Here is a 57,671-nt window from a genome sequence, read left to right as displayed (position 1 = left end):
CGCCGCGCTTCTCCAGGATGGCGCCGAGGTGCAGAGCGGCGCGCCGGTGCCCGCGCGCGGCGGCCTGCCGGTACCACTGCTCGGCCTCCTCCGCTGCGGTGAGCTGCTGGGACCCGGTCGGCTCCGCCTTCGGGCCGGGTCTGGCGGGCGTGCCGGCCCGCCGGGCGCCCGCAGCGGTGCCGCGGTCGCGGCGCGCGGGGGAGCGGAAGCCGCCGGTGGATCGTGCGCCGTCCGCTCCGGGCCCTGCGCGCTCCCCTCCGGGCCCCTCCCCCTGTGCCCGGAGGTCGAGCATCCTGGCCAGGCGGTACGCGGCTTCCCGGTGCCCGCGCTCCGCGGCGGCACGCATCCAGTTCTCCACGCCGTCCTCGCCGCGGTGTTCCAGCAGGTCGGCGAGTGCGTAGGCGCCGAGGACATGGCCCTGCTCCGCGGACTGGCGCAGCCAGTACTCGGCGGCGGGTTCGTCGCCGCGCTCGCGGTGGTGGCGGCCCAGGGCGTGGGCCGCCGCGGCGGATCCGGCGACCGCGGCGACCCGCCACCAGCCCGCGGCCTCGTCCGCGTAACCGCGCTGGTGCAGCAGGACGCCGAGGTTGTTGGCGGCGGCGCGGTCCCCGGCCGCGGTGGCGGCGCGCAGCAGGGACTCGGCTCCGTCGAGGTCGCCGCGGCGCAGCAGCGTGGCGCCGAGGACGCTCATCGCCTCGACGTCGCCGGCCTCGGCGGCGAGCCGCCTGCGAGCCTCTTCCGCGGCCACCCCGGGATCGTCCCGGTCGGCCTGCTGCACAAAACGGCCTGTCTCCAACAGAGTTGCCTTATCCCCCATACCGTCCATCGTCGCACCATCCGCAACCTCGGTACACCTGGTATACCGCAGCCAGTGAGGTCACTTCGGCGTTTTGTCGACATGCCCACAGAGAGATAAGTCAAACGCGTGATTCTCAAGTACCCAGGAGTACCGCCTCGTCGCACTAGTCCGATCGGGCCAGTCTCCGTAGGCCGCGTCCACGGTCGCGGCGGGCGGCCCCGCTCCCGCGAGGCGCCGTGCGCCACCTCCGCGATGTGCTTGTGCGCCGCACTTGCCGTGCGCTTGCGCAATCGCCCCCGCGCGGTCGCCCGTGCACGGCTCGGGCGCCGTGCGTGCGGTGCCGGACGCCGTGCGTGCGCTGCCCGGGCACCGCTCGGGCGCTGTGTACGGTGCCGGGCGCGGCGCGGTCGTGGTGCGCGAAGAGGGCGCGGACATACGGAAGGCCCGGATCCCAAGTGGGATCCGGGCCTTCCGTTCCGTAGCGGGGACAGGATTTGAACCTGCGACCTCTGGGTTATGAGCCCAGCGAGCTACCGAGCTGCTCCACCCCGCGTCGTGTTCCAGAACCGTATCACGACGCGGGGGGTGCACTCGATCAGCCCCCGCCGGCGCATCAGCCTCCGCCGGCGCCCCCCTTGCCGGCGCTCGTGTCGCCCTTGCCGGCGCCTGAGCCGTCCTTCCCGGCGTCCGCGCCTGCGTCTGCCCCCTTCTTGTCGCCGGCCGCGGCCTGGGCGTCCTCAGCGCGCCGCAGGGCGTCCTGGAGCCTGTCCTGCGCCTTGCCGTACGCCTCCCAGTCACCCTCCTTCAGCGCGGTCTGGCCGTCGTCGAACGCCTTCTGGGCATCGCCGAGCGCGTCCTTCACCGTGGGGTTCTGAGGCGGCGTCTCCCCGCCGGGCTTCTGCGGCGGGCCCGGCCGGGCGGACTGGGCGCCGTCCACGCCGAATGCCTGGTTGAGGGCGTCGCTCAGGTTGTCCGCGAAGCCGGTCTTGTCACCGTACGAGACGGCGACCTTGCGCAGCAGCGGATACTCCGAGTTCCGGCCCTGTGCGTAGATCGGCTCCACGTACAGGAAGCCCTTGTCCAGCGGAACCGTGAGCAGATTGCCGTACAGGACCGTCGAGTCGGCACCCTTCATGTCCCGGATGAAGTCCGCGACCGGGGTGATCGAGTTGAGCTTGTTCTGCACCTGCTCAGGGCCGTCGACCTTGTCCTCGGTCACTCTGAGCAACCTGATCCTGCCGTAGTCCTTGCTGGTGGCGTCGGCGTCGACGGCCATGAAGGCTCTCAGGTTGGGGCGTCCACTGGGAGTGAAGGTGGACGTCAGCGAGAACTGCCGGCCGCTCTGGTCCGGCATCTGCAGCGAGAGGTAGTACGGCGGGACGGCGCTGTTGTCCTTCTTGGTGGGGTCGTTGGGGACCTGCCAGGCGTCACTCGCGTTGTAGAACTGCTGGGGCGCCGTGACGTGGTACAGGGACAGCAACTGGCGCTGCACCTTGAACATGTCCTGCGGGTAGCGCAGGTGCTCCTTGAGGTCCTGCGGGATGTCCTTCTCCGGCAGGACCGTGCCCGGGAACGCCTTCTTCCAGGTCTTCAGGACCGGGTCCTTGTCGTCCCAGGTGTAGAGCTTGACGGTGCCGTCGTAGGCGTCGACGGTGGCCTTCACCGAGTTGCGGATGTAATTGACCTGGTTCTGCTGGGCCACCACCGCGCGCTGGTTGTCCCCCTCGTTGAGCGAGTCGGCCGTGGTGTCGCCGAGGGTCGTGCGCGAGGCGTAGGGGTAGCCGTTGGAGGTCGTGTACGCGTCGACGACCCACTGGATGCGGCCGTTGACGACGGACGGGTAGGCGTCGCCGTCGATCGTCAGCCACGGGGCGACGGCTTCGACGCGCTCCTTGGGCGTGCGGTTGTAGAGGATCTTCGAGCCCTTGCCGATGGCGCCCGAGTAGAGGATCTGCGGTTCGTTGAAGGACACCGCGTACGCGGCTCGGTTGAGCGGGCTGGAGAGGTCCACACCGCCCTTGCCGCGGTAGCTGGTGGTCTTCTGGCTGCCGCCGTCCTGCTCGTAGTCGAGCTCCTTCTGGGGACCGCCGACGATCGAGTACTGGTGCGTCTTCTCGCCGTAGTAGACCCGCTGCTCGTAGGTGCCCAGATCACCGCCGGCCGGCAGGCCGGACTCGGTGAACTGCGGCGCACCCTTGGAGTCCGGGTCCGTCGCCGTGCCCTTGGCCGCGACGACGCCGTAGCCGTGGGTGTAGGTGAAGTGGTCGTTGATCCAGTTGCGCTTGTCGACGCCCGCCAGATTGAGCTCGCGCAGGCCGATCACCGTGTCCTGGCCCTTGTAGCGGTCGACGTCCAGGGTCCTCGGGAACTGGTAGTACGTCCGCTCCTGCTCCAGTTGCTGGAAGGTGGGCGAGACGACATTAGGGTCGTTCAGCCGGTAGCTGGCGGCCGTGTCGGCGTCCGTGCGCTGCTTCTCGGCGTCCTTGACCGCGCCCTTGCCCGAGTAGTCCACGGGCGTGACCCCGTCGATGCCGTAGGCCTTGCGGGTCGCGTCGATGTTCTTCTGGATGTACGGCGCTTCCTTGGCCTGCTCGTTCGGCTGGACCTGGAACTTCTGGACGATCGCCGGGTACAGGCCGCCGATGAGGATCGCGGAGAGCACCATCAGGCCGAAGCCGATCACCGGAAGCTGCCAGGTCCGCCGCCACAGCGTGGCGAAGAACAGCAGCGCGCAGATGACGGCGATGCAGAAGAGGATGGTCTTGGCGGGCAGGTAGGCGTTCGCGTCGACGTACCGCAGGCCCGTCCAGTTGCTGGTCGCCTTGAAGTCGCTGGACTTCACCGCGAGGCCGTACCGGTCGAGCCAGTAGGCGACCGCCTTGAGGGCGACGAACACGCCGAGCAGCACGGAGAGGTGGCCGGTGGCGGCCGCGGTGGCCCGTGCGCCGGGGCTGGTGATCCGCAGGCCGCCGTACAGGTAGTGCGTCAGCGCGGCGGCGAGCACGGAGAGCACCGCGGCGGCGAATCCGAAGCCCAGCAGGAAGCGGTACCAGGGCAGCTCGAAGGCGTAGAAGGACACGTCCATGTGGAACTGCGGGTCCTTCTGGCCGAAGGGCACGCCGTTGACCCACATCAGCCAGGTGCGCCACTGGCTGGCCGCGGAGGCGCCCGCGATCAGGCCGACGAGGGCGGTGATCGCGAGCAGGATCCACTTCTTGTAGGGAGCGATCCCCATGCGGTAGCGGTCGAGGTTCTGCTGCTCCATCGACATGGCGCTGAGCGGCGGGCGCAGCCGGTGTGCCAGCCAGACGTTCACCCCGACCGCCACCGCCATGAGCAGACCGAAGACGAAGAAAAGACCGATCTTGGTCCACAGCGTGGTGGTGAAGACGGAGGAGAAGCTGACGGACCGGTACCAGAGCAGGTCCGTCCAGAACCCCGAGAACATGACGAACGCCATGGCCAGCACGGCCAGCACGCCCAGCGTCATGAGCAGGGTGCGGACGCGCCGGGACGGTCGGCCCACTCTGATCCGTGACCCCGAAGGGCCTGAGCCGCGGTCCGGCATCTGGAAAGCCAAGGTGCGCACCTCGAAGTTCGCGAATAGCTGTCGGTAGCTGTGGACGGGTGGTTCGGGTCGTTTACAACTCTTATGCTGTATGGGTTGTTTGCGGTATGCGGTTTGTACCTCTCCGGCACGTCTGCACGGTTTCTCCGTGGGCTGCCCGGGGCCTGAGCGCCGCCCCGCGATCGTAGGGCCCACTGATGCAACTTACTGAGGCTTTACGCAGTTCCCGTTCCGGCCCCCGAACCAGGCAGGATGTTGACCATGTCCAACGATTCCCCCGCGACCCCGCCCATGGCCGCGAGCCCCCTGACCCGTGCCGTGCTCGAGATCGACGAGTACGCCTCCGGGCTCGGCTGGGACCAGCCCGCCCGCCTCTTCGCCCTCGTCGACACCGCGCGGCTGCGCACCGAGGAGCCCGGTCTCGCGCGGCGCCTCGGTCTCCCCGAGGACGGCGCGGCCGGTTCGCTGACGCCGATCGAGCAGGAGGAGGTCCCCGCGGGCGACCCGCTCGACGAGTTCCTCGGCACCATCGCCTGGCCCGAGAGCGTGAGCGGCTGCGCCCTGACCGTGGAGCGCCTGATGCTGCCGCCGTCCGCGGAGGACTCGGTGCCCGACGACCTGGACGACACCCGGCTCGCACAGTGGGTGGCCGCGCACCCGGACCGCCAGGAGGTCCGGATGACAGTGGCCGTGCTGCGGGACGGCGCCCGCGAGTCGGCCCTGCGGCTGCGCGGGAAGGACTCGCCCTCACAGGTACTGACCGGCGCGGGCCTCGTGCCGGGCCTCGCCGAGGCCCTGGTGGCCACGTTCGAGGAGTGAGGGGCAGGGACAGCAGCGACAGCGGGGAAGCAGCGTGCCGCGGAGGCGGAGGAGTCCGGCGGGAGCGCGCGGCGGCGGCACGGGCGGGGCGGCCCGTGCCCGCGGTGTGTCGGCCCCGTCCGCCGTCCGCCCGCGGCACCGTCCACCGCGGCCCGTCCGCCGTCCGTCCACGGTCCCGTCCGCGCGCTGACGGGCCCGGCCGGGCCGGGGCCGGGTCCGGGTACGGCCGGCGACCGCCCGGTGCGGGTCAGTTCCCGGCGCAGGTCGGCAGGTCCGCCGTCTTGCCGCCGCGGATGTCGCCGAGGGCCTTGAGCGCGTCGTGGATGGTGTTCACCTTGACGAGGGTGAGGCCCGCCGGGACGTTCTTCTCGGCGGCCGCGCAGTTGCCCTGGGGGGTCAGGAAGTACTTGGCGCCCTTGTCCCGGGCGCCGATCGTCTTCATCTCGATGCCGCCGATCCGGCCGACCTTGCCGGAGTCGTCGATGGTTCCGGTGCCCGCCACGAACGCCCCGCCGGTGAGGTTGCCGGGCGTCAGCTTGTCCACCAGCCCGAGGGAGAACATCAACCCGGCGCTCGGGCCGCCCACGTCGGCGAGCTTGATGTCGACGGAGAACGGATACGTGTGGTCCGTACCGGCCTGGATGCCGACGACCGCGCGTGCGTCGTCCTCCGCCTTGCGCGTGGTGATCCTCACGTTCCGGGTACTGGTCGCCGTCTTCCCGGCCTTCTCCGCGGCCGCCTGGTCCTTGGCGGGCACCACGGTGAAGACCACGTCCTGCCCCGGCTTGTGCCTGGTGACCAGCTTCGCCACGTCGTCGGGCTGCTTCACGGCCGTGCCGTCCACGCTCCTGATGACGTCGCCCGCGTGCAACCTGCCCTCGGCGGCGCCGTCCTTGATCACGGAGGCGACGACGACCCGGGACTTCACCGGGATGTGCAGCTCACGCAGGGCGGCGACCTTGGCGCTCTCCTGGGACTGGCTGAACTCCTCGGCGTTCTCCTGGTTGGACTGCTCCTCCGTCTGCCCCTCCGGGTAGATGGCCTGGTGCGGGACGACGAGCCGGTCGCCCGCCAGCCAGCCGTAGACCGCCTCCACCAGGTTCATGTTGTACTCGGCGCTGGTGACGCGGACGGTCGTCATGTTCAGGTGGCCGCTCGCCGGATAGCTCTTGTGCCCGGAGATCTGCAGCACGGGCTCGCCGTCGTGATCGTCGAGCGTGTTCACCGTCGGGCCCGGGGACATCTCCGAGTACGGCACACGGATGAACACACCCGCACACAGCAGTGCGATCAGGATCAGTGTGGAGGCGAGCATCGTCGCGGTGCGGCGTGGCATGGGACGACAGTACGGGACAAGCCTGTGGGAGCACGGCCGGGGCCGCCCGTATGAGGACGTACCGGCACGGGGCGGGCTTTCTGCGGGCCGCCGCGCACGGCCACCGACCCCGGGGAGCGGGGTGACCGCCACCCGGAGGGGCGTGGAGTGGTCCGTGCAGCCGGAACCGCGTGCCCCGGAACGGGGCGTCCCGCCCCCGGCCGTCGCTACGTGCGCGTAGCGGCCGCCGGGCCCGCGAAGGGCGCCCCTACACGCGCGTGGAGGCCGCTGCCGGGCCGCCGCCGGTGGCGGCGGAACCGCCGTCGGGGTCGGCGACCTCGGGGCTGGGCTCCTCCAGCGCCGACTTCTCCATGGCCGCGCGGAAGCGGGCGTAGCCGGCCAGCTCGGGACCGTCGCCGACCTTGCGCTGGCGTGCGGCCCACCTGCCCCACAGTCCCGCGCCGACCGCGGCCACAAGCGGAATGAGCAACCAGGCGAGCGCAGCCATGCCGACCTCCCAACCCCAAGAGCCACCGCAACTGACTGATCAGCAGACTAATCATCTGCTCCGTCAACGCTCTCCGCGGGGGTCCGGTTACGCAACCGGAATGCTCCGCGCCGCTCTGCGGTCAGCAGGCGCCGACCCACTCCTCCGTGCCGTCGGAGAAGTGCTGGTGCTTCCAGATGGGCACCTCGTGCTTGAGGTCGTCGATCAGTTTCCGGCACGCCGCGAAGGCCTCGGCGCGGTGCGGGCACGAAACGGCGACGATCACGGCGAGATCGCCCACGTCCAGATCGCCCACCCGGTGGACGGCCGCCAGCGCGCGCACGGGGTACTCGGCCACGACCTTCTCCGCCACCCGGCGCATCTCCTCCTCCGCGGTGGGGTGGCAGGAGTACCCGAGGCGGTCGACCGCGGCACCCCCGTCGTGGTTGCGGACCGTGCCGACGAACAGGGCGGTGCCTCCCGCGGTGGCATCCCCCACCGCCTCGAAGACCTCGTCGACGGACAACGCGACATCACGCACGGCGATCAGCCGGACGACCTCGGACGCCATTTCCATGCCCCCATCCTAGAAACCCCGGAGCGGACGTCCCGAGGACGGTCCCGCCGTCCGTTCCGGTTGCGCCCCGGTGGCCACCGGCGTCCACCCTGCCACGTCGCGCCGCTCACGGCAGCCCCGGCCCCGGTAGCCCGTGGCCCGCGCGCACCGGCACCCGCGGCCGACGCGGCCGGCTACCGCCGCCGTGCCCTGCGCGCCCTGCGGACCAGTGCCGCCGTGCCCAGCAGCGCCACCGTCGCACCCGCGGCCCCGGCGGCCGTCGCGTCCTTCCGGCCGAGCCTTCGCCCCGCGACCGTGTGCCGTCCCGCCACCTCCTCCAGCAGTTCGGCGAGCACCTCCTCGTTGGCCCACTGCGGCCGCCACCCCGCGTCGTGCAGACGGCTGCCGCTGACCACCCAGGGGTACATGGTGTAGGCGAGGTCGCCGGCGGGCGAGGGAGTGAGCCCGATGCGGTGCAGCCGGGCCGCGGCGCCCAGGGCCACGGCGGAGGGCAGCTCCATGCGGCGGATCCCGCTGAGCTCCTCGACCTCCTCCTGTTCCAGCCAGCCTTCGCAGCCGACCGCCAGCTCGCCCTCCACCTTCTCCAGGACGGCGTACTCCAGGGCGCTGCACAGGTCATCGACGTGGCAGAACTGCCAGGCGGGCCGCGATCCGGCGACCACCAGCAGCCGGGGCGACTCGAAGTAGCGGGTGAGGGCCGTGTCGGTGCCGCCCACCAGGACGGCCGGCCTGACCACGGTCACGTTGAGGCCCGGGTGCGCACGCGGCGCACGGCGGCCGAGGCGCTCGATCTCCAGGAGGTCACCCACGCCGGTGGCCTCCGCCGTCGCCCGCAGCTCGGCGTCCTCGGACAGCGGCAGCTCGTTGTCGGGAAGCGCTCCGTAGACCATCGCGGACGTGCACAGCACGACGCGGCGCACCCCGGCCGCGGCCGCTGCGGTCAGCACCGTCTGGGTGCCGCGGACGTTGTAGGCGCTGCGGGCCGCCGGGTCGGTCTCCAGGTCGAGGTCGACGGCGAGGTGCACCACGACGTCCGCTCCGCGCAGTTTCTCGGCGATCGCCGGGTCGCGGACGTCCAGGGTGTGCCACTGTGCCGCCGTGCACTCCCCGCGCCGCTCGTCCACGGCCACCACCTGTCCCACCTCGTCGCTCGCGGCGAGGCGCTCGGTCAGCAGTGCGCCGACGCCCGAGGCGGCGCCGGTGACGGCGACGACGGGCCCGCGCGGCACAGCTCCCGGCCCGGGGTTTCGCGCTGCGCGAACCTGTGGATCTGGGGAACTCACCAGGTGTCTCCAGCGGTTGTCTTCAGTACGTACGCCACGGAAAGCGCACGTAGCAGGTGGCATCCATCCTGCCGCAGGCGCCGACCCGGCGGCGCACCGAGGCTCGCCGGGCCTTTGGTGTCTACGCTGGACAGTGACGCAGGGCAGTCGCCGCCGGACCGTACCGGCGGCCCAACGAGCCGAGGAATCCCGTGAGTGACACCCCATTCGGATTCGGCCTTCCGCCGGAGGAGCCGGAAGACGGCGACGAGGGCAAGAAGAAGGACCAGCAGGGCGGTGGTGGTCAGGGACCTGCCAATCCGTTCGGTTTCGGGCCGGGATCGGGCGGCCCGGGCGGGGACAACCCCCTGGCCGCGATGTTCGGCTCGATGAACCCCTCGGACCTGGGCGCCGCCTTCCAGCAGCTCGGCCAGATGCTGTCGTACGAGGGCGGCCCGGTGAACTGGGACATGGCCAAGCAGATCGCCCGCCAGACCGTCTCCCAGGGCTCTCCCGACGGCACCAAGGACAGCAGCGTCGGCCCCGCCGAGCGCTCCGCCGTGGAGGAGGCCGTCCGGCTCGCCGACCTCTGGCTGGACGGCGCCACCTCGCTGCCCTCCGGCGCCGGCTCGGCGGTGGCCTGGAGCCGCGCCGAGTGGGTCGAGGCGACCCTTCCGGTGTGGAAGGAGCTGGTCGACCCGGTGGCCGAGCGGGTCGGGGCGGCCATGGGCGATGTGCTGCCCGAGGAGATGCAGGCCATGGCGGGCCCGCTCATCGGGATGATGCGGTCCATGGGGGGCGCCATGTTCGGCACCCAGATCGGCCAGGCCGTGGGCGTGCTCGCGGGCGAGGTGGTCGGCTCCTCCGACATCGGACTGCCGCTCGGCCCGGCGGGCAAGGCCGCCCTGCTCCCGGTGAACGTGTCGGCGTTCGGCAAGGACCTCGGGGTGCCGAAGGAGGAGGTGCGGCTGTATCTGGCGCTGCGCGAGGCGGCCCACCAGCGGCTCTTCGCCCACGTCCCCTGGCTGCGCTCGCACCTGTTCGGCGCGGTCGAGGGCTACGCGCGCGGCATCAAGGTCGACACCCAGAAGCTGGAGGACGTGGTCGGCCAGCTCGATCCGCAGAACCCCGAGCAGTTGCAGGAAGCGTTGCAGCAGGGCATGTTCCAGCCGGAGGACACCCCCGAGCAGAAGAACGCACTGGCCCGGCTGGAGACCGCTCTGGCGCTCGTCGAGGGCTGGGTCGACGCGGTGGTCCACGAGGCCGCCAGCCCGCGTCTGTCCTCGGCTGCGGCGCTCCGTGAGACGCTGCGCCGCCGCCGGGCGACCGGTGGGCCCGCGGAGCAGACGTTCGCCACCCTGATCGGGCTGGAGCTGCGGCCGAGGCGGCTGCGCGACGCCGCCCGGCTGTGGGCCTCGCTCACCGACGCGCGCGGCGTCGACGGCCGGGACGCCCTCTGGGCCCACCCGGACATGCTGCCCACAGCCTCCGACCTGGACGATCCGGACGGCTTCGTACACCGCGAGCAACTGGACTTCTCCGAACTGGACAAGATCCTCGGAGAGGCGGCGGGCGGCGGTCCGGCCGCGGCGGAGCAGAGGGCCTCCGAGGGCACCGGCGCCACCGACGCCACCGGGACCGAGGGCGCCGCCGACGCCGAGGAAGCGGACGCCGAGGAAGCGGACGCCGAGGAAGCGAAGGACGCCAAGGACGCAGACGACTCGGGCACCGCCTCCGGTACGGACTCCGGTAAGGACTCCGGCACCGAGGGCGAGGGCGACGACAAGCGGTGAGCCTGTACGAAGACGCGCTCCTCGTACTGAAGGCCCACGGATCGCAGGGCGAGCTGCGCCAGGCCTACCTGGACCACCTCGCGGCGCACACGGACGGCCTGTGGAAGGCCTGCACCGCCGGGCACATCACGGCGAGCGCCCTGGTGGTCGACCCCGAGCGCGGCCGGGCCCTGCTGACCCTGCACGGCAAGCTCCGCATGTGGCTTCAGATGGGCGGCCACTGCGAGCCGCAGGACACGACGCTGGCGGCCGCGGCACTGCGCGAGGCCACGGAGGAGTCCGGCATCCCCGGCCTGGCGCTGGTCCCCGGCGGCCCGGTCCGGCTCGACCGCCACCACACGCCCTGTGCCTGGCACCTGGACGTCCAGTACGCGGCACTGGCACCGCCCGGCGCCGTCGAGACGATCAGCAGCGAATCCCTCGACCTGCGCTGGTTCAGCTACGAGGAGGTGCCGCAGGTCGCCGACGAGTCGGTGGCCCGCCTGCTCGCCGCCACCCGCGAGCGCGTGGGGATGTAGGAATGGCGAAGATGTAAGGGGTGGTCACCCTGGGTGGCCGCCCCTTACCGTCCGCACGGTGGGGGTGCGATGGGGGATGCGTCGTCAGTTCCAGACGTTGCCCTGGTTCTGGCCGTGGGCGCCGTGCCGGCCCATGCCGTACTGGGCGCGCAGTCCCTGGCCGATCTCCGCGCCCTGCGGCGGCAGCAGCTCGCTGGGCTGCACGAGCGCATAGCCCTGACCCATGAAGCTGAGCTCCCAGCCCTCGCCGGTGGTGCCGCGCCGCCGCCAGACGCCCGAGGAGTGGGTCTGCGCCTGCATCTGCACCCGCAGGCCGTTGGACCACGCGACGACGGCGTCCGCGTCGGCGTTGACGTAGCGGTCCGGGGTGACCTGGAGCATCAGGGGCTGTCCCGACGTCATCAGGGCCACCTTGCCGCGACCGGTGATGACGAGCTGGTACTTGCCGGAGCCGGAGATGCCGTACTGGCTGTCCACGGCCACGACCTGGTGGTGCAGGGAGGAGTCCATCGCCAGGACGTATCCGCTGTCCACGCTCAGGCCGTCCTGGTCGACGTCGACCAGGTGGACGTGCTGGGCGAGGTTGGCGAAGTAGACCGTGCCCTGGCCGTGGCAGCGCATCAGGTCGAGCCCTTCACCGGTCCAGGCGCGGGCGCGCTGCTGTCCCATGGTCTGGATCTCGCCGTCGAACTCCACCAGGCCCTGGTAGGCGACCATGGACCCCTTGCGTGCGAGCACGCCGTCGTGGCCCTCCAGGACCACCCGCAGGAGCTGGGGGTTCTGGAGGCTGTAGCGCTCCTGGGTCTGCTGCTCGGCGAAGCCGAAAAGCGGGCTCTGCATGTCTCTCGTCTCCCCCTCAGCCCCGGATCCGGAGGCGGTCGGTGCTGTCCTCACTGGGCTGTACGACGACGATGCCCTGCCCCGAGAAGCCCATCTGGTACGCCTCGCCGCTGCCCCGCCCGACGAGCGAGCCCGCCTTGAAGCTGCGCTTGCCCTTCACCTTCAGGTTCGGCGACCAGGCGATCAGCGCGTCGGGGTCCACACAGGTCTCGTCCTCGCCGCGGCCGCAGTCGACGACGATGGGGGTGCCACGGGACGTCAGCGCCACGGAGCCTCGTCCGGAGATCCGGATGTTCCACAGGCCCTGCCCGGTGAACTTCGCCAGGCCCCTGACCCGCTCGACCCCCCACTGGAGGTGGGCGTCGAAGGCGAGCAGACTGCTGCCGTTGACGGAGAGCGCGTCCCCGTCGAGGTTGATGATCACGACATCCGCTCCGTAGTCGGCCAGGTAGAGCAGGCCGTCGCCGGAGCACTTCATCAGGGGCGCGCCCTCCCCGGTCACCCAGTCCCGGGCGATCTGGCGGACGGCGGGCGGGTTGGGCTCGTACTGGACGAAGCCCTCGTAGGCGACCATCGATCCCACGCGCGCGAGGAGGTCATGACCGCTTCGCAGGGCGACCTTGACCATGTGCGGGCCGTGGTTCTCCATGCGGGCGGCCACCGGCGCCGGGACGAAGCCCGCGAGCTGCTGATTCATGACGGACCTCAGACCTCGTACGGCTGGACGACGATGAAGTTGCCGGGCGCGCCCCGGAACTGGAGGTTCACGCTCTCCCCGCTGGCGCCCGGATAGGCGTTCGCCCGCATCCGCACCTGGCTGGCCACGACCACCTGGGACGCCGCCGACCAGGCGACGACCGCGTGGCAGTCGGCGAACGTCGTCGGCGTCACGGGGAGCACGACGGGCGCGCCGTGCGTCTTCACGACGACGGTGCCCGTGCCCTGGAACTGCAGGGTGAACAGCGCGCCGCCCGGGATGCCGTGCCCCTCGATGCGGCGCACCTCGTAGTGCAGCGCCTCGTCGAAGGCCAGGACGTTCTCCGCGGACACGCAGAGGGCGTCGCCCTGGAGCTCGACGGGGTGCAGATGGGTGCCGTTCTCCGCCAGGAACACCTGGCCGTGGCCGGAGCAGCGCATCAGTTGCATCTCCTGGCCCGTGGCGTTGCCCACGATCCGGCCCTCGAAGCCGGCCCCCTTGTAGCTGAAGTCGACCTTGCCCTGGTAGAGCACCATGCTGCCCTGGCGGGCCAGCACCGGCTGCTCCCCGACGGCGAGGTCCACTCGGACCAGCTTCTCGTTCTGCTGGGTCCAGCGCTGCCCGGCGGCTGCCTCCTGGTAGGGCTGGAGCGCGGCCATGAGGCCCTGGCCGGCCGGTCCCCGGCCGAGCGGTCCCTGACCGGGTGGGGACTGCGGCTGTCCCGGCGGACCCGGCTGCCCGTACCCGGGCGGGGGCGCGGGGTGGCCCACGAAGGTTTCACCCATGGGCTGCGGCAGCCCGGGCGGCTGCCCGTGGCCGGGCGGCTGCCCGTGGCCGGGCGGCGGCGCGCCGTGGGGCAGGCCGGAACCCGGCGGCGGTGCCTGCGCGGGTGCGGGCGGTCCGCCGTAGACCTGCGGGACGATCGGGGCGGGCCCCTGGACCCCGTAACCGGGCGGCGGAGGCGCGGTGGGGGCCGGTGCGGGCGGCTGTCCGTATCCCGCTGGAGCGGTCGGAGTGGGGGCCTGGGGCCCGTAGCCGGGCGGCAGGGGCGCGGTGGGCGGCTGCGGGAGGCCGTAGCCGGGCGGCGGGGGCGGCGCTTGGCCGGGCAGCCGGCCGAACTGCGGTGGCTGACCGGGGCCGGGCGGGCCCGGCTGCACCGGCTGGGCGGGGTGGTCCGGGGGGGCGGCTGACCGGGCTGCCCGTAGGGAGCCGGTCCTGCAAGGGTGCCGCCGGGTTCCAGCGGTGGCCCGGCGACCTGGGACCCGTATCCGGTCGGCTGGCCGGGCGCCGCGGGGAAAACCGCCGCGGTCCCGTCCTGGACGGGCGCGTAACCCCGCGCCGCGGGAAAAGCGGCCGCCGTCCCGTCCTGCACAGGCGTATAACCCCGCGCCGCGGGAGCGGGCACGGGCGGAGCCTGCTGGGGCACGGGGGCGTTGGGGGCCGGCCCTGCCGGGACGCCGAACGCGGGCGGGGCCGCCTGCGCGGGCGGGGCGAACGCGGGGGCCGGAGCACTCTGCGCCGGTGGCGCGAAGCCGGGAACGGCCCCCTCCCGCCCCGGTTCCTGCCCGGCCCCCTGCTCCTCGGCGATCTCGCCGCCGAAGTTCCTGAGCAGGGCGTCGAGGCCGCCGTCGAAACCCTGGCCGACGGCGGCGAACCGCCAGACGTCCTTCAGGTAGAAGTCGCCGAGCATCACCGCGCGTTCGGTGGAGAACTCCGGGCCGCTGAACGAGTACCTGGCGACCTCCTCGCCGCCCGCGACGATCCGCAGGTAGCCGGTGCCGATCTGCGACATCCGACCGGCACCGTCGACGGTGGCGGTGAACGTCAGCCTGCGGATCCGCTGCGGGACACGCTCCAGCGTGACCCGGAAGGACTCCGTGTCGCCCGCCTGCGCCCCGAGCAGTTGGATGGCCTCCTCCGGGGACTTCGGCTGGTTGAAGAAGACGAAGTATCGGTCGTCGGAGAGCCGTTCGTCCTCGTCGAGTCCGAAGCAGCTGATGTCGAAGGTCAGCCCCGGGGCGGAGATGTGCACTCCTACGTACAGATCCGTCCCCGCGGTGAGGTCACTGATCCTGGCCTTGTGGCCGCGTTGGAATTCCCGAGCCATGCGTGACGACCGTCCCCCGTCCCGAAGTGATGTGCGTCGCGCCAGGCTAACGGCAATCGGTGACAGCGTACGAAGACGGCACGGAGCCGGTACACGATCACCGGGAAGGGTGCGTTTCCGCGATGTGCGGCGCACCCGGAAGCGGAATTCCTCAGCGTGTGGCGGGCAGATGGGGAAGTCGGTCCGCCGCCACCACGCCTTCCAGATAGCCACGCGCGCGTTCCGTACGCGGGTATGCCTCCAGCAGCCGCCAGAAGCGGGGGCCGTGGCCCGGCACCAGGAGATGGGCCAGCTCGTGGACGAGGACGTAGTCGATGACGTACTCGGGCATGCCCTGCAAGCGGTGCGAAAGGCGGATACTGCCCTCGGCCGGGGTGCACGAGCCCCAGCGGGTGTTCTGGTTGGTGACCCAGCGGACCGAGCTGGGTCTCGCCCGGCCGTCGAAGTACTGCTCGGACAGCAGCGCGGCCCGCTCGGTGAGATCCGCGTCGCCCAGCGCCCGCTTGCTCTCCTGCGCGGCGAGCTTGTCGAGCATGACGGTCACCCAGCGCTGCTCCTCCGCCTTGGACATCCTGGCGGGGATCAGTACGACGGTGCGGTCGCCCTCGCGGTACGCGGAGACCGTCCTGCGTCGGCGGCTGCTCCTGCGGACCTCGATGGCGCTCGCCCCCGAGCCGCCGGACGGCTGGCTCGTCGTACTGCGCTGAGGGGTTCCGGCGCGGTGCAGTGGGTCGGCGGGCACGCCACGACGTTACCTGCTGTACGCGAGGGAAGTCCCGTCCCCCGGGCTCTTACGAACCCATCCGGCTCCGACCACACCATTCCTCGTATTCGTATGACGAATTCCCGAGCCTGTGGATAACTCTCTGCGGCCGGGGCCCGCGGCGGCGAAGCTGGAACCCGGCCGGCGGAGCGACGGGGGACTCCACCGGCCGGCCGGGGCGCCGTCGGCGCCCCGGCCACCGCACCTGCCATGTCACGGGGGGAACCATGCATCCGGTCCTGAAGCCCGCGCTGCGGCGCGGCTGGCGCAGCCTCCACACCGTCCAGTTCGGCGTGGCACCCGCCCACGCCGTCGTCCTCGGCCCGGTCGACGGGGCCACGGACCGCTTCCTCGCCCTGCTCGACGGCACCCGCGGGCTGCCGCTGCTGCGCGCCGAAGGCCGCCGCACAGGTCTTCCGGAGGGGCGTGTGGACGCCCTGATCGCCCAGTTGACGAGGGCCGGGCTGCTGGACGACAGCACGGGGGGCGGCCCTGCCGCCGAGGCCCTGCGCGCCAGGAGCGCCGTACTCGACCGGCTCCGCCCCGACCTGGCCACCCTCTCCGTCACCGATCCCGCGCCCGGCGGTGCGCTCAGGGCACTGGCCGCACGGCAGGCCATGCGGGTGCAGGTGCGGGGCGCGGGCCGGGTGGGGGTCACGCTGGCGGCGCTCCTGTCGGCGGCGGGCGTGGGCCATGTCGACGTGCGCGACGGCGGCCGCGTCGAGCCCTGGGACGTGGCCCCCGGCGGTCTGCCCCCGGAGTCCATCGGCGAACGCAGGGCCGATGCCGCCCGAAGGGCGGTCCGCCGTGCGGCCCCCGACCGGCATGCGCGCCCTCCTGCCGGCGGCGGGCGGGCCGGCTCCGCGGGCGCGGGCGCCCCTGATGTCTCCCTGGTGATCCTGGCCCCGAGGGACGGCCTCGATGCCCACGCTCCGGACCCCGCCGCCTCGGCGGACCTCGTCGCCGCAGGGGTGCCGCACCTTTATGCGGGCGTGATGGAGGCGACCGGCATGGTCGGGCCCCTCGTCCTGCCGGGGATGACCGGCTGCGCCGGCTGCCTGGCACAGAGGCGTACCGACCGGGACCCCACCTGGCCGCGGCTGGTGGCCCAGTGGCGCTCGGGCCGCCAGCGGCGCGTGATCGCGGGTGACACGGCACTGGCCTCCAGCACCGCGTCGCTGGCCGCCGCCCACGCTCTCGCCTTCCTCGACGGCGGCCTCCCGGCCAGCGCCGGAGCCCGCTGCGAGGTGTCGGCCCCGGGCCTCGACTGGCGGTGCACGCCACTGCCCTCCCACCCCCGCTGTCCGTGCGGCGCCCACGGGAAAGCCGCTGACCAGCAGGATCCGGTTCCTGCGGCAGAAGCAGGCCCCGCTGCGGACCGCCGCGGCCCGGCCCGAGAAGGTAGGACGGCACGCACCACTGTGCACGGCCGACGGCACGAGACAATGTCCCGGTAACCGCCCTACGTGGCACAGACTGTCTGGGTTTTGGAGGGGCGTATGTCTGATCTTCCCCGGAAGGCGGTCACCCGTACCGCGAAGCTGGCCGCGCTGCCGCTCGGCTTCGCCGGACGCGCGACCTGGGGACTCGGGAAAAGGATCAGCGGCATGTCCGCGGAGCTGGTGGGCAGGGAGCTGCAGCAGCGCACGGCCGAGCAGTTGTTCAGGGTGCTGGGCGAGCTGAAGGGCGGGGCCATGAAGTTCGGGCAGGCACTGTCCGTCTTCGAGTCCGCACTCCCCGAGGAGGTCGCCGGGCCCTACCGCGCCGCGCTCACCAAGCTGCAGGAGGCAGCTCCGCCGATGCCGACCAGTACGGTGCACTCGGTGCTGGCCGAGCGGATGGGCGAGGACTGGCGGGAGCTGTTCCTGGAGTTCACGGAGAAGCCGGCTGCCGCGGCCTCCATAGGGCAGGTGCACCGGGCGGTGTGGCACGACGGCCGCGAGGTCGCGGTGAAGGTCCAGTACCCGGGCGCGGGTGCCGCACTGCTCTCCGACCTCGGCCAGCTCAGCCGCTTCGCGCGGCTGCTCGGACCGCTGATCCCGGGCATGGACATCAAGCCGCTGATCGCGGAGCTGCGCGACCGGGTCTCCGAGGAGCTGGACTACGACCTGGAGGCCGAGGCCCAGCGCGTGCACGCCGAGGAGTTCGCCGACGACCCGGACGTACTGGTACCCGGCGTGGTCCACCAGTGCCAGCAGGTGCTGGTCAGCGAGTGGATAGAGGGCACACCGCTCTCGGAGGTCATCTCCGGCGGCAGCCGGGAGCAGCGCGACCGCGCGGGGCAACTGCTGGCCCGCTTCCTTTTCTCGGGCCCGGCCCGTACCGGCCTGCTGCACGCCGATCCGCACCCCGGCAACTTCCGGCTGCTGTCCGACGGAGAAGGCGGCTGGCGCCTTGGCGTGCTGGACTTCGGCACGGTGGACCGCCTGCCCGGCGGGCTCCCGCCGACCATCGGCGCCTGCCTGCGTATGACGCTCGACGGCGAGGCCGACGAGGTCTACGCGCTCCTCCGCGAGGAGAACTTCGTCAAGGAGGACATCGAACTCGACCCGGCCGCGGTGCTGGACTACCTCCTGCCCATCATCGAACCCGCCCAGGTGGACGCCTTCGAGTTCACCCGCGGCTGGATGCGCAGCCAGGCGGCCCGTATCGCCGACCCGCGCTCCCCCGCCCACCAGTTGGGCAGGCAGCTCAACCTCCCGCCGTCGTACCTCCTGATCCACCGGGTGACGCTGAGCACCATCGGCGTCCTGTGCCAGCTCGGCGCCACCGTCCGCCTCCGCGACGAGCTCGAAGCATGGGTCCCGGGCTTCCTGGACGAGGAGGTGTTCGAGGACGAGGACCTCTTCGAGGACGGGGAGGCGTCCGAGGACGAGGAGGTGCCCGAGAACGCGCCCTTGGACGAGAAGCTCGAAGGGCGGCTTGCCAAGGCGGCGGACGAGGGGGAGCCCGCGGCGGAGGCCTGAGAAGAGCGGCACGGCGGGTGCAGGGCAGATGCAGGGCGGCCCGCACCGCGGCGGCGCCGGTGCCGGTGCCGGTGCCGGCGGCGGGCGGGGTGCCGGACGGCCGGTTGCCGTGCGCGGAAGGCTCCGTGCCCGGCGCCGGACATCAAGGCGCCCCGCACGGCTCGCCCCGGTGAGGGCCGGCCCTGCGGGGCGTCCTGGGTTCCGTCTCCTGCCGGGCACGGCCTGACGTCGCTTCCCGCAGCGGCGCCACGCCGTGCCACCGGTCCCGGGTCGCCGGGCCCGGCTCGCGGGCTCCTACTGCATGACCGCCATGGCCAGGGCCCGGCGGGCGCGGAGCGAGGCGCGCTCGGCGCGGCGCTGCATCCGGCGGGCCGTGGCCAGATGTGAGGCCCGGCGCCGGACGTCGGCCTCGCGCAACTGGTCGTGCATATGGGCACGGGCCAGGGCTTCTGGGATGAGTTGCATCTCTCGGTTCCTGTTCTGACGCGAGTCGTTCGCGCCGGTGGTTCGCGGATCCGCTGTCGCTGAGCCCATGGGCTCGTCGGGGGTCGGCTTCATCGGGGCCTGCTTCGTGGGGTCGTGCGTGACGGGGCGATCGATCGTTCCTGTGATGTTCATGCCGCAACCGGGTTCTTGCGCGGGCGGCCACGGGGCCTCTTGCGGGCCACGACGACACCCTGGATGAACAGTTCGCCGCCCCACACCCCCCAGGGCTCACGCCGCTCCCTGGCACCGGCGAGGCATGCCTCGATCAGCGGGCAGGTGCGGCACAGGGACTTGGCGTACTCGACGTCGGTCGGCGACTCGGCGAAGAAGACCTCCGGGTCGTAGGAGCGGCACGGGACGGGTACGCCGAGGTTCTCGATGGCGTCGTCGAGCGCGGTGAGCGCGGTGAGCGGAGTCACGGTGGAGTCCTCTGTCAGGCCGGGCGGGGGGATCGTGTCTGAAGGCGGTACGGACGGGGCGTGCGTTTCGAGTTGCACGGTGCTGTCTTCCTCGTCTGGTCGTTCCGGCGGTTGGCCGGATGGCTGGTACCGGATCTGTTGTTGTCCCGAGGCCCCTCGCTCCGTCCCCCGTGGGGAAAACAGAAGGGCCGCGGATCCCTGGTGGGGTTCCGCGGCCCTGAAGGCGCCGGCCTGGTGGTCAGGCTGGATCACTCCAGGGTTCGAGCCCACGGAAGGCCCACATCGTGTGGTGCTGCGTCGTCTGCTTCCGGGCTCCGGCACCGGTGGCCGCAAAGGCATAGGCCTGCGCCTGTGCCGCTGCTACTGCTTCCGGTGCCTGGGTCGGTCGCTCATTGCGCTCGCGGACGGGCAGGCCCGCGAGGGACACGGAGGACGCCGAACGAACGGCAGGAACGCCGGTCAGATCGGTGCCCGGGATCGAGGAGCCGAGCAGGCAGGAAACGGCGACCGGGCGATCGGTCAATTTGACGGCAGAGCTGAAGCCGGTGTTGATGCTGATCACTTCAATCGCCTCCTCTCGGCGTCTCGGGGGACCGGCCAGGCCGGTCCGAGCGGCTATCAAGTACAACACGGAACCGGGGCTTCGGAGAAGCACGCGTTTCCGTTGGCCACGAACCTATGGGGATTCCCCGCGGATGCGCAAACTATTTTCCCGACGAGTTCGGCTCAGTCCTCGCCGGCACTCTCCAATCCGTCGTCACCTGCGCAGATGGCCAGGACCTGGGCTCCGAAGCGCCGTGTCTTGCGGACTCCGACGCCCGGGATCCGGGCCAGTTCGCTCTCCTGCTCCGGCGCGGTCTCGGCGATGGCGACCAGGGTCTTGTCGGTGAAGACGCAGTAGGCGGGCTGCCCGGTCCGCCGGGCCTGCTCCGCACGCCAGGCGTGCAGCCTTTCGTAGAGCGCCTCGTCCATATCGGAGGGGCAGTCCCCGCAGCGCATCAGCTTCATGGCGCCGGCGTCGGTGAGGGTACGGCCGCAGACCCGGCAGCGGGCGGGAGTGCGCTTCCTCGGCTGCGGACCCCCACCGCCCCCTGCGATCACGCCCCGGCGGCCCGTGGCGGCCGGGGCATGGGCCCTGGCACCCGTCCGCAGACCGTCCAGGAACGGGCTCGGTATCCGGGTGGGACGGCCGCCGGGCGAGCGGGAGAGGGACCAGGAGACGGCGAGATGGCTCCGGGCGCGGGTCACGCCCACGTACAGCAGGCGGCGCTCCTCCTCGATCTGGTCGTCGGTCCTGGCGTAGGCGATGGGCATCATGCCGTCGAAGACCCCGACGAGGAAGACGGCGTCCCATTCCAGCCCCTTCGCTGCGTGCAGCGAGGCGAGGGTGACTCCCTCGACGGTGGGGGCGTGCTGTACGCTCGCGCGTTCGTCGAGTTCCGTCATCAGATCGGCGAGGGTGGCCGAGGGCCTGACACGGGCGAAGTCGTCGGCGAGGCGCACCAGCGCGGCCAGGGACTCCCACTTCTCGCGGACGGCGCCGGATCCGGCGGGCGGTTGCGGTTTCCAGCCCTTGGTCCGGAACACGGCCCTGACCTGCTCGGGGAGGCGGTCGGCGGGGTTGAACGCCGAGTCGTTGCGCCCGAAGCGGGCGGCGGCGCGCAGCGCGGCGCCGGCCTCGCGCACCTCCGGGCGGTCGAAGAACCGCTCGGCACCGCGGAGCTGGTAGGGGATCCCGGCGTCGGCGAGGGCCTGCTCATAGGTCTCGGACTGGGAGTTGGTGCGGAACAGGACGGCGATCTCGCTGGCGGGGACGCCGGAGGAGATCAGGTCGCGGATGCGGCGGGCGGCCCCCTCGGCCTCGGCGGGCTCGTCCGGGTACTCCGTGTAGGTCGGCTCCGGGCCCGCCTCCCGCTGGGAGACCAGGGCGAGGCGGTGGTCGGCGGCGCGGCCGTGCGCCTGGGCGAGCAGGGCGTTGGCGAGGTGGACGACCTGGGGGGTGGAGCGGTAGTCGCGGACGAGCTTGACGACGGTGGCCCCGGGATGGCGGGTACGGAAGTCGAGGAGGTGGTCCGGGGTGGCGCCGGTGAAGGAGTAGATGGTCTGGCTGGCGTCGCCGACGACGCAGAGGCTGTCGCGGTCGCCCAGCCACAGCTCCAGGAGACGCTGCTGGAGCGGGCTGACGTCCTGGTACTCGTCGACGACGAAGTGCTGGTACTGGTCGCGGACCAGGCGGGCGATGTCATCCTGGTCCTGGAGGATGCCCACGGTGAGCAGCAGGACGTCCTCGAAGTCGATGACGGAGCGCTCGCGCTTGATGTCCTCGTAGGCCGCGTAGAGCTGGGCGGTCTCGGCGGGTGCGCGCGGCAGCAGGCGGCGGGCCGCCGCGGCGGCGGCCGCGTAGTCCTCGGGAGCGGTCTGGGTGACCTTGGACCATTCGATCTCGGCGGTCACGTCCCGCAGCTCGGTGCGGTCGAGGCGGACACGGCAGGCCGCGGCGGCCTCGGCGACGAGCTTGCTCTTGCGGTCGACGATCCGCGGCATCTCACCGCCGACGACCCTCGGCCAGAAGTACTGGAGCTGGCGGAGCGCGGCGGAGTGGAACGTACGCGCCTGGGCACCCTGGACGCCGAGCTGACGGAGGCGGCCGCGCATCTCCCCCGCGGCGCGGTTGGTGAAGGTGACCGCCAGGACCGTCTGCGGCTGGAGTATCCCGGCGTGCACGCCGTAGGCGATGCGGTGCGTGATGGCACGGGTCTTCCCGGTGCCCGCACCGGCCAGGACGCACACCGGGCCGCGCAGGGTGGTCGCCACCTCGCGCTGCTCCGGGTCGAGCCCTTCGAGCACCGCGTCGGCACCCCGCGGCGGCGCGGCGACCTGGCCGGCGGGTCCGGCGGGGCCGGCTGCCGGCGGGAAGAGGGTCGAGTGCGTTGCTGATGTCACGCCGCCATGCTGCCAGGTCGGTGTGGCGCGGGCGCCGGTTGTCCACAGGGAGCCACGGTTAGTCATACGAATCGCGCTGGGTGCCTGGGGCGTGGCCGACAAACGGCCTCTGGGGCCGCCGTCCTACAACCTCCCACCGCCTCCGGGCGTCTAGGCAGGGCCGGAACCCGTTCGTCCACGCGGCGTTCGCTCCGGCTTTTCCTGCCGTTCGCGCACCGAACCGTGCGCGTCCCCACCGAGGAGAGCCGCCGTGCGTCAGCGCCAGTGCAAGTCCCTTCGCCCCTCGGGTGCCCTGCGGGCCGCGGCCGCGGTGGCCGCCGCGGCACCCGTCCTCGCGCTGGCACCCGCCGCGCAGGCCGCCCCGGGGGACACGGGACGGCCCGACCTGGTGGTGTCCGAGCTGCCGACCACGGGATGGGAGCCCGGCACCGTCCGGCACGACGGCGTCACCATCACCAACAAGGGCACCGCGGCCGCCGACGGCATCGTCTTCCGGGTGCGCCTCACCCGCGGCCTCGACTTCCCCGGGAGGACCGCCGGCTGCGCCTACACGACCGACCGCGACCAGGTGCGCCAGGCGCTCTGCCGGCTCGGCCTCACCATCGAGCCGGGTGCCACCGCCACCGTGCCCGTACCGATCGAGGTGCTGCCGAAGGCCCTGATGGAGAGCGTGGAGTACGGCACAGGCACCACGGGCGGCATCCCCGGCGAGGGGTACACCGAGAGCTACCACCACACGGCCGTGACCGCGGACAACACCGCCGACCTCGCCGCCGTGGGCGACCGTGCGAAGGGCCGACCGGGCCAGACGGTCACGGTCAGGGCCTCGCTGCGCAACGAGGGCCCGGGCTGGGTGCAGAACAACGTGAGCGACGACCAGCCGGCCCTGATGGTGAAGATCCCCGAGGGCACCACCGCAGTCCGGGTGCCCTCCGACTGCCTGCCCTTCGCGATCGACGGACCGAGCGGCCCCTCCCAGCCCGGCAAGCCGCAGTACGTCTGCCTCGCCTCCGACAACACCCTGGAGGTCGGCTCGGTGCACACGTACACGTTCCGGCTCAGGATCGGCCGGACGGCACAGAGCACGTCGGCAGAGGTGAAGGCCACCTCCGTGTACGACATCCACCCCCGGTTCGACCACAACGCGGCCAACGACACGGCGTCCGTCACCGTCCGCGTCCGCGGCCACCGCCCCGGCCAGGGCTCCGGTGCGGGCACCGGTGCGACCGCCACGCCCGACTCCGGCGCCCCCGGCTCCGGCAACCCCGGCTCCGGCACCCGCACGGACGGTGCCCACACCGGTGACGGGGCTCACCCGGTGGCCCCGGCCGGCGCGCGTACCGGGGCCTCCCTGGTGGCGGACTCCACCGGGGGCGGCGCTCTCGCGGGCACCGGTGCGGGCTCGACGCCCCTGGTGGCAGGGGCGTCGGCCGGAGCCGCGGGCGCCGGCGGCCTGCTGCTGGCGGCGGGCCGGCGGCGCAGGCGGAACGCCTCCTGAACGGTTTCCCGTGGGCCGCGGTGGTTCCCGGTGCCGGACCGGCCGGCCTCCGCCGTGCCTGCGGTCCCGTAGCGACCGGGAGGGACAGTCAGGGGCCCGGGGGCCCGGGAGGGGCCGCCGGACCGGGGGAATGGGAGGCCGCGCTCCGACGTTCGCTCCAGTGCCAGGACCCACCCAGCCACGAAGGAGCACACGCAATGCCGGGCACGGTGAGGATGTACAGCACCACATGGTGCGGCTACTGCCGCCGCCTCAAGGGGCAGATGGACCGCGAGGGCATCGGGTACGAGGAGATCAACATCGAGCAGGACCCGGAGTCGGCGGCGTTCGTGGAGAAGGCGAACGGCGGGAACCAGACGGTTCCCACCGTGCTCTTCCCCGACGGTTCCACGCTGACCAACCCCTCGTTGGCGCAGGTCAAGCAGAAGCTCGGCGTCTGAGCGCCGCGGCGTGTCCGCGCCGCGGCGCCGGGCACGCACTAGGCGGGGGTGGCCCCCGGCCGTGGCACGGGCTCGCCGTACCAGAGCTCGATGAGGCGGGCCGCGATCGAGATCCCGTAGGGGGGCAGCACCTCCCCGGACTCGAACGCGGCCCGCAGCTCGTCCCGGGAGAACCAGCGGGCCTCGGAGATCTCCTCACCGTCCACGGTGATCTTCGAGGACACGGCCCTGGCCATGAAGCCGAGCATCAGGCTGGACGGGAAGGGCCAGGGCTGGCTGGCGACGTACTCGACCTCGCCGACCTCGACGCCCGCCTCCTCCCACACCTCACGGCGCACGGACTGCTCGATGGACTCGCCGGGCTCCACGAAGCCCGCGAGCGTGGAGAAGCGGCCCTCCGGCCAGTGCATCTGGCGGCCGAGCAGCGCACGGTCCTCGTGGTCCGTGACCAGCATGATCACGGCCGGGTCGGTCCGCGGGTAGTGCTCGGCGCCGCAGGCCGGGCAGCGGCGGATGTGGCCGGCGGCGGTGATGACCGTCCGCTCTCCGCAGCGCGAGCAGAAGCGGTGCAGCCGCTGCCAGTTCTCCAGGGCGACCGCGTGCGCCATGAGGCCCGCGTCCCGCGGGGAGAGCAGCAGGCCCGCCTCACGCAGCCCGGCGGCGCGCGCGGACTGGTCCATGCGCCCGGGAAGGCTGTCCTTCTGGAGCGCGAAGTAGCTCACACCGTCCCCGTCGGTGCCGAGGAAGTAGCGGTGCGCTTCGGTGAGCGGAGCCTCGAAGGAGGGCGTCATCACCAGCTCGGTGCTGCCGTCCTCGGTCTCGTCGATGAGCACCTGGCCGCCGGAGACCACGAAGGCCCTGGTCGTCGGGTGGCTCCAGGCGGCGGCAAGCCACGCCTCGTCCAGGCGGTGATGTGCGGCGCGGTCGATGCCGCTCGCGGCGGCGAGCGAGAGCGGGCGGTCGCCGACGCGGTCGTCGGTGCGGTCGGTCCAGGTGGTCACAGTAGCTTCCAACTCCCCCAGTGGAATGAGAGTTTCGGCGGGGCGGTGTGGGTGGGCGTCCGGCGGCGCTCGGCGGGCGGGTGCGGGCCCTGCGCGGATGACGGGGCCCGTCCAGTGTGCCTCGCGGGCCGGGGTCGCCGGTCGTCAGCGGGCTCGGGGCCGTGCGGCGGGGAGGGCGGCGGCAGGAGCGGGGTGCCGCTCACCGGACGCGCGGACGCGCCGCTCACCGGACGTGCGGACGGCGCGGACGGCACCGTCCAGGACTTGCTCATGCATGGAGCCTAACGGTCCGCCGGGAGGTCCCCCTCGGGCGGTTCCGCGGCACCGGGCCCACCCCGGGGTGCGTTGTGACCAGCATCACCGGACCCTTCACCCGTCTCCGGCCGGCCCGCGCGGCGCCGGACCGGGGCCGCGCCGGACGCGTCCGCCCGGTGCTCGGCCGTACCCGGATCCGCCGGCCGCCCCGGCGGATCCGGTGCGCCCTCGAGGAGGATGCGCTCCAGCTCCGCGCGGCCCGGCAGGTGCGGCGGACGGACCGTCCGCCCCGTGCGTATGTGCACGAACACGGCGCCTACGGACTCCACGGGGACGCCGTGCTGCTCGGCCCAGGCGAGCCGGTAGATCGCGAGCTGGAGCGGGTCGGCATGGGGGATCCGGAGCGGGCCGGCCTCGGGGCTGCCGTCTTCCCGGCCGGTGCCGCCGTGGGCCCGGCCGGTCTTCCAGTCGACGATCTCGTACGCGGCGCCGGGCCCGTCGCCCTCCTTGTAGACGGCGTCGATACGGCCGCGGACGACCCGGCCGGCCAGCGTGATCTGGAAGGGGGCCTCCACACGGTGGGGCGTGCGGTGCGCGTAGGGGGTGCGTTCGAACGCCTCCTTGAGAGCCTGCAGGTCGCGTTCGTCGTCGATCTCCGCATCGTCGCCTGGCAGCTCGTCGGGTTCGAGCACGGGCAGCCTGAGCGCCTCGAAACGGGCCTCGACCCAGGCGTGGAAGCGGGTGCCTCGGCGGGCGGCTGGCCGCGGCGGACGGGGCATGGGACGCGCCAGCTCCCGTGCGAAGCCGTCCGGGTCGGCCGCGAGGCGCACCAGCTCCGTGGCCGTCAGCGAGGGGGGCAGCGGGATCTCCGTCACGGCCTCGCGGGCGCGCAGCAGCTCTCCCGTGAGCGCGCCGAGATCACGGTCCCAGGAGGCGATCGCCCGGGCCTCCTCCGGGGTGAGGTCCGGGGCGGCGGCCCCCTGGGACGGGGCGGGAACCCCTTCGCCGTCCCGGTACGGGGCCTCCGCGGCGTCCTCGTCGCCGCTGTGCGGGGCTCCCGCGGTGTCGCCGCCGTCCCGGGGTGCGGCCGCCGGCGTCCGGTGGGGGCTCTGGTGCGGGATCGCGGGGGTCCTGACCGCCCGGTCGTCCGCGGTCCGCTCCAGGTGCGCCAGCACGCGCGCGGCGGCGGCCCTGCGGCGCTCCAGGGCGGTGGGGTCGAGCGGCAGGGGCCACGCCCTGACGGCCTCCTCCGCGCGCAGCAGAGCCGGGTTCTCCTCGTCCTCGGCCGGTTCGTCGGCCCATGCCTCGATCTCGCCGTGGCCCGATGCGCAGTGGTCGTGGAGCGCCCACAGGAAGTCCGAGGGCCCGCGGGGCTTCTTCTGGGCGGGGCCCCACCAGTGCCCGGAGCCGAGCAGCAGGCTGCGCGGGCGGGTGAAGGCGACGTAGCCGAGGCGCAGCTCCTCGGTGTGCTGGTGGTCCTTCATCGCCTCCTGGAACGCCTTCAGGCCCTTGGCGTCCCATGCGGGGACATCGGGCAGGGTCGCGGCGTCACCGCGCAGGGCGTGCGGCAGGACCTTGCCCTGTGCGGTCCACTTCTCACGCCCCTGGGTGCTGGGGAAGGTGCCGCTGACCAGTCCGGGGACGGCGACGACATCCCATTCGAGGCCCTTCGACCTGTGGGCGGTGAGCACCTTGACCGTGTTCTCGCCGCCGGGCAGGGCGGCGTCCAGGCCCTTCTCGTACTGCGCCGCGGTGCGCAGGAAGCCGAGGAAGGCGAGCAGGGTGGCCTCGCCGTCGTGGGCGGCGAAGGACGCGGCGACGTCCAGGAAGTTCGACAGGGTCTCGCGGCGGCGCGCGGCCAGGGCGTGCGGTGACGCGGACAGCTCCACCTCCAGGCCGGTCACCGCCAGCACCCGGTGCAGCACGTCCATGAGCGGATCGGCGAGCGAACGGCGCAGGTCGCGCAGCTCCGCGGCGAGGTGGGCGAACCGCACGCGCGCCTCCGGCGAGAACGGCAGCGCGTCCTCCTGGGGCCGCGCCTCGAACGGCGTCTCCAGGAAGGTGTCCAGGGCGTCCGCGAGGGAGATCACCTCGGCGGGGTCGACGCCTTCGACGGCCTCGGCGAGGCGCCGGTCGGCGTCGTCGGGGGCCGCCTTCTCGTGGCCCACCAGCAGGCGTGCGCGGCGGCCCAGCAGGGCCAGGTCGCGGGGACCGATGCGCCAGCGGGGGCCGGTGAGCAGCCGCACCAGGGAGGCGTTGGCGCCCGGGTCCTGGAGGACTTCGCAGACGGCGACGAGATCGGCGACCTCGGGCAGGTGGAGCAGCCCGGAAAGACCCACTACCTCGACGGGCACCTCACGCGCGACCAGCGCCTTCTGTATCTCGGCGAAGTCGGCCGCGGTACGGCACAGGACGGCGATCCCGCCCGGCGGCGTGCCGGTGCGCACGAGATGGGCGAGGGAGTCGGCGAGCCAGTCGATCTCCTCGGCGTGGGTGGCCAGGAGGGCGCACCGTACCGTCCCGTCGCGTTCGGCGCCGGGGGCGGGCCGCAGGGCCTGCACGCCCGTGTGCAGCGCCCGCAGGGGTGCGGCGAGGGTGTTGGCCAGGTCGAGCAGCCGGCCGCCGCTGCGGCGGTTCTCGCTGAGCGCGTGGCGCTGCGCGGGGCGGCCGTCGGAGGCCGCGAAGTGCTCGGGGAAGTCGTCGAGGTTGGCGACGGAGGCGCCGCGCCAGCCGTAGATGGCCTGGCAGGGGTCTCCGACGGCGGTGACGGGGTGCCCCGTGCCGTCGCCGAACAGCGCGGCGAGCAGGACGCGCTGCGCGACGGACGTGTCCTGGTACTCGTCCAGGAGGACGACGCGGAACTCCTCCCTGAGGATCGCGCCGACCTCGGGGCGGGTGCGGGCCAGGGTCGCCGACAGGGCGATCTGGTCGCCGAAGTCGAGGAGGTCGCGGTCCCGCTTGGCCAAGCGGTAGCGGCCGACCAGCTCGGTGAGTTCGCGGCGGGCGGCGGCGGCCTCCGGGACCTTGCGCAACTCGGCGTTGGTGAGCTTGACGCCGTCCAGCGCGCGCAGCAGCTCGGCGTCGTGGGCGCGCAGCCTGCCCGGGTCCACGAGGTGCTCGGCCAGCTCCGCGTCCAGGGCCAGCAGGTCGCTGACGAGGTCGGGGAAGGAGCGGGTGAGCGCCGGATAGGGGCCCGGCGCCTCGCGCAGGACGCGGGCGGCGAGCTGGAAGCGGGTGGCGTCGGCGAGCAGGCGTGCGGTGGGCTCCAGACCGATGCGCAGGCCGTGGTCCGCAAGGAGCCGGCCGGCGAAGGCGTGGTACGTGGAGATGACGGGCTCGCCCGGGGGCTGGTCCTGCCGTACGGGATCGGGGTCGGTGACGCCCGCCCTGACGAGTGCGGTGCGCACCCGCTCGGCCAGTTCGCCCGCCGCCTTGTTGGTGAACGTCAGGCCGAGGACCTGCTCGGCCGTCACCTGACCGGTGCCGACCAGCCAGACGACGCGGGCCGCCATCACCGTCGTCTTGCCCGACCCGGCACCGGCCACGATCACCTGGGGTGCGGGCGGCGCGGTGATGCAGGCCGTCTGCTCCTCGGTGAAGGGGATGCCGAGGAGCTCCTTGAGCTGCTCGGGGTCCGTGATGCGGGCATTCACGTCGAACGAGGCTAACGGGAGCCGCTGACAACCAGGGCGCGCGGTCCGTCCACAGCCGCCTGTACCGGGTGCGGTGCGCCGCCTTTCGCTCCCGGCGCCCCCTTGCCCACCACGGCCGTTGCCACGTGGCGGCCGAGGCCGTTCCACCCGTACGCCACCGCCCGGGCAGGCCGTCGACGCCGCCCGGGCGCGCCACCTCCGACGCCCGTGCGCGCGGCCGACGCCCGTGTGCGCCACCGCAGACGCGGCTGCGCGACGCGGCCGCCGGTCGGCGAGGTGACGGCCGGTCGGCAGCGTGAGCACCGGTCCGCGGGGCGGCGGGCGCTACTCCACGACGTGGTGGCCTTCGGGGCGGGCGCTGCACGCGGCGCGGAAGGCGCAGTGGGTGCAGTGCTGGCCGGCGGTCGGGGTGAAGCGCTCGTCGAGGACCTTGCCCGCGGCGGTGGCCAGCAGATCCCCGATCCACTCGCCGGACAGGGCCGCCTGGGGCTGCACCTTGGGGAAGGCGTCACCGCCGTCCTTCCGGGCGGCGCCCTGGCGGAGCTGGACGAGTTCGGCGCCGCCGGGCTCCGGGGCCGTCCCGCCGAACACGTCGTCGACGGCGCCCTCGCGCACGGCGAGCTGGTAGACCGCGAGTTGCGGGTGCCGGGCGACGTCGGCGGCAGAAGGGGACTGCTTGCCGGTCTTGAAGTCGACGACGTAGGCGCGGCCCTGGGCGTCCCGCTCCACCCGGTCCATGGCGCCGCGGATGCGCACCTCGAAGGGGCCCGCGCCCAGGGTCACGTCGAAACCGTGCTCGCCGGCGACGGGAGTGCGTCCCGCGCGATCGGTGACGTGCCACCGCAGGAAGCGTTCGAGCGCCACGCGCGCGTGCTCCTTCTCCTGAGCGGACTTCCAGGGCGCGTCGAAGGCCAGCGCGTTCCAGACGCTTTCGAGGCGCTCCATGAGGACGCCGAGGTCGGCGGGGGTGCGTCCGGAGGCCACCTCGTCGGCCAGGACGTGCACGACGTTGCCGAAGCCCTGTGCGGCGGTGGCGGGCCGGTCGGCCTTGACCTCGCGGGCCAGGAACCACTGCAGGGCGCAGGAGTTGGCGAGCTGGTCGAGGGCGCTCCCGGAGAGCACGACGGGGTGGTCGCGGTCCCGCAGCGGCACCTTGCTGTCGGTCGGCTCCGCCAGGCCCCACCAGCGCTGCGGGTGCGCGGACGGCACGAGGGGGCGGCCCTCGCCGTCGTCGAGTGCCGCGAGCCGGGCGAGCCGCTCGGCGGCGGCCTCCCTGAGCGCGTCCGAGACGCGCGGGTCGACGGTGGTGGCCCGCAGCTCGGCGACCAGGGCGGCCACGGACAGCGGGCGGCGCGGGCGGCCGGTGACGTCCTTGGGGGTGACGCCGAGCTCGGTCAGGAAGCGGGACGGCTGGTCGCCGTCGTCGGCGGGGGCCTTCACGGCGGTGACGACGAGCCGGTCGCACGCGCGCGTGGCGGCCACGTAGAACAGCCGCCGCTCCTCGGCGAGCAGTGCGCCCGGCGTCAGCGGCTCGGCGAGGCCGTCGCGCCCGATGCGGTCGGCCTCCAGCAGGGAGCCACGGCGGCGCAGGTCGGGCCAGAGGCCCTCCTGGACCCCGGCCACCACCACCAGAGCCCATTGCAGGCCCTTGGCGCGGTGCGCCGTCATCAGGCGTACGGCCTCGGGGCGCAGGGCGCGGCGGGTGAGGGTGTCCGCGGCGATGTCCTGGGCCTCGACCTCGGTCAGGAAGTTGAGGGCGCCGCGGCCGCCGGTGCGCTCCTCGGCACGGGCCGCCGTCGCGAAGAGGGCGCACACGGCGTCGAGGTCGCGGTCTGCGTTGCGCCCGCCGGCGCCGCCGCGGCGTGCCGCCCGTTCCAGCCGCTGCGGCCACGGGGTGCCGTCCCACAGCTCCCACAGCGCCTCCTCCGCGGTGCCGCCGCCCGCGAGGAGCTCACGGGCCTTGCGCAGCAGTGCGCCGAGCCGCTGCGCGCCGCGCGCGTACACCGGGTCGTGCGCGACGAGGCGTTCCGGCTCGGCCAGGGCCCGCGCGAGCAGCTCGTCGGAGGGCGGGGGCACGGGGTTCCCGGCGGTGCGCTCCTCCTCGCGCAGCGCCCGGCCCAGCCGCCTCAGATCGGTGGAGTCCATACCGGCGAGGGGGGAGGCGAGCAGGGTCAGCGCCGTCTCCGTGTCGAGCCAGGCGTGCGCGGCCTGCCCCCCGCCGCCCGCGGTGGACGCCCCGGAGCCCGCAGCCGCCCCCGGCTCCGTCCCCGTCCCCGACTCCGTCCCCGTCCCCGACTCCGACTCCGGCTCCGGCTCCGGCTCCGGCTGCGACTCGAACTCCGACTCCGTGCCCGTCCCCGGCTCCGCAGCCATGCCCGACTCCGCGGCCGCCCCGGAGGCCGCGGGGGCGACGGAGCCCGCGCGAGCGGCCGAACCGGAGGTGGCGCGGCTGCGCTCCGCGTCGCGGGCCGCCGCCGTGGCCACCGCCTTCAGCGCCGTCAGCAGGGGGGCCACCGCGGGTTCGTGGCGCAGAGGGAGGTCGTCGCCGTCGATGTCCAGGGGAACGCCCGCGGCGGTGAGGGCGCGGCGCGCTGCGGGGATGGCGCGGGATCCGGCGCGCACCAGCACGGCCATCTCGCTCCAGGGCAGCCCGTCCTCCAGGTGGGCACGGCGCAGCAGGTCGGCGATGTTGTCCAGCTCGGCCCCGGGTGTCGGGTACGTGTAGACCTCCACCCGGCCGCCGTCCCGTACGGGGGTGGGTTCCCGGTGGGCGCGCACCTCCTGGGCGGGCAGCCGCGTCAGGGGCATGCGCCGGGCTACCTCCCGGGTGGCGTCCAGCACCCGTGCTCCCATGCGGCGGGAGGCGCCCAGCACCCGCACCGGGGCGGACCGGCCGTCCGCGCGCGGGAAGGCGTGCGGGAACTCCAGGATGCCGTTGACGTCGGCGCCGCGGAACGCGTAGATGGACTGGTCGGGGTCGCCGAAGGCGCACAGGGTGCGCCCGCCGCCGGCCAGGGCCCGCAGCAGGCGCACCTGCGCCGCGTCGGTGTCCTGGTACTCGTCCACGAACACCGCGTCGTACTGCGCGGCGAGCCGGCCGCCGACCTCCGGTTCCGCGGCGAGCAGGACGGCGCGGTGCACCAGCTCGGCGTAGTCGAGCACTCCCTGCATGTCGAGCACGTCCAGGTACTCGGCGAGGAAGGCCGCGGCGGCGCGCCAGTCGGGCCTGCCGATACGGGCGGCGAAGGCGTGCAGTGCGGCGGGGCCGAGGCCCAGCTCACGGCTGCGGGCGAGGACCGCGCGGACCTCGTCGGCGAATCCGCGGGTGGTCAGGCAGGCGCGCAGCTCGTCGGGCCAGCGCACCCGCCCGAGGCCCGCGCGCTCCAGGTCGATCTGCCCCGCGAGGAGTTCGCGGACGGCGACGTCCTGCTCGGGTCCGGACAGCAGGCGCAAGGGCTCGGCGAACAGGTCGGCGTCCTGGTGGGCGCGGACCAGGGCGTAGCAGAAGGAGTGGAAGGTGGTGGCCCGGGGCGCGCGGGCCGCACCGGTGCGCAGCGCCATGCGGTCGCGCAGGTCCACCGCGGCCCTGCGGCTGAACGTCAGCACCAGGATGCGTTCGGGAGCCGTGCCGCGCTCGATGCGTGCCGCGACGGCCTCCACCAGTGTGGTGGTCTTCCCCGTGCCCGGCCCCGCGAGGACGAGCAGCGGTCCGCCGGGGTGGTCAACCACAGCACGCTGGCGTGCGTCCAGACGAGGGGGGTGGACCGGCGCCGGCGGGGTACGCACGAGTCGGTACGCACCGGAAAATCCCGGTCGTACCCCTGGATGCGACGGGTGCCGGAACGAGGAAGGGGAGCTCACGTGAATCGCCGGTTCTGCTGGAGTGCTGGTGGTCGCGCCGCCCCGGACGCCGGACGGCAGCCGCGGGGTGAGTGGGATGGGTGACGCCGACGCTACGCCCCCCGGGTCGCCCGGGACACCGCTTCCCCCGTACGGGCCAGCGGTTGCTGTGGGGGGCGCCCGATGGCGGGAGGCTTCAGGTGTGAGCCTCCGTGCGGCCCCCGCCGTCCCACCGCGCCCGGCGCATGTCGATGCGCGGCATGTGCCCCTCGGACGCGTGACCGGCCTGGCGCAGCGGGGTGGCCTCCGCGCGGTAGTGCGCCAGCGCATCCAGCTCGTGGCCGGGCAGCAGGGCGCCGTCCGCTCGTACCACCCGCCACCAGGGCACCGCGGCGCCGTAGAGGGCCATCACCCGGCCCACCTGGCGGGGGCCGCCCTCCTCCAGCCACTCCGCGACGTCCCCGTAGGTCATCACGCGCCCCGGCGGGATCAGCTCCGCGACCTCGAGCACCCGCTCCGCGTAGTCGGGCAGGTCGCCGTGGCCCTCGTCCGGGGTGTGCGATCGGCGGCTCTCCTCGCTCATCCGTCCCATCCTGCCCTACCGCCACGACAACGAGACCGGACCGTGACCCGCTCGTCCACGTGCCCGGAAACGGGGCATGAGGCACACTGTGGGGCCCCGCACGAGCCCCTGGTGCGTTCTGCTGTCAGAGGGGCATGCCACCATCATGCGGGCGGTGACTGGTGATACGAGATCAAGAAGACACTTCGGAACAGCAGGGCGTGCACCCCGGTGAGCCGGTGGGCACCTCTGCCGCCGTGTCACGCCCGGACGCAGGCGGCGCCGCCCGGCGCGGCGGCCGTACGAGCACCGGCAGGACCGGCGTGAACGGCGCCTCCGGCCCTGCCGCCGCGGCCGACCGGGCCGACGGCACGGGGACGCCCGGCGATGCCACGCGCGGCGAGCCCTCGCCGGGTCGCACGCACGGCAGGGCATCCCAGGGCCGTGCGGGCGGTGACGGCACCGCAAGCGACGCGGAGCGCGACGGCGCCCGCGGGGCCGGGTCCGGTGCCGTCCGCAGTCCCGCCCACGAAGGCACCCGGGCTACCGGACACCACCCCGACGACGCACACGACTCCGGGCAGGGGCCCCACGGCTCCGGGCAGGGGTCCCACGACTCAGGCCGTGGCGGAGCCCACGAGGCGGGCCGCGCGGAACCCGGCGGCGCGCCCGGTGCCCCACCTGGTGGCACACCCGGTGACGACGCACACGCCACGGGCCCCGGCGGCGCGCACGAAGCAGGCCGCGGCGGAGCTGCCGGTGGCACAGGCCGCGGCAGGGCCCCCGGCGCCGGCCCCGGCGGCGCGCACGACGCCCTCCGCGGCGAAGCCCTCGCACCCGTCCGGGGCAGCGCCCACGAGGCCGGCGGCACCGGTGCGCACGAGGCCGGCCAGGGCTCCCACGAGGCGGGCGTCGAGGCACCCGGCCCGCCGCCTCCCCCGGACCGTTCCGAAGGCGGTGCGCACATCGACGAGGTGGAGGGCGACGAACCCCTCCTCCCCGCGCGCGTGCACCGCCCCTCCGACCTGATGCGGCTGCTGTGCGGTGTCCTCGCGATCGTCGTGGTGCTCGCGATCGCCGCGTTCGCACACGGCACCACCTCCGGCCTTGAACAGGACATCAACAAGGGCACGGGACAGGCCCCCGACCTGCTGATCAGGTTCGCCGGCCTGGCGTCGAGCATCGCCGTGCTCCTCGTACCCGTCGCGTTCGCCATCGAGAGGCTGATCAAACGCGACGGGCTGCGGATCGCCGACGGTGTGCTCGCCGCGGTGCTGGCGCACGGCGTGACGCTGGCGACCGACCTGTGGGTGGCGAGAGGGGCTCCGGCCTCCATCAAGGAGGCGCTCACCCAGCCGTCGCCGGGCGACCTCCATGCGCTCACCGATCCCGTGCACGGCTATCTGGCCCCCGTCATCGCCTATATGACGGCGGTCGGCATGGCCCGCAGACCGCGCTGGCGCGTGGTGCTGTGGGTGGTGCTGCTGCTCGACGCGTTCGCCATGCTCGTCACCGGTTACACCACACCCTTCTCGATCATCCTCACTGTGCTGATCGGCTGGACCGTGGCGTACGGGACGCTCTACGCGGTCGGTTCGCCGAACGTGCGGCCCACCGGGCAGAACCTGCTCGCCGGTCTGCGGCGGGTGGGGTTCCACCCGGTGAGCGCGGCACGCGAGGAGCCGGTCCCCGGCGCCGCCGAGGCCGTGGACAGCACGGAGGGCGGCGACCGCGGCAGGCGGTACTTCGTCACCCTGGAGGACGGTCCGCCGCTCGACGTGACGGTCGTCGACCGCGAGCAGCAGGCGCAGGGCTTCTACTACCGCGTCTGGCGGCGTCTGACGCTGCGCGGCATCACCACCCGCAGCAGCCTTCAGTCGCTGCGCCAGGCGCTGGAGCAGGAAGCACTGCTCGCCTACGCGGCCATCTCCGCGGGGGCCAGGGCGCCCAAGCTGATCGCCACCTCGGAACTCGGCCCGGACGCCGTGATGCTGGTCTACGAGCACATCGGGGGCCGCACCCTGGACGCGGTGCCCGACGAGGAGATCGCGGACGCGCTGCTCCACGACGCCTGGCGGCAGGTGCAGGCCCTCCAGTCGCGCCGCATCGCGCACCGCAGGCTGGCGGGCGACGCGATCCTGGTCGACGACGCGGGCCGGGTGGTCCTGACCGACCTGCGCGGCGGCGAGATCGCCGCGGGCGACCTGGTGCTGCGCATGGACGTCGCCCAGTTGGTGACCACCCTGGGGCTGCGGGTCGGTGCCGAGCGCGCCGTGGCCTCCGCGGTGCACGTCCTCGGACCCGACACGGTGGCCGACTGCCTGCCGCTGCTCCAGCCGATCGCGCTGACCCGGGCCACCCGCGGCACGCTCCGCAGGCTGGCGCGCGAGCGCTCGCAGCGGGAGCGCGACGCGGTGCTGGATGCCTCCAGGACGGCGAAACCGGCCCGGCCCGCGGAGGCGGGGCAGCCCGCGGAGGGCGAGGGCGGGCCGGCGGAGGCGGGCGCGGAGCAGGCCGACCAGCGGCACCCCCTCGACAAGAAGGCGCTGCGTGCCGAGAGGCAGGCGGAGAAACAGGCCGTGGAAGAGGCCCTGGAAGAGGCCCGCGAAGAAGACCTGCTGTCCCAGATCCGCCACCAGGTGCTGCTGATCCGCCCGCAGGCGCCGGTGGAACCGGCCCGCCTGGAGCGGATCAAGCCGCGCACCCTGGTGAGCTTCATCGCCGGGGCCATCGGTGCGTACTTCCTGCTCACGCAGTTGACCCACATCGAGTTCGGCAGCCTCTTCCGGGAAGCGCACTGGGGCTGGGTCGCCATGGCCGTGCTGTTCTCGGCGCTGAGCTACTTCGCGGCGGCGATGAGCCTGCTCGGCTACGTACCGGAGAAGGTGCCCTTCATGCGGGCGGTCGGCGCCCAGGTGGCGGGTTCCTTCGTGAAGATCGTGGCGCCGGCGGCGGTCGGCGGTGTGGCGCTCAACACACGCTTCCTCCAGCGCGCGGGCGTACGCCCGGGGCTTGCGGTGGCCAGCGTGGGCGCGTCGCAGTTGTTCGCACTGGGCAGCCACCTCGTGATGCTGCTGGTCTTCGGCTATGTGACCGGCACGGAGAAGACTCCCTCCCTGTCGCCCTCCCGCACGGTCATCGGGGGCCTGCTCACCGTGGCGGTGCTCGGCCTGGTGGTGACGTCCATCCCGTTCCTGAGGAAGTTCGTCGTCACACGCGTGCGGTCACTGTTCGCGGGCGTGGTGCCCCGGATGCTGGACGTGCTCCAGCGGCCGCAGAAGCTGCTCGCCGGCATCGGCGGCACGCTGCTGCTGACGGCCGCGTTCGTGATGTGCCTGGACGCGTCGATCCGGGCGTTCGGCGACGACCGGACCAGCCTCAGCCTCGCCAGCGTCGCCGTCGTCTTCCTGGCGGGAAACGCACTCGGCTCCGCGGCGCCCACGCCGGGAGGCGTGGGCGCGGTCGAGGCCACGCTCACGGTCGGCCTGATCGCCGTCGGCCTCCCCAAGGAGGTCGCCGCGCCGGCCGTGCTGCTGTACCGGCTGCTGACGCTCTGGCTGCCGGTGCTGCCGGGGTGGCTGTTCTTCAACCACCTCACCAGGAAAGGCGCGCTCTAGCACTCCGGGGCGCGCACCGGTGGCTCGTGCCGCCGCGGACGTCACCCGCACGGCCCGCGGCCCCGAGCGCCCCGTACGCGCCCACCGCAGGATGAGGGCATGCCGAAGCCCTTCGCGCTGCGCGCCGCAGCCCTGGCAGCCACCACCGTCCTGCTGTCCGCGTCCCTCGCGGCCTGCGGCGACGCGCGGGGTGCCGGGGACGGGCCCGGCGGCCGCCGGGCCCCGGACGGCCAGGACGGCGACCTCGCGTCCCAGAAGCTGAACTGGCGCGACTGCCCCGCGCCGTCCGAGTCTGAGGGCGGCGGCCCCTCGCCCTCACCGCTGCCCGACGGCGGTTCCTGGCAGTGCGCCGACATGAAGGCCCCCCTCGCCTGGAGCAGTCCCAGGGGCGCAACGATCGGTCTGGCGCTGATCCGCGCACGGACCAGCGGTCCCAGGGACAGGCGCATCGGCTCGCTCGTCTTCAACTTCGGCGGCCCCGGCGGTTCCGGAGTGACCACCCTGCCCGCCTTCGGCAGCGAGTACGAGAAGCTGCGCACCCGCTACGACCTGGTGAGCTTCGACCCCCGCGGAGTGGGCCGCAGTGCGGGGGTGCGATGCGAGGACGACCGCGGGCTCGACGCGTACTTCCAGCAGGACTTCACCCCCGACACCGGCGCCGAGGAGAACCGGCTGCTGCGGAGCACCAGGGCGTTCAACTCGGCCTGCGCACGGCACTCCGGGCGGCTGCTCCCCCATGTCGGCACCGTGGACGCCGCACGCGACATGGACCTGATGCGCCGGGTCCTCGGCGACCGGAAACTGTACTACTTCGGCATCTCCTACGGCACCGAGCTCGGCGGCGTCTACGCCCACCTGTTCCCGAGGAGGATCGGCCGCGCGGTGTTCGACGCCGTCGTCGACCCCACCCAGAACCCCGAGCAGAGCTCGCTCGGCCAGGCCAGGGGCTTCCAGTTGGCGCTGGACAACTACGCCGGGGACTGTGCCGCCAGACCCGGCGGCTGCCCCGTCGGCAGCAGCAAGCAGGACGTCGAGCGGCGCATCGCCGGGCTGCTGAGGAGTCTGGACGCCAAGCCCCTGCCGGGGATCGCGCCGCGCCGCCTCACCCAGACCGCCGCCACCAACGGCATCGCCCAGGCGCTGTACTCCAAGGACTTCTGGGACTACCTCACGGAGGGCCTCGAAGCGGCCTACGACGGCAACGGCACCGTCCTGATGATGCTGTCCGACTCGATGAACGGCCGCAACGAAGACGGCCACTACAGCAACATCCAGGCCGCGAACGTGGCCATCAACTGCGCCGACGACAGACAGCGCTACAGCCGGGCCGAGGTGCACAAGCGCCTTCCGGCCTTCCGGCGGGCGTCCCCGCTGTTCGGCGACTACCTGGCCTGGGGCATGCTCAACTGCACCGGCTGGCCCGTCGCGGGCGCCGCGCCCCACCCGGACGTACGCGCGCCCGGCGCACCCCCGATCCTCGTCATCGGCAACACCGGCGACCCGGCCACCCCCTACCGGGGCGCGCACCGGATGGTCCAGAGTCTCGGCGGGCACGTCGGAGTGGAACTCACGTACAGGGGCCAGGGCCACGGGGCGTACGACAGCGGGAACAGATGCGTACAGAACGCTGTCAACGGCTATCTTCTGGACGGGAAGGTGCCGCGGGCGGGCACGGTGTGCTCGTAGACGGCATGTGCTCGGCGCCGGTGCCCGCCTCCTCCGGTACGCGCTCGGCGCGGTGCCTGCCCTGCGCGGTGCCACCTGACGCGGCCCCCGCCCCGCACGGTCCGGTCCCGGCACGGACAGGTCCGGTCCCGGCACGGTGGTGCCCGCCGAATCCGGCGCGCCCCGCACCGCCGCACCACCGGGCCACCGCATCACCGGGAGACCCGCACCACCGCAGCACCGCACCCCCGCGCCACCAGGGCCGCCGCGTCCTGCGGCGGCCCGGTCCGGCTGTCAGTGGCCCCGCCTACTATGACCTGACCGTCTTCCGTGCGGAGGACCGGCACGAGGGGGCCATGATGCGTTTCGGGAAGCGGGCGGCGGCCGTGGTCGCCGCCGCGCTGCTGCTGGCCGGCTGCGGCCCGGACGGCGGCTCCGGCAGGAGCAGCGCGGCGGAGCCGGGCCGCCCCGACCCCTCCGCGCCCACGGCCGCCCCGGCCCCCGGCCACTCCGCAGGCGCCGTGCCGACGGACGCCCTGCCCCGGCCCCTCACCGGCCAGCGGCTGCGCTGGGCCCGCTGCACCGGCGGCGCGGGGGCACCGCCCGGCGGCCAGTGGCAGTGCGCCACCATGAAGGCTCCGCTGGACTACACCAGGCCGGGCGGCAGGACCATCGGCATCGCGCTGATCCGCGAGAAGAGCACCGGCAGCGGCTCCCGCATCGGTTCCCTGGTCTTCAATTTCGGCGGCCCGGGAGGCTCGGGCGTCTCCCTGCTGCCGTCCTTCGCCGACCTCTACGGCACCCTGCGCGGCCGCTACGACCTGGTCAGCTTCGACCCGCGAGGCGTCGGGGCCAGCGAGGGCGTGCGCTGCCGCAGCGACCAGCAGCTCCAGGCGGCCGAGTCGGTCGACCTGACTCCGGACACAGCGGCGGAGGAGAAGGCGTACTTCAAGGACGCGGCGGACTTCGGCGCGGGCTGCGAGCGCAGCGCCGGATCGCTGCTGCCGCACCTGTCCACCGCCGACACCGCCCGCGACATGGACCTGCTGCGCGAGGTCCTCGGCGACCGCAGGCTCCACTACTTCGGCATCTCCTACGGCACCGAGCTGGGCGGCGTCTACGCCCACCTCTTCCCGAAGAACACCGGCCGCCTGGTGCTGGACGCCGTCGTCGACCCCACGGCGAACTCCACGGCCCAGGAGAAGAACCAGACCCGCGGCTTCCAGCGCGCCCTCGACGACTACCTCACGTCCACCGGCCAGGACCCCCGCCGGGGCACCGCGAGGATCGCAGCCCTGCTGAAGCGCCTGGACGCCCGTCCACTGCCCGCCTCCGGCGACCGGAAGCTGACCCAGTCCCTGGCAGTCACCGGCATCACCGTCACCCTCTACAGCAAGGAGACCTGGCCCGAGCTGACCGCCGGCCTCCAGGCCGCGGGGCGGGGCGACGGCAGCCCGCTGCTGCGGCTCGCCGACGCGTACAACGAGCGCGGCCCGTCCGGGCACTACGGCACCCAGGCACACGCCCAGCGCGCCATCTCCTGCCGGGACAGCAAGCAGCGCCCGACGCCCGAGCAGGCCAGGCGGGAGCTTGGGGCCTTTCGCGCGATATCACCCGTCTTCGGACCGCTGCTGGGCTGGGACTCGGCGGGCTGGTGCTACCAGTGGCCGGTGCCGGGCCTCGACGAGACCCCGGACGTCGCCGCGGCGGGCGCGCCGCCCATCCTGGTCGTCGGCAACACGGGCGACCCGGCCACCCCCTACGAAGGCGCCCGGAAGATGGCCGACGAGCTGGGCAGGGGCGTCGGGATCGAGCTCACCTGGAAGGGCGAGGGCCACGGCGCGTACGGCAACGGCAGCGGCTGCGTGGACGGGACGGTGGACGACTACCTGCTGGACGGCACCACGCCCCGCGACGGCAAGGTCTGCTCCTGAGCTGACGCACGCAGAAGGGGCCCACCCGTACCGAAGGGGGACCGGCTGCGGGTCGCGTCACCTCGTCCACCGGCAGGTGGCCGCGGCCTCCCCGCGCCGAGGGGAACGGCCCTCGCGTCCAAGGGGGGCCGACCCGCACGCCCGAGGGGCCCGTGCACACGGCACGGGCCCCTCGGGGATCGTCAGGGCGACGAGAGCGCCGGCCCCGCACGGCAGCGGCCCCGGACCAGGGGCCGATGCCGCGGGCGGCACTCAGTACACGGGCTTCTCGGGCTCGATCTGGTTGACCCAGCCGATCACTCCGCCGCCGACATGCACCGCGTCGGAGAAGCCGGCGGACTTCAGCACCGCGAGCACCTCCGCACTGCGGACGCCCGTCTTGCAGTGCAGGACGATCTTCTTGTCCTGCGGCAGGGAGCCCAGGGCGGTGCCCATCAGGAACTCGTTCTTCGGGATCAGCTTGGCGCCCGGGATGGAGACGATCTCGTACTCGTTCTGCTCGCGGACGTCGATGATCTCGATGTTCTCACCGTCGTCGATCCACTCCTTGAGCTGCTTGGGAGTGATCGTCGATCCGGCGGCCGCCTCCTGGGCCTCCTCCGACACGACGCCGCAGAACGCCTCGTAGTCGATGAGCTCGGTGACGGTGGGGTTCTCACCGCAGACGGCGCAGTTCGGGTCCTTGCGGACCTTGACCTGGCGGTACTGCATCTCCAGGGCGTCGTAGATCATCAGGCGGCCGACGAGGGGCTCGCCGATGCCCGCGAGGACCTTGATGGCCTCGTTGACCTGGATGGAGCCGATGGACGCGCACAGCACGCCCAGCACGCCGCCCTCGGCGCAGGAAGGCACCATGCCGGGGGGCGGGGGCTCCGGGTAGAGGCAGCGGTAGCACGGGCCGTACTCGGACCAGAAGACCGAGGCCTGGCCGTCGAAGCGGTAGATGGAACCCCATACGTACGGCTTGTTCAGCAGCACGCAGGCGTCGTTGACCAGGTAGCGGGTGGCGAAGTTGTCGGTGCCGTCCACGATCAGGTCGTACTCGGAGAAGATGTCCATCACGTTCGAGGCCTCTAGGCGCTCTTCGTGGAGGACGACCTCCGTGTAGGGGTTGATGCCCTTGACGGTGTCCCGGGCGGACTCCGCCTTGGAGCGGCCGATGTCGGCCTGGCTGTGGATGATCTGGCGCTGCAGGTTCGACTCGTCGACCTCGTCGAACTCCACGATGCCGAGCGTGCCCACGCCCGCCGCGGCGAGATACATCAGGGCCGGCGAGCCGAGGCCGCCGGCGCCGACACAGAGCACCTTCGCGTTCTTCAGCCGTTTCTGCCCGTCCATTCCCACGTCCGGGATGATCAGGTGACGGGAGTACCTGCGGACCTCGTCTACGGTGAGCTCATCTGCTGGCTCTACCAAGGGTGGCAGCGACACGGAGACCTCGATTTAAGGGCTGGTCGGGCGTATCGGTACGTCGATACTTCGGCTTCAGTGCTTCATTGCGTCATTGCTTCCATGCAGTCCCCCCGGCCGGGGCATGCCCGTGCCGGGGAGGGTCACGTGCGTCAACACTGCCATGCCCCGGTTCATTCCGAGACTCCTCGTCCGATGAGCGAGACGAGCTCGTCCCAGTACCCGGGCAGCGCCTCCCAGGGCGACGAGACGTCCCTGAGCTGGGTGCGGTCGGTGAAGAAGACCGTGGCCGCCCCCTGCCAGCGCGCGATGCGCAGCGCCTCCTCCAGGTGCCCGCGCGGGAGGCCGTACACAAGGTGGCAGAACCGCAGTGCGGGGTGGGCCGCGGTCCACTCCTCCGCCTGTGACCAGCGGTAGTCCCCCCAGGAACCGCTGAACGTCACCATCTGATCGGCGATCTCCGCATAGCCGGGGTTCGGGTGTCTGCCGTGCCCGAGGACGAGATGGGCGCCCGGCACCAGGCCCCGCAGGGCGCTCGCCAGGCGCCGGACGCCGGGCAGCTCGGCGGGTCCCCAGGGGCAGCGGTCCAGCAGGAAGCCGCCGACGCGGTACCAGTCGACGTAGTGGTGCACGTCGCGGATCAGGTCCGGGAAGGGCCGGGTGCCCCGCGCCAGGTCGAGGTGGCCGAGCACGTCCACGCCGGTGTTCCTGAGCCTGCGGACCGCGTCCAGGCAGTGCGGGTCGGGGCGGCTCCCCGGGCCGTCGGCCACGTTCAGGGCGACCCAGTGCAGGGGGGTGCCGGGCCGGGTCAGCTCGGCCCACTCGACGGGGGCCACCAGGGGGTGCGCGTAGCCCGGGACGCCGACGCCGAGCGTGACGGAACTGGCGGTGCCCGGCGCCGAACGGGTCAGATGCGGCACGCCGCCTCCATCCAGATGTCCGCGAGGGACTCCTCCAGGCTGATCCGCGGGCGCCAGCCGAGCCGGTCGCGTGCGGTGCGCACGTCGGCCTGCTGCCAACTGCCGCAGCCGTCCGGGTAGGGGAAGGCGGGTGGCACGGGATGGTCGTGGTCGGTGCGCGGATGGCCGATGACGGGGCGCACGGGGCCCGCGCCGGGGTGGGCGTGGCCATGGGCGTCCAACTCGTGCAGGGCACCGCCGTAGCCGGCGACGCGGGCCAGTACGGCGGCGGCGTCACGCAGCCGTACCGCACGGCCGGAGCCGATGTTGACGATGCCCTGCGCCGCGGAGAGCGAGGCCGCGTGGACGGCGCGGGCGATGTCGCGTACGTCCACGAAGTCCCGCTGCACACCGAGGCCGCCGAGCTTCAGCTCGCCGTCGCCGGACTGCATGGCGCGGCGCATGGCCTCGGCGAGGCGGCCGAGCGGGGAGCCTGCGGGGGTGCCGGGGCCGGCCGGCGAGAACACCCGCAGCACGACCGCGTCCAGGCCGGAGCCGAGCACCAGTTCCGTCGCGGCGAGTTTGCTGACCCCGTAGGGGCCGCCGGGGCGCGGCACCGCGTCCTCCGCCGTGGAGGACCCCTGCTGGCTGGGGCCGTACTCGGCACCGCAGCCGAGCTGCACGAGGCGCGCGCCGCAGCCGCTGCGGCGCAGTGCCTCGCAGACGGTGGCGACGGCGACCGTGTTGTGCCGGATCAGGTCGCGCGCGCCGCCCCGGGTGGCGCCGGCGCAGTTGACCACGACACCGGGGTGGACGGCGTCCAGGAAGCGGGTGAGCGCGCCGGGGCTTCCGGTGGCGAGGTCGAACCGCACGTCCGCGTCGTCCCCACGGCCGAGTGCGGTGAGCTGTACGGCCGGGTCGGCGAGCAGCCGGTCGGCGACGAATCTGCCGAGGTAGCCGCCCGCTCCGATCAACAGCACCCTCATAGGGCAACCCTCCAGGCGAGCTCTCGGGTGAGGGTGGTGGTCATCTGCTGTTCTCCTTCAGGGGTGGTGCGGTGATCGTGCGGGGAAGTGCGGTGTCGGGTCACGCCGGATCCGCCGGGGAGTGGACGCAGGCCCGCGTGAGGGTGCGTGCGGCGTGTACCAGGAGCACGAGGGCCGGCACTCCGCACGCGAGCGCGGGCACCGCGCCGGGGCCCGCGGCGGCGACCGCCCGCACGACCGGGCCGGTCAGGGGCGCGCAGCCGGGCAGGCGGGTGGCGAGGGCGGCGGCCAGGGCGAGGGCTTCGGCGCCGCAGGCCGCGCCGAGCAGCAGGGCCGGGGCCCGGGTGGAACCGTGCACCGTGAGCAGCCGGGCCAGCATGAGCAGGGCGCCCAGGGCCCCGGCGCCTGCGTAGGCGGCGTCCTGGTGGAGCGCCGCCGCGGTCAGGGTGAGCAGCAGGCCCAGGGCGCACAGGTAGAGCGCGAGGACCCCGTACAGCAGGGGCCTGGCCCGGGCGGTGAAATCGGCCAGGTCCCGGCTGCGGCCCACCCGGCGGCGGGCCCCTGCGGCGAAGAGCCGGGCGCAGCAGGCGGCCGGGAGGACGGCGAGGGCCAGGGCGAGGACGGCGGCGGTGGCCGGCGGGTGGGCGTCGGGGAGGGCATGCCAGGACCGCGGGGCCGGTGTGCCGTGTGCCAGGGCGGCGAGCGTGTCGGGCAGCGTCCCGAGTGCCTGGGGCAGGGCGTCGGGGCCGGCCTCCACGGCGGCCCGCAGCAGGCCGTCGCCGAGCAGCGCGTAGCAGAGCAGGAGGCAGGTCCACGCGCGCGTGGTGGGCCGGGTGCGGTACCGGCTGCGCAGGGGCCCGTGGCGCAGGGCCGTGCGGAGCGCGAGGGCCGTGCCGAGGATCCCGGTCGCGGCCACGCCGATCCGGGTGGCGCCGCCGGTCGGGCGCAGTGCGACGAGGGTGAGGGCCAGGGCGGTGGCGGGCAGCAGCGCGGCGGTGAGCCAGGCGGTGTACGCACCGGCGGTGCGCAGCCGGGCCGGGGGCGCCCAGGCCGGCCGGAGGCGACCGGTACGCGTGCCGGTCGCGGAGGAGGCGGTGTGCGTCGTCTCCGTGTCGGTGTGGCGTGCCACGCGCGCGTACATCTCCTCCGCGAGGGAGAAGACGTCACGGTGCCGGAACCGCGCGGCCATCCGGTCGGTGATTCCGGCCGCTTCGAGCCCGGCCGCGACCTCCAGCGGGTCCACGGCGCGCGCACACAGGTCGTGGTGCCGGTGGAGCAGCGCCTTCACGGGGTCGGCGGCACCGTGGCGGGACCGCGCGGCCCGCACCGGCGCGGGCGCCGGCGCGAGTTGGGGAACGGGCCCCGGGGTGCGCGCCGGGGCAGGCGATTCCGAGTTCATCGCGCGGCCTCCCGTACCTGTGCGCCTTCGGCCCGCGGGGCGCCGCAGGAACCGGCCTGGGCCGCCGCGTTCGTCGGACCGCGCCCCGCCTCGGCCCGCCCCGCCCCGGCACACCCGGCTTCGGCGCGTGCCGCCCCGGCACCTGCCGCCTCGGTCCGTGCCGCCTCGGTCCGTGCCACGTCCTCCGGCGCATCGGCGCGTAAGGCACCGATCCGCGCCGCCTGGACCTGCGCGGCCCCGGCGCGGTCGACGCCGGGACGTTCTCCGGCGGCCTCGGCGCGCGCACCGGCGGCCCCGGGACCTGACCCGGCGCAGGCCCCGGCGGGGGCGGTACCGGCTCCGACCACGCCCCCTGCGCATGCCCCCGCCACTCCGGCCCCGGTGCACACACCGGCCACGGCCGCCGCACCGACGGCGATTCCGAAGCCCGCGGTGGTGGCCGCCCTGGGCCGCGACGGCGCGGCGGGGACGGTCGCGGAAGCGGGCGGCTGAGCGTCCTCGGTCGGGGCGGCGGCACCCCCGGGCTCCCCTCCCCGGGGCTCCGCCGCCCGGCAGGCTTCCCCGGGCTCCGCGGCCCGGCACACTGCCCGCGGTTGCGCTGCGCCACCTACTCCACCAGGCCCGTCCGCTCCACCGGACCCGTCCACTCCACCGGGCCCGCGCGCCCAGCTTGGCCTCCGGGGCGCCGACGCCGTCGGCCAGTGCGCCGGGAGGTGGGCCTTTGCGGGGACGGCGAAGGGCCGCGGGCGCACCGGGCCCGCGGCGGTGCGGCGCCCCGGTGCCGGGCACTGGGCGGCGATGTCGAGGTAGATGCCGTGGAAGGCGAGGATGTTCTGCTCGACGCTGAAGAGTTCGAGCGCCCGCGCACGCGCCGCGGCGCCCAGCAGCGCACGCCGGGAGGGATTGCGCAGCAGCGAGACGCACGCCTCGGCCAGCGCCCGGGGGTTGCGCGGCGGCACCACCAGACCGGTGCCACCGATGACCTCGACGACCGCGCCGACGTCCGTGGAGACGGTGGCGCGCCCGGAGAACATCGCCTCCACCAGACCGGCCGGGAAGCCCTCCACGACGCTGGAGAGCACGACGACACTGCCGGCGGCGTAGGCCTCGGCGAGGTGTGCCGCGCCTGGGCCGCCCGGTTCCTCGAAGGACACCGGGTTCTCGCCCACGGTGTGCCGGTCCTCGGCCTCGTCGGGGAAGAGCTGGGCGGCGAGCGCCTTGCAGTGGGCGGTGTACTCCACGGCTCCGGGCCCCTCCGCGGGCCCGCCGACGATCCTCAGCCGGGCCCCCGGCTCGGCCCGGCGGACCTCGGCGAAGGCGTGCAGCAGCGACACCAGGTCCTTGCCCGGCTCGATCCGGCCGATCCACAGGAGTGTGCCGGGCTCGCCCGGGTCGTTGCGCTCGCCCACCTCGGCGAACCGCGAGGCGTCGATGCCCGGGTGCACGGTGCGCAGCTTGGCGCGCTGTGCCCCGCACCGCTCCTGCCAGCGCCGGGTGTGGGCGTTGCCCGGGGTGACGCAGGCGGCCTGCCGGTAGCCCTCCACGGCGAGCCGGCCGTGGAAGGCTGCTTGCAGGGCCCGCACCGGGGCGCTGGCGGCGGGTTCGGCGAGGTACTGGGCCCGCAGGGCCACCCCGTACTCGGTCAGCAGCAGGGGCACGCCCGCGAAGTGCCGGGCGAGCAGGCCGGGCAGGGCGGCCGCGCCGCCGGAGGCGGCATGGCAGAGGTCGACCCCGCCCAGGTCGCGCTCGCCGTACCAGTCGAGCGACAGGGGCCGCAGGAGGCGTTCGATCCCGGCGACGACAGTGAGGAGGTCGACCACGCGCGCCGTGCGCGCCGCACGCAGTGCGCCGGGCGCACGGCAGGCGCGCTCCAGGGTGCGGACGGCGAGATCGGAACGGAGCAGTCCGGCCGGGGTGCCCTCGTCCCGTGCGAAGGCGGCCAGGGCGTAGAGGGCGCTGGCGAAACGGTCCGCCTCGGACGCGTGAGCATCCCGGGGCGCCCTGTCCCCCGGGCCGTCCTCCCAGACGGCCGGCTCACCGGCGGGGTCGGGTGTGCAGACGGCCTTGACCAGTTCGGCGTAGTGCTCGGCGAACCTCCGGCGCGCGCGGCGGCCGTGGTGCGGGGCCGGGGCGGTGTCCGGAGCGGACCACAGCGGTGCGGTGCGCACCCGGCCGACGTTGCCGGCCAGTCGGACCCAGCCGCCGCGCTCCTGCCGGGCGCTCCTGCTGAGCGCGTAGATGTCGAACTCGTGCTGGCCCAGCCCGCGCACCAGCCGCTCGCACCAGAGCCTGGCCGTACCGCGCACATACGGATAGCCGCCTTCCGTAAGCAGTCCGACACGCACGGATACACCCCCGATCTTCCTCCTGGTGAGCCGCCATCGGTTCTACGGCTCACGGCGCGACGAACGGTATGCGGACAAGCCGGTGGCGCGATGGACGGTTGTCCATCGCGCCACCGGAAGGGGTGAATGCGCGTAACTTCTGGCGGGGACAGGCGTTTCGCCGCAGAAAGGACCGGTCCGCCGTGCACGGCGGACCGGAAACGGCCGGCACGGCCGCGGGCGGGCTCCTGCGCCGCATCCCCCACGGTGCCCGGAGCCGGACGGGCCGGACCGAACCGGGCGGGACCGAACCGGGTCGGACTCAGCCGGACCGGACCTGACCGGACCTGACCGGGCCGGGCCGGGCCGATCGGAGCCGTCAGCCCGTCGGCTTCCCGGGAAACGGCCAGGCGTTCGGCTTGCAGGTGATCCCGTCGTAGGTGAGGAACTTCGTCTGCTGCTGCATGACCGGGGCCAGCGCGCCGTTCTTCGTGCAGACCACGTGGTTGAAGCCGAGCCGGTGGCCGACCTCGTGATTGATCAGCATCTGGCGGTACGGATGGATGGCGTTGCCGTACGTCTTCGCTCCCTGGGCCCACCGATAGGCGTTGATCATCACGCGGTCGGTGGCCGCCGAGTCGCAGGAGACGTTGTCCTCCGTGGTGTCGAGCCCGGACTTGGCGCACCAGGCCGCGGTGGTGCCGGGGCTCGCCAGCGTGATGACGAAGTCCGGCTTCCCCGAGGAGATCCGCTCGAAGGTGCGGCCGCCGCCGTGCGCCCAACTGCGGTTGTCGTTCAAGGTCTTCTGGACCGCCTGGGCGAAGAGCGCACCGTCCAGGCCGAGGCCCTTCTCGACGTCGACCCGGTAGCGGTAGAGCTGTCCCTCGCCGGGCGCCTTCTCGAAGCCGCGAACGGCGTCGAACTTCCCCGACCCCTTCAGCTCCGGCGCCAGCGGGTACTTGCGGCCCATCTTCTGGTCGTAGGTCAGCGGGGCGGGTGCGGGAGCGGGTCGGCCCGAGCCGTGCCGCTCCTTGGAGCGCGAGGCGGAGTCGGCACCCCTTGGCTGCCGGTCGGCGGACTGCGCGCTGGCCGAGCCGTCGTGCCGCCCCTCGGTGACCTGGCCCGCGACGACCACGGCGAGGACCGTGGTGACCGCCGCGGCGGCGATACCGGCGAACGTACGCCCCTTGCCCGACCTGGCCTTGCCGGCCGGCTCCCCGCCGTCCGGGTGGGCCTCGCCAGCCGGGGCGGTCTCGGCGCCGGATCCGGACCCGGATCCGGACCCTGCGGCGGACGCGGGCCGGGCGGACGCGGCACCACCGTCGGCGCCGCCCTCCCAGTCGGTGACCAGGGTTTCGGAGACGGCGGTTTCCCCGTGAGGTGTCCGGCGGCGTGTGACGGCATCCACACCGTCATCCTTGCCATGGTCAGGGGCGTCATCATCGCCAAACGCGTCGATGTACTCCTGACGGGGGCCCGGTATCCGGGACCCGGGAGGGTTCGCCGCGGTGAGCCGCGGTCCCGGGACCCGGGGGCCGCCGGCGCCTGCCGGGGAGGGCGTGGCACCGGCTCCGGACGGCTGCGACCGCGCACCCGCGAGGCCGGGGGAGCCGGTGCCCCGGGGCGGAGTGGTCGGGTGCCGTCGGCCCGGGCGGGCGGGCGGCTCCGGCGGTGCCGCGCCGGCCGCGCCCCAGCCTCCGCCCGACTCGCGGTGCTCCGGATGCCCGCCCCTGACCTGCGGCACGCCCTGCGGCGGGGTGACGGGGCCGGTGGCAGGGGGCACTGCGCGCGAGGGGGTGGTTCCCGGGGGCACTTGGGGGGTGCCGCGCCGGGGGGTTTCCTGGGGGCCGGTGCCGGTCGCCCTGACCTGGCGCCTGCGCCGGCCGGGGCCGGGAGTGTCGGGGACCACGGGCATGCTGCCGGTGTCGCCATCGTCTGCCGATCCTCGGCGGCTGTGCCGTCCCACGCGTCGCTTCAGCTCCCCATCCCACCCGACTCATCGGTGTCCGCGAGGAATTCACGAACGGCCCTCGCGACCGTGTGCGGGTACTCCATCATCGCCACATGCCCGGCGTCGGGCAGCGTCAGCAGCCGTGAGTCACGGAACGCCCGCGCCGCCTTGCCCGCCATACGGTACGCCACCAGGCGGTCTCTTCCGCCGTAGACCAGCAGCGTCGGTGCGAGGACGCGCTCGGCCTGGCGCCACAGACCGTGCTGGCCACCCAGGGTGTACGCGTCGACGATGCCGCGCGCGGAGCGGGTCATGGCGTCCCAGAAGTAGGGCAGGGCGAGTCTGCGCTCAAGCTCCTGCACCGCGGCCCTGAACGCCTCGGGAGTCACCCGGGAGGGGTCTCCGTAGCACAGCCCCATGACACCGCGGACCCGCTGCTCGGGCGTCCACTCCCGGCTGAGCCGGCGGAACGCGCGGGTCACGCCGGGGACCGCGAGCAGGGCGGTCGGTACCGCGTCGCGCTGCACCCGCAGCTCGGGGAGGGCGGGGGAGACCAGGGTCAGGGTGCGCACCAGGTCGGGACGCAGGGCGGCCACCCGGGTGGTGACCGCGCCGCCCATGGAGTTGCCGAAGAGGTGGACGGGACCGCGGTCCTGGGCGTCGAGGTAGCGGATCACGGCCCGGGCGTGGCCGGTGATGGAGAAGTCTCCGTCGTCGGGCGGGGGCGAGTCCCCGAAGCCGGGCAGGTCGAGCGCCTCGCTGTCCACGACGCCGTCGAGCAGCGCCATCAGCGAGGACCAGTTCTGCGAGGAGCCGCCCAGGCCGTGCACGTACAGCGCGGGCGGCAGGCCCTGCACGGCGGGCGGCCGGGAGCGCACCGCGAGGGTGAGCCCGGCCAGGCCGGCCGAGCGCATCTGCTCGCCCTCGGCCGCCGCCCCGACGACGGGAACGGCGGAGGCGATCGCGGCGGGCAGCTCGGTCGAAGACATGCCGCAATGTTACGAGAGGATCACGCCCTGGTTCGCGTGTTCGGCGCCACGGATCGGCATGACGTTGCCCGGGTGCGTCTCCTAGGCTCGGAGGCAGGCCCGTACGAGGCGGGAGCGAGCGGCAGGCGGACGCCGCGGGACGCCGGTCGACCACTCCCCCACCGGACGTACGCATCACCGGCGGGTCCGCGGGCACCCGCGTACGGCAGTGCCCGCCACGATCGCGCACGGCACGCGGGCGCATGGCACGCGGGTGACGGGCGCACCGCGGGTGCGTACCGGCAGGCGCGCACGCACACGGGAACAGCCACGAGGACAGGCGGACAAGCGGACAAGCGGAACGAGAAGAACCAGAAGGACCAGAAGGACCAACGGAACAAGCGAAACAAGCGGAACAAGCGGAACAAGCGGAAACCGACAAGGACAGCAGCACGGCACGCACCCGCGAGGGAGCATGTTCGCCGCCGGGGAAGAGGAGAGATGACGGTCGATCGCACCGACCCTGAGATCTTCGAGGACGACACCGACACCAGCGAGGCCCAGGACGGCGGCGATCTCGGCGAGGTCTCCCTGGAGGCCCCCGAGGCGGACGCCGCGGAGCAGCTCGCGGATCTCACGCCGAGCGAGGAGTTCGTGCCCCCCGAGAGGATTCCCAACGACGCCGACGAGGCGGATCTGGCGGAGCAGGCCCGGATCGTCGACCTCGACGAGGACGACTACCGCTGAGCCGGCCGCCCCCGTGCTCGCGCACCGGCCCCCGGGAGGGCGGGCCGCGGGCGGCCGCGCCGCGGGGCAGCGGGGTCCCGCGTGGCGGGCATATGACGGATGGTGCGGCACGCGGGCACGGAGAGCGACCGAAAGGCGCGCTGCCGACGGACCAGGACCGTGGGCGATCTACCTCACAGACGACTCACACTTCCTGCACACACCACGTCCCGGAGCACGTACGAGTGGTCTGACCTGCCCGTGTTTGGTGGTCTCTATCCGGCTTTCGCTGTTGTCCGGTCCACGAAATTCTGCGCTCGCACCGCGCACACCACGGTTACCGAAAAGTACGATGGGAATGTGGCGCACACGGCGCTTGGACGACTTCGGGAGGCGGCGTGACAGCCATCGAGCAGACAGAGGCGGCTCGCCCGCGGGGCACGCGCCTGCCTCGCCGCGCGCGGCGCAACCAACTGCTGGGCGCCGCGCAGGAGGTCTTCGTCGCGCACGGGTACCACGCGGCCGCCATGGACGACATCGCCGAGCGCGCGGGCGTCAGCAAGCCGGTGCTCTACCAGCACTTCCCCGGCAAGCTCGACCTGTACCTGGCGCTGCTCGACCAGCACTGCGAAGCCCTGCTCGAATCGGTGCGCGCCGCCCTGGGGTCGACGACCGACAACAAGCAGCGCGTGGCGGCCACCATGGACGCCTACTTCGCCTACGTGGAGGACGAGGGCGGCGCTTTCCGCCTGGTCTTCGAGTCCGACCTGACCAACGAGCCCGCGGTGCGCGAGCGCGTGGACCGGGTCAGCCTGCAGTGCGCGGAGGCGATCTCGGAGGTGATCGCCGAGGACACCGGGCTGCCCAAGGAGGAGTCCATGCTGCTCGCCGTCGGTCTGGGCGGTGTCTCCCAGGTGGTCGCGCGGTACTGGCTGTCGAGCGAGAGCAGCATGCCGCGCGACAAGGCCGTACAGCTCCTGACCTCGCTGGCCTGGCGCGGCATCGCGGGCTTCCCGCTGCACGGCGAACAGCACCACTGAGCGGCGGCCCACGAGCCGACGGCACCAGGTCAGCCAGCGGCACCCCGGGCGACGCACCAAGCTGGGCACCGGCGGCCGAGGCGACGGCACGACCGGACGGTCGCGACCGCCGGGACGGCGGCCACCGCGGCGACGGACCGCGAGGCAGGGGACGGGTGCCACGGCCCACCGTCCCAACCGCAACCGCCGCCGAGCTCTGTTCGCTACCGGCGTGCCAGGCCAGGGGCCCCCGGTCCCCTCACCGGGCTAATGTGTGCGGGTACGGCGCGGACGGCCGCGCACATCACTGACCGTCGGAGGGACAAAGCCGTGGAGGTCAAGATCGGCGTGCAGTACGCGCCCCGCGAGATCGTGCTGGAGAGCGGCCAGAGCGCCGAGGAGGTCGAGAGCGCGGTGGCCGAGGCGCTGTCCGGCAAGGCACAGCTCCTGAGCCTCGTGGACGAACACGGCCGCAAGGTCCTGGTTCCGGCCGACCGCCTCGCCTACGTGGAGATCGGCGAGCCGACCACGCGCAAGGTGGGCTTCAGCGCGTTGTGAGGGAGCGCATACGCGGCGCCTTCGCGCCCGGCGCACACACCGGGTTCCAGCGCTGCCGCGGGCGCCCACACAGACACCGGAACGGCCCGGCGGTCCTGACCGCCGGGCCGTCGGCTTGCGTTGACCCCCAGGACGCGGCCCGCCGCACCCGTCCCGCCCCGCCGAACCGCACCACCGCGCCGCCACACCACACACCACCGCACCGCGCTGCCCGCGCCCCGGCACCCCGGCACCCCGGCACCCCGGCACCCCGGCACCCCGGCACCCGCAACGCCACGTCGCCGTCCGCGCAACGGCTCACCGTCCGCCCAACACCCCGTCACCCGAGGAACGGCCCCTGCCGTCCGGACGACGGCCCCGGCGTTCATACGCCCCGAACTCTCCCCGCGCGCAGGCCCGTTGGCCTGCACGGAGGCATCACACGTTCCGCGTAGGCAGGATTGCCGCCCGAGGCCCCGGGGTAGACCGGCTAAGACCGATTTGCACCTGGCCGCAACCGTGGTGAAAGGACGACGGATGATCTTGGAAGCGCTCGGCTCCGGACTTCTCGGCCTCGCCCTGGCCTGGGCGGCGGTCCGCCGTCTGACGCGCCGCCTCCCGTCCCGAACCCTCGTCCTGCCGACCGGCACGGCGGGCGGACTCCTCGGAGCCTTCGTGACGCACTCCGCGCTCGGACCCGGCCATGCGATGGTCACCCTGATCGGCGCGGCCGCGGTCTCCGCGGCCCTGCTCTCGCTCCTGCTGCGCACCGGCCGTCTGCGCCCCTCGCCCTCGGCATGACCGACGGCCCACGCGGCAGCTAGAGGGGCACCACCGAGTCTCGGTGCGCGACCCACGGCCCCGCGGAACCGGACGGCCCCGGCTGCCGCGTCGCCTCCCGTGCCGTACGTGTCGGCCGGCCGGCACGTACGGCACGGGACCGGTGTTCCGCCCCGTGACGGCCGCCGGAGGCTACGCGGCCAGCCCCAGCGCGGCCATCCGCTTGGTGTGCGCCTCCGTGATGCGGGAGAACATCCGGCCCACCTCCGCCAGGTCGAAGCCGTCCGCGACCCCGCCGACCAGCATGGTCGACAACGCGTCACGGTCCGCGACCACCCGCTGCGACTGCGACAGGGCCTCGCCCATCAGCCGCCGCGCCCACAGCGCCAGCCGTCCGCCGACCCGCGGCTCCGCGTCGATCGCCGCCCGCACCTTCTCCACGGCGAAGCTGGCGTGCCCGGTGTCGTCGAGCACCGCGAGCACCAGCGACCGGGTGTCCGTGTCGAGGCGGGCCGCCACCTCGCGGTAGAAGTCACTGGCGATCGAGTCGCCGACGTACGCCTTGACCAGGCCCTCCAGCCAGTCCGACGGCGCGGTCTGGCGGTGGAAGCCGTCCAGCGCGGCGACGAACGGCTCCATCGCCTCCGTGGGCTCCACGCCGATCGCGGCCAGCCGGTCCCGCAACTGCTCGAAGTGGTGGAACTCCGCCGAGGCCATCTTCGCGAGGGCCGCCTTGTCGGCCAGGGTCGGCGCCAGCTTCGCGTCCTCGGCCAGCCGCTCGAACGCCGCCAGCTCCCCGTAGGCGAGCGCGCCGAGGAGGTCCGCGACCGCGGCGCGGTACTGCGGATCGGCGGAGGCCCTGTCCCAGCCCTGCGCGGCGACCGCGGTGCGTTCTTCGGGGGCGTCCGCCACATCGGGCGCTTCGGCGGAGTCGGGCGCTTCGGCGGAGGTCTCGGAGTGCTCGGGCGTCGTCATAAACCGCACAATAGCCCGCCTGCCGCAGCACGGAAGGGCCTGGTCAAGCACTGTGACGACGGCGACGTGAGCTGTTCGGCCATGGCGCATGCGGCATTACGGGGTATGGTGTATGGAGCCCGCGGTGCACTCCGCGGGCGAAAAGCATCCGCAGCATGGGGATGCACACAGAACGAGGATGCCCGGTCGGTGGCCCGATCGGCTCCGACCAGACAGCCCTCCGGGCGGTGCACCACGCGGTGCAGCGCAGGGGAGGGGCCCCTCAGCGGTACGAGTGCTAGAGCGTCGGCAGTGGTCCCGCGTCGCCCGGCCAGCCTCGTAGGCGGCCGGCGGTCACCGGCACGGTCACGACCCCCAGCGTTCGCCTCGCGCCGCATCTCACAGAAGAGGCATCACCCTGACTACCGAACCCACGACGTTCCGAGAGCTCGGGATCCTTCCCGAGACCGCCGAGGCCCTGGAGGCCGTCGGCATCGTCCATCCCTTCCCGATCCAGGAGATGACGCTTCCGGTCGCTCTCTCCGGCTCCGACGTGATCGGCCAGGCCAAGACCGGCACCGGCAAGACGCTGGGCTTCGGCCTCCCGCTGCTGGAGAGCGTCACCGTCCCCGTCGACGTGGAAGCGGGTCGGGCCCGGCCCGAGCAGCTCACCGACACCCCGCAGGCCCTCGTCGTGGTGCCCACGCGCGAACTGTGCACCCAGGTCACCAACGACCTGCTGACGGCCGGCAAGGTCCGCAACGTCCGCGTCACCGCGATCTACGGCGGCCGGGCCTACGAGCCCCAGGTGGAAGCGCTGAAGAAGGGCGTCGACGTGGTCGTCGGCACCCCGGGCCGGCTGCTCGACCTGGCCGGCCAGAAGAAGCTCAGCCTGCGGCACGTCAAGTGCCTGGTGCTCGACGAGGCCGACGAGATGCTCGACCTGGGCTTCCTGCCCGACGTCGAGAAGATCATGAACATGCTGCCGGCGCGCCGCCAGACCATGCTCTTCTCGGCGACCATGCCCGGCGCGGTGATCGGCCTCGCCCGCCGCTACATGTCCCAGCCCACCCACATCCGCGCCTCCGCCCCGGACGACCAGGGCGCGACCGTCGCCAGCACCGAGCAGCACATCTACCGCGCGCACTCGATGGACAAGCCGGAGATGGTGGCCCGCATCCTGCAGGCCGAGGGCCGCGGACTCGCCATGATCTTCTGCCGTACCAAGCGCACGGCGGCGGACATCGCCGAGCAGCTCCAGCGCCGTGGCTTCGCAGCCGGGGCGGTGCACGGCGACCTCGGCCAGGGCGCCCGCGAGCAGGCGCTGCGCGCGTTCCGCAACGGCAAGGTGGACGTCCTCGTCTGCACGGACGTCGCGGCTCGCGGCATCGACGTCGAGGGCGTCACCCATGTGATCAACTACCAGTCCCCCGAGGACGAGAAGACCTATCTGCACCGTATCGGCCGCACCGGCCGTGCGGGAGCGTCCGGCACCGCGATCACGCTGGTCGACTGGGACGACATCCCGCGCTGGCAACTGATCAACAAGGCCCTCGACCTCTCGTTCGGCGACCCCGTCGAGACGTACTCGACCTCCCCGCACCTCTACGAGGAGCTGGGCATTCCCGAGGGCACCAAGGGCGTGCTCCCGCGTTCCGAGCGCACCCGCGCCGGTCTTGAAGCGGAAGAGGTCGAGGACCTCGGCGAGACCGGCGGACGCGGGCCGCGCGGCCGTGGCCGCACCCAGAGCCGCGAGCGCGACCAGGAACGCGAGCGCCCGGCGCGCACTCCTCGCCGGCGCCGGCGCACCCGCGGTGGGGCGCCAGTCGACGGCGAAGCGGGCACCGCGGGTACGGACGGTACGGACGCCGGGGACACCACGGACGCCGCCACGCACGCCGGGGCTCGGCCCGCCGCGGACGCACCCGCCGCGGACGCGCCGGTGACGCCCGTCGACGACCAGCCCCGCACGCCCCGGCGCCGCCGGCGCACCCGCGCGGGCTCGCCCGCCGAGACCGTGCCCGCGGAGACGGCGCCCGCCAAGGCCGCGTCCGGCGAGTCCGCACCGGCCCCGGTCCAGGACGCCGCCCCGGCGGAGGAGGCCAAGCCGCGGCGTCGCCGCACCCGCAGCAGGGTTGCGGTCGCCGACCGGGCCGCCGAGCCCACGGAGGGCTGACTCCACCGGCAACGGCCGGCAGGACCCGGAGTCCCGACCGGTTCCCCCGCCTCGTCAGGGGCGCGGGGAACCGCGCGGCACGCCTGTGGACGACCGGGACGCGCCCGCGCCTATGGGCGGGCGCGTCTCACGGACGGGCCCGTCCCACCGACCGGTCCGCTCCACGCACCCGCACCCGCACCCGCACGCCCCACGTACCCGCGCCCCCACGAACCGGCGCGCCCCACGGCCCCAGCCAGGGCAGCCGGTCCGCGGTGGCCGGGCGTGCGGTGCCGCGCTCCGCGGAGGCCGCGTGCGCCCCGAACGCCCCCTGCGCGGTGCGGTCACTCAGAGCTAGGCTCACTCCATGAGCAGGCCCCCCACCTTCGTACCCCCGCCCGGGGCCCGGGCATATCCGCTGCGTACCCAGCGCGGTGACTTCGCGGTGATCGACGCACCCGCGCACCCGGCGCGCTCGGGGTCGGCGGGGTCGGCGGGGTCGGCGGGGTCGGCGGAGAAGGGGACCGTCCTGCTGCTGCCCGGTTACACCGGCAGCAAGGAGGACTTCATCGCACTGCACGAACCGCTCGCCGCGGCCGGCTACCGCAGCGTCGCCGTGGACGGCCGGGGCCAGTACGAGTCCGCGGGCCCGGCGGACGACGAGGCTCCGTACGCGCAGGAGGAGCTTGCGCTGGACGTGCTGGCGCAGACCGCGGCCATCGGTGCCGGTGCTCCCGTG

At 73.6% G+C, this 57,671-nt stretch carries 41 protein-coding genes, 1 tRNA gene and 2 pseudogenes (2 of these 44 cut by a window edge); 16 read left to right on the top strand and 28 right to left on the bottom strand.

Translation table 11 applies throughout. The features are described from left to right. The 3 genes from IE313_RS19250 to IE313_RS19240 form a co-directional block, all read right to left on the bottom strand. Positions 1–826, bottom strand: partial view of a tetratricopeptide repeat protein gene (locus IE313_RS19250; protein WP_189933826.1) — the 5' portion only. The gene continues 1,112 nt to the left of window position 1, outside the view; 826 of the gene's 1,938 nt are visible here — the first part of the coding sequence; its start codon is at positions 824–826; its stop codon lies beyond the left edge, outside the window. Between the two features lie 452 nt (positions 827–1,278). Then, positions 1,279–1,352: transfer RNA gene (locus IE313_RS19245), tRNA-Met, on the bottom strand. 60 nt (positions 1,353–1,412) lie between these two features. Then, positions 1,413–4,367 (bottom strand): UPF0182 family membrane protein, encoded by a 2,955-nt coding sequence (locus IE313_RS19240; RefSeq protein ID WP_189934032.1) that lies wholly within the window; start codon positions 4,365–4,367, stop codon positions 1,413–1,415. Positions 4,368–4,628: 261 nt separating this feature from the next. Here IE313_RS19240 and IE313_RS19235 point away from each other — a divergent pair, with 261 nt between their 5' ends. Further along, a complete protein-coding gene (locus IE313_RS19235) occupies positions 4,629–5,186 on the top strand; it encodes a PPA1309 family protein (protein WP_189933824.1) in 558 nt (185 codons plus the stop codon). Between the two features lie 247 nt (positions 5,187–5,433). Here the strand turns inward: IE313_RS19235 and IE313_RS19230 are convergent, their stop codons facing one another. The 4 genes from IE313_RS19230 to IE313_RS19215 form a co-directional block, all read right to left on the bottom strand. Next, on the bottom strand, positions 5,434–6,522 hold the full coding sequence (locus tag IE313_RS19230; RefSeq protein WP_189933822.1) for a YlbL family protein: 1,089 nt from the start codon (positions 6,520–6,522) through the stop codon (positions 5,434–5,436). Positions 6,523–6,769: 247 nt separating this feature from the next. After that, positions 6,770–7,009 carry a hypothetical protein gene (locus IE313_RS19225; RefSeq protein WP_229924769.1) on the bottom strand — a complete coding sequence of 80 codons (240 nt, stop codon included), beginning with the start codon at positions 7,007–7,009 and terminating at the stop codon, positions 6,770–6,772. A gap of 121 nt (positions 7,010–7,130) precedes the next feature. Then, positions 7,131–7,565 (bottom strand): molybdenum cofactor biosynthesis protein MoaE, encoded by a 435-nt coding sequence (locus IE313_RS19220; protein ID WP_189933820.1) that lies wholly within the window; start codon positions 7,563–7,565, stop codon positions 7,131–7,133. A gap of 173 nt (positions 7,566–7,738) precedes the next feature. Beyond that, positions 7,739–8,848, bottom strand: a complete 1,110-nt coding sequence (locus IE313_RS19215; protein WP_189933818.1) for an SDR family oxidoreductase — start codon at positions 8,846–8,848, stop codon at positions 7,739–7,741. A 191-nt stretch (positions 8,849–9,039) separates the two neighbouring features. On the opposite strand from IE313_RS19215, the gene IE313_RS19210 reads away from it, so the two are divergent. Then, complete coding sequence (locus tag IE313_RS19210) at positions 9,040–10,620, top strand: zinc-dependent metalloprotease (RefSeq protein WP_229924768.1); 1,581 nt, start codon at positions 9,040–9,042, stop codon at positions 10,618–10,620. Next, positions 10,617–11,138, top strand: coding sequence for an NUDIX hydrolase (locus IE313_RS19205; RefSeq protein ID WP_189933816.1), 522 nt, complete (start codon positions 10,617–10,619; stop codon positions 11,136–11,138). The genes IE313_RS19210 and IE313_RS19205 overlap by 4 nt, the downstream gene beginning before the upstream one ends. Before the next feature lie 84 nt (positions 11,139–11,222). On the opposite strand, the gene IE313_RS19200 is transcribed toward IE313_RS19205, so the two are convergent. The 4 genes and pseudogenes from IE313_RS19200 to IE313_RS19180 form a co-directional block, all read right to left on the bottom strand. Continuing rightward, positions 11,223–11,978, bottom strand: coding sequence for an AIM24 family protein (locus tag IE313_RS19200; protein WP_189933814.1), 756 nt, complete (start codon positions 11,976–11,978; stop codon positions 11,223–11,225). A 16-nt stretch (positions 11,979–11,994) separates the two neighbouring features. Then, entirely contained in the window at positions 11,995–12,675 is a 681-nt protein-coding gene (locus IE313_RS19195) for an AIM24 family protein (RefSeq protein ID WP_189933812.1), read from the bottom strand. A gap of 8 nt (positions 12,676–12,683) precedes the next feature. Beyond that, positions 12,684–14,782: pseudogene (locus IE313_RS35310) on the bottom strand (TerD family protein). Between the two features lie 151 nt (positions 14,783–14,933). After that, positions 14,934–15,524, bottom strand: coding sequence for a M48 metallopeptidase family protein (locus IE313_RS19180; protein WP_189933810.1), 591 nt, complete (start codon positions 15,522–15,524; stop codon positions 14,934–14,936). A 248-nt stretch (positions 15,525–15,772) separates the two neighbouring features. Here IE313_RS19180 and IE313_RS19175 point away from each other — a divergent pair, with 248 nt between their 5' ends. Next, the gene (locus IE313_RS19175) at positions 15,773–17,002 is read left to right on the top strand and encodes a ThiF family adenylyltransferase (RefSeq protein WP_189933808.1); all 1,230 of its coding nucleotides are present in this window, start codon (positions 15,773–15,775) and stop codon (positions 17,000–17,002) included. Positions 17,003–17,044: 42 nt separating this feature from the next. After that, on the top strand, positions 17,045–18,511 hold the full coding sequence (locus IE313_RS19170; RefSeq protein WP_189933806.1) for an ABC1 kinase family protein: 1,467 nt from the start codon (positions 17,045–17,047) through the stop codon (positions 18,509–18,511). Between the two features lie 294 nt (positions 18,512–18,805). Here IE313_RS19170 and IE313_RS19165 read toward each other — a convergent pair whose 3' ends face one another. The 4 genes from IE313_RS19165 to IE313_RS19150 all read right to left on the bottom strand — a co-directional run bounded on the left by IE313_RS19165 (position 18,806) and on the right by IE313_RS19150 (position 22,359). Beyond that, a complete protein-coding gene (locus IE313_RS19165; RefSeq protein ID WP_189933804.1) occupies positions 18,806–19,129 on the bottom strand; it encodes a putative WhiB-interacting protein in 324 nt (107 codons plus the stop codon). Beyond that, on the bottom strand, positions 19,126–19,494 hold the full coding sequence (locus IE313_RS19160) for a WhiB family transcriptional regulator (protein WP_189933801.1): 369 nt from the start codon (positions 19,492–19,494) through the stop codon (positions 19,126–19,128). The genes IE313_RS19165 and IE313_RS19160 overlap by 4 nt, the downstream gene beginning before the upstream one ends. Before the next feature lie 160 nt (positions 19,495–19,654). Further along, complete coding sequence (locus IE313_RS19155; RefSeq protein ID WP_189933799.1) at positions 19,655–19,978, bottom strand: hypothetical protein; 324 nt, start codon at positions 19,976–19,978, stop codon at positions 19,655–19,657. Positions 19,979–20,142: 164 nt separating this feature from the next. Beyond that, the gene (locus IE313_RS19150; RefSeq protein WP_229924767.1) at positions 20,143–22,359 is read right to left on the bottom strand and encodes an ATP-dependent DNA helicase UvrD2; all 2,217 of its coding nucleotides are present in this window, start codon (positions 22,357–22,359) and stop codon (positions 20,143–20,145) included. A gap of 250 nt (positions 22,360–22,609) precedes the next feature. Between IE313_RS19150 and IE313_RS19145 the strand changes: the two genes are divergently transcribed. Both IE313_RS19145 and IE313_RS19140 read left to right on the top strand, forming a co-directional pair. Further along, complete coding sequence (locus tag IE313_RS19145) at positions 22,610–23,857, top strand: COG1361 family protein (RefSeq protein ID WP_189933795.1); 1,248 nt, start codon at positions 22,610–22,612, stop codon at positions 23,855–23,857. A 197-nt stretch (positions 23,858–24,054) separates the two neighbouring features. Beyond that, positions 24,055–24,297, top strand: a complete 243-nt coding sequence (locus tag IE313_RS19140) for a mycoredoxin (RefSeq protein ID WP_189933793.1) — start codon at positions 24,055–24,057, stop codon at positions 24,295–24,297. Positions 24,298–24,335: 38 nt separating this feature from the next. On the opposite strand, the gene nudC is transcribed toward IE313_RS19140, so the two are convergent. The 5 genes from nudC to IE313_RS19120 all read right to left on the bottom strand — a co-directional run bounded on the left by nudC (position 24,336) and on the right by IE313_RS19120 (position 33,629). Then, the gene (gene nudC / locus IE313_RS19135) at positions 24,336–25,298 is read right to left on the bottom strand and encodes an NAD(+) diphosphatase (protein WP_189933791.1); all 963 of its coding nucleotides are present in this window, start codon (positions 25,296–25,298) and stop codon (positions 24,336–24,338) included. Between the two features lie 144 nt (positions 25,299–25,442). Next, positions 25,443–25,574 carry a hypothetical protein gene (locus IE313_RS36015; protein WP_268256718.1) on the bottom strand — a complete coding sequence of 44 codons (132 nt, stop codon included), beginning with the start codon at positions 25,572–25,574 and terminating at the stop codon, positions 25,443–25,445. A 5-nt stretch (positions 25,575–25,579) separates the two neighbouring features. Then, the gene (locus IE313_RS19130) at positions 25,580–29,206 is read right to left on the bottom strand and encodes an ATP-dependent DNA helicase (protein ID WP_189933789.1); all 3,627 of its coding nucleotides are present in this window, start codon (positions 29,204–29,206) and stop codon (positions 25,580–25,582) included. A gap of 324 nt (positions 29,207–29,530) precedes the next feature. After that, a complete protein-coding gene (locus tag IE313_RS19125) occupies positions 29,531–33,067 on the bottom strand; it encodes an ATP-dependent helicase (RefSeq protein ID WP_189933787.1) in 3,537 nt (1,178 codons plus the stop codon). A 175-nt stretch (positions 33,068–33,242) separates the two neighbouring features. After that, complete coding sequence (locus IE313_RS19120) at positions 33,243–33,629, bottom strand: MGMT family protein (protein ID WP_189933785.1); 387 nt, start codon at positions 33,627–33,629, stop codon at positions 33,243–33,245. A gap of 302 nt (positions 33,630–33,931) precedes the next feature. Between IE313_RS19120 and IE313_RS19115 the strand changes: the two genes are divergently transcribed. The 3 genes from IE313_RS19115 to IE313_RS19105 all read left to right on the top strand — a co-directional run bounded on the left by IE313_RS19115 (position 33,932) and on the right by IE313_RS19105 (position 40,824). After that, positions 33,932–37,225: a lysylphosphatidylglycerol synthase transmembrane domain-containing protein gene (locus IE313_RS19115; protein ID WP_229924766.1), complete on the top strand. Its 3,294-nt coding sequence runs from the start codon at positions 33,932–33,934 to the stop codon at positions 37,223–37,225. 99 nt (positions 37,226–37,324) lie between these two features. After that, positions 37,325–38,911, top strand: a complete 1,587-nt coding sequence (locus IE313_RS19110) for an alpha/beta hydrolase (RefSeq protein ID WP_189933783.1) — start codon at positions 37,325–37,327, stop codon at positions 38,909–38,911. 335 nt (positions 38,912–39,246) lie between these two features. Beyond that, positions 39,247–40,824: an alpha/beta hydrolase gene (locus IE313_RS19105; protein ID WP_189933781.1), complete on the top strand. Its 1,578-nt coding sequence runs from the start codon at positions 39,247–39,249 to the stop codon at positions 40,822–40,824. A gap of 252 nt (positions 40,825–41,076) precedes the next feature. Here the strand turns inward: IE313_RS19105 and moeZ are convergent, their stop codons facing one another. The 7 genes and pseudogenes from moeZ to IE313_RS19070 all read right to left on the bottom strand — a co-directional run bounded on the left by moeZ (position 41,077) and on the right by IE313_RS19070 (position 50,782). Beyond that, a complete protein-coding gene (gene moeZ / locus IE313_RS19100; RefSeq protein WP_189933779.1) occupies positions 41,077–42,255 on the bottom strand; it encodes an adenylyltransferase/sulfurtransferase MoeZ in 1,179 nt (392 codons plus the stop codon). Between the two features lie 152 nt (positions 42,256–42,407). Beyond that, entirely contained in the window at positions 42,408–43,154 is a 747-nt protein-coding gene (locus tag IE313_RS19095; protein WP_189933777.1) for a spherulation-specific family 4 protein, read from the bottom strand. Further along, on the bottom strand, positions 43,142–44,119 hold the full coding sequence (locus IE313_RS19090) for an NAD-dependent epimerase/dehydratase family protein (RefSeq protein WP_189933775.1): 978 nt from the start codon (positions 44,117–44,119) through the stop codon (positions 43,142–43,144). Before IE313_RS19090 ends, IE313_RS19095 begins: the two co-directional genes overlap by 13 nt. A gap of 100 nt (positions 44,120–44,219) precedes the next feature. Continuing rightward, positions 44,220–45,518, bottom strand: a complete 1,299-nt coding sequence (locus IE313_RS19085) for a hypothetical protein (RefSeq protein ID WP_229924765.1) — start codon at positions 45,516–45,518, stop codon at positions 44,220–44,222. Between the two features lie 608 nt (positions 45,519–46,126). Then, positions 46,127–47,863: pseudogene (locus IE313_RS19080) on the bottom strand (DUF3492 domain-containing protein); the annotation flags it as partial. 358 nt (positions 47,864–48,221) lie between these two features. Further along, positions 48,222–49,757 carry a DUF3152 domain-containing protein gene (locus tag IE313_RS19075; RefSeq protein ID WP_189933771.1) on the bottom strand — a complete coding sequence of 512 codons (1,536 nt, stop codon included), beginning with the start codon at positions 49,755–49,757 and terminating at the stop codon, positions 48,222–48,224. Between the two features lie 59 nt (positions 49,758–49,816). Beyond that, entirely contained in the window at positions 49,817–50,782 is a 966-nt protein-coding gene (locus IE313_RS19070; RefSeq protein WP_189933769.1) for an alpha/beta fold hydrolase, read from the bottom strand. A 480-nt stretch (positions 50,783–51,262) separates the two neighbouring features. On the opposite strand from IE313_RS19070, the gene IE313_RS19065 reads away from it, so the two are divergent. The 4 genes from IE313_RS19065 (at position 51,263) to IE313_RS19050 (ending at position 53,844) form a co-directional block, all read left to right on the top strand. Beyond that, positions 51,263–51,508, top strand: coding sequence for an Rv3202a family protein (locus IE313_RS19065; protein ID WP_189933767.1), 246 nt, complete (start codon positions 51,263–51,265; stop codon positions 51,506–51,508). A 377-nt stretch (positions 51,509–51,885) separates the two neighbouring features. Next, the gene (locus IE313_RS19060; RefSeq protein WP_189933765.1) at positions 51,886–52,527 is read left to right on the top strand and encodes a TetR/AcrR family transcriptional regulator; all 642 of its coding nucleotides are present in this window, start codon (positions 51,886–51,888) and stop codon (positions 52,525–52,527) included. A 309-nt stretch (positions 52,528–52,836) separates the two neighbouring features. Next, positions 52,837–53,064 carry a DUF3107 domain-containing protein gene (locus tag IE313_RS19055; protein ID WP_189933763.1) on the top strand — a complete coding sequence of 76 codons (228 nt, stop codon included), beginning with the start codon at positions 52,837–52,839 and terminating at the stop codon, positions 53,062–53,064. A 516-nt stretch (positions 53,065–53,580) separates the two neighbouring features. Then, positions 53,581–53,844 carry a hypothetical protein gene (locus IE313_RS19050; RefSeq protein ID WP_189933761.1) on the top strand — a complete coding sequence of 88 codons (264 nt, stop codon included), beginning with the start codon at positions 53,581–53,583 and terminating at the stop codon, positions 53,842–53,844. A gap of 171 nt (positions 53,845–54,015) precedes the next feature. On the opposite strand, the gene IE313_RS19045 is transcribed toward IE313_RS19050, so the two are convergent. Further along, a complete protein-coding gene (locus IE313_RS19045) occupies positions 54,016–54,807 on the bottom strand; it encodes a ferritin-like fold-containing protein (RefSeq protein WP_189933759.1) in 792 nt (263 codons plus the stop codon). Positions 54,808–55,297: 490 nt separating this feature from the next. On the opposite strand from IE313_RS19045, the gene IE313_RS19040 reads away from it, so the two are divergent. Further along, the gene (locus IE313_RS19040; protein ID WP_229924763.1) at positions 55,298–56,953 is read left to right on the top strand and encodes a DEAD/DEAH box helicase; all 1,656 of its coding nucleotides are present in this window, start codon (positions 55,298–55,300) and stop codon (positions 56,951–56,953) included. 346 nt (positions 56,954–57,299) lie between these two features. Further along, positions 57,300–57,671 carry the 5' portion of an alpha/beta fold hydrolase gene (locus IE313_RS19035; protein ID WP_189933757.1) on the top strand. Its footprint extends 531 nt past the window's final position, so the window shows 372 of its 903 coding nt (coding positions 1–372); it begins with the start codon at positions 57,300–57,302; its stop codon lies beyond the right edge, outside the window.

Source organism: Streptomyces sulfonofaciens, assembly GCF_014656295.1.
Taxonomy (GTDB): Bacteria; Actinomycetota; Actinomycetes; order Streptomycetales; family Streptomycetaceae; genus Streptomyces; species Streptomyces sulfonofaciens.
The sequence above is the reverse complement of the archived record's forward strand: the minus strand, read 5'-3'. Positions and strand labels throughout refer to the sequence as shown.

What these genes read in the sequence shown, in the direction of transcription:
- IE313_RS19240 (WP_189934032.1), bottom strand. Translation starts at nt 4,367, where the DNA reads ATGCCGGACCGCGGCTCAGGCCCTTCGGGGTCACGGATCAGAGTGGGC.
- IE313_RS19235 (WP_189933824.1), top strand. Translation starts at nt 4,629, where the DNA reads ATGTCCAACGATTCCCCCGCGACCCCGCCCATGGCCGCGAGCCCCCTG.
- IE313_RS19230 (WP_189933822.1), bottom strand. Translation starts at nt 6,522, where the DNA reads ATGCCACGCCGCACCGCGACGATGCTCGCCTCCACACTGATCCTGATC.
- IE313_RS19225 (WP_229924769.1), bottom strand. Translation starts at nt 7,009, where the DNA reads ATGGCTGCGCTCGCCTGGTTGCTCATTCCGCTTGTGGCCGCGGTCGGC.
- IE313_RS19220 (WP_189933820.1), bottom strand. Translation starts at nt 7,565, where the DNA reads ATGGAAATGGCGTCCGAGGTCGTCCGGCTGATCGCCGTGCGTGATGTC.
- IE313_RS19200 (WP_189933814.1), bottom strand. Translation starts at nt 11,978, where the DNA reads ATGCAGAGCCCGCTTTTCGGCTTCGCCGAGCAGCAGACCCAGGAGCGC.
- IE313_RS19195 (WP_189933812.1), bottom strand. Translation starts at nt 12,675, where the DNA reads ATGAATCAGCAGCTCGCGGGCTTCGTCCCGGCGCCGGTGGCCGCCCGC.
- IE313_RS19175 (WP_189933808.1), top strand. Translation starts at nt 15,773, where the DNA reads ATGCATCCGGTCCTGAAGCCCGCGCTGCGGCGCGGCTGGCGCAGCCTC.
- IE313_RS19170 (WP_189933806.1), top strand. Translation starts at nt 17,045, where the DNA reads ATGTCTGATCTTCCCCGGAAGGCGGTCACCCGTACCGCGAAGCTGGCC.
- IE313_RS19165 (WP_189933804.1), bottom strand. Translation starts at nt 19,129, where the DNA reads ATGAACATCACAGGAACGATCGATCGCCCCGTCACGCACGACCCCACG.
- IE313_RS19140 (WP_189933793.1), top strand. Translation starts at nt 24,055, where the DNA reads ATGCCGGGCACGGTGAGGATGTACAGCACCACATGGTGCGGCTACTGC.
- IE313_RS36015 (WP_268256718.1), bottom strand. Translation starts at nt 25,574, where the DNA reads ATGCATGAGCAAGTCCTGGACGGTGCCGTCCGCGCCGTCCGCACGTCC.
- IE313_RS19120 (WP_189933785.1), bottom strand. Translation starts at nt 33,629, where the DNA reads ATGAGCGAGGAGAGCCGCCGATCGCACACCCCGGACGAGGGCCACGGC.
- IE313_RS19110 (WP_189933783.1), top strand. Translation starts at nt 37,325, where the DNA reads ATGCCGAAGCCCTTCGCGCTGCGCGCCGCAGCCCTGGCAGCCACCACC.
- IE313_RS19105 (WP_189933781.1), top strand. Translation starts at nt 39,247, where the DNA reads ATGATGCGTTTCGGGAAGCGGGCGGCGGCCGTGGTCGCCGCCGCGCTG.
- IE313_RS19090 (WP_189933775.1), bottom strand. Translation starts at nt 44,119, where the DNA reads ATGAGGGTGCTGTTGATCGGAGCGGGCGGCTACCTCGGCAGATTCGTC.
- IE313_RS19085 (WP_229924765.1), bottom strand. Translation starts at nt 45,518, where the DNA reads ATGAACTCGGAATCGCCTGCCCCGGCGCGCACCCCGGGGCCCGTTCCC.
- IE313_RS19075 (WP_189933771.1), bottom strand. Translation starts at nt 49,757, where the DNA reads ATGCCCGTGGTCCCCGACACTCCCGGCCCCGGCCGGCGCAGGCGCCAG.
- IE313_RS19070 (WP_189933769.1), bottom strand. Translation starts at nt 50,782, where the DNA reads ATGTCTTCGACCGAGCTGCCCGCCGCGATCGCCTCCGCCGTTCCCGTC.
- IE313_RS19065 (WP_189933767.1), top strand. Translation starts at nt 51,263, where the DNA reads ATGACGGTCGATCGCACCGACCCTGAGATCTTCGAGGACGACACCGAC.
- IE313_RS19050 (WP_189933761.1), top strand. Translation starts at nt 53,581, where the DNA reads ATGATCTTGGAAGCGCTCGGCTCCGGACTTCTCGGCCTCGCCCTGGCC.
- IE313_RS19040 (WP_229924763.1), top strand. Translation starts at nt 55,298, where the DNA reads ATGACGCTTCCGGTCGCTCTCTCCGGCTCCGACGTGATCGGCCAGGCC.